The sequence below is a fragment of the Niameybacter massiliensis genome (assembly GCF_001282685.1).
Taxonomy (GTDB): Bacteria; Bacillota; Clostridia; order Lachnospirales; family Cellulosilyticaceae; genus Holtiella; species Holtiella tumoricola.
Map to the genome: position 1 here is coordinate 1,766,123 of NZ_LN875035.1, position 57,671 is coordinate 1,823,793.

Annotated in this window: 43 protein-coding genes, 12 tRNA genes and 1 rRNA gene (2 of these 56 running past the window's edge); 5 read left to right on the top strand and 51 right to left on the bottom strand. The window is 34.5% G+C overall.

What is annotated here, in order from left to right:
- Nucleotides 1-8, top strand: partial view of an undecaprenyl-diphosphate phosphatase gene (locus BN2390_RS13690; RefSeq protein WP_053984900.1) — the final stretch only. Its footprint begins 853 nt before the window's first position; 8 of the gene's 861 nt are visible here — the last part of the coding sequence; its start codon lies off the left edge, out of view; the stop codon is at nt 6-8.
- Between the two features lie 128 nt (nt 9-136).
- Here the strand turns inward: BN2390_RS13690 and BN2390_RS13695 are convergent, their stop codons facing one another.
- The 5 genes from BN2390_RS13695 to BN2390_RS13715 form a co-directional block, all read right to left on the bottom strand.
- Nucleotides 137-1,255, bottom strand: coding sequence for a helix-turn-helix transcriptional regulator (locus BN2390_RS13695; protein WP_082238787.1), 1,119 nt, complete (start codon nt 1,253-1,255; stop codon nt 137-139).
- An 80-nt stretch (nt 1,256-1,335) separates the two neighbouring features.
- Nucleotides 1,336-1,683 carry a hypothetical protein gene (locus BN2390_RS13700; RefSeq protein ID WP_053984901.1) on the bottom strand — a complete coding sequence of 116 codons (348 nt, stop codon included), beginning with the start codon at nt 1,681-1,683 and terminating at the stop codon, nt 1,336-1,338.
- Between the two features lie 187 nt (nt 1,684-1,870).
- A complete protein-coding gene (gene groL / locus BN2390_RS13705; RefSeq protein ID WP_053984902.1) occupies nt 1,871-3,508 on the bottom strand; it encodes a chaperonin GroEL in 1,638 nt (545 codons plus the stop codon).
- 42 nt (nt 3,509-3,550) lie between these two features.
- Nucleotides 3,551-3,835 (bottom strand): co-chaperone GroES, encoded by a 285-nt coding sequence (gene groES / locus BN2390_RS13710; protein ID WP_053984903.1) that lies wholly within the window; start codon nt 3,833-3,835, stop codon nt 3,551-3,553.
- Between the two features lie 342 nt (nt 3,836-4,177).
- Nucleotides 4,178-5,095: a DNA-3-methyladenine glycosylase family protein gene (locus tag BN2390_RS13715; RefSeq protein WP_242847676.1), complete on the bottom strand. Its 918-nt coding sequence runs from the start codon at nt 5,093-5,095 to the stop codon at nt 4,178-4,180.
- A 190-nt stretch (nt 5,096-5,285) separates the two neighbouring features.
- Between BN2390_RS13715 and BN2390_RS13720 the strand changes: the two genes are divergently transcribed.
- Nucleotides 5,286-6,041 (top strand): DUF6062 family protein, encoded by a 756-nt coding sequence (locus tag BN2390_RS13720; protein ID WP_053984905.1) that lies wholly within the window; start codon nt 5,286-5,288, stop codon nt 6,039-6,041.
- 72 nt (nt 6,042-6,113) lie between these two features.
- Here BN2390_RS13720 and galE read toward each other — a convergent pair whose 3' ends face one another.
- From galE to BN2390_RS13925, 41 genes are all read right to left on the bottom strand, one after another.
- Nucleotides 6,114-7,121 carry a UDP-glucose 4-epimerase GalE gene (gene galE, locus BN2390_RS13725; RefSeq protein ID WP_053984906.1) on the bottom strand — a complete coding sequence of 336 codons (1,008 nt, stop codon included), beginning with the start codon at nt 7,119-7,121 and terminating at the stop codon, nt 6,114-6,116.
- An 18-nt stretch (nt 7,122-7,139) separates the two neighbouring features.
- The gene (locus BN2390_RS13730) at nt 7,140-8,243 is read right to left on the bottom strand and encodes a phosphotransferase enzyme family protein (RefSeq protein ID WP_053984907.1); all 1,104 of its coding nucleotides are present in this window, start codon (nt 8,241-8,243) and stop codon (nt 7,140-7,142) included.
- A 1-nt stretch (nt 8,244) separates the two neighbouring features.
- On the bottom strand, nt 8,245-9,165 hold the full coding sequence (locus BN2390_RS13735; protein ID WP_053984908.1) for a nucleotidyltransferase family protein: 921 nt from the start codon (nt 9,163-9,165) through the stop codon (nt 8,245-8,247).
- Between the two features lie 24 nt (nt 9,166-9,189).
- Nucleotides 9,190-10,638 (bottom strand): arylsulfatase, encoded by a 1,449-nt coding sequence (locus BN2390_RS13740; RefSeq protein ID WP_053984909.1) that lies wholly within the window; start codon nt 10,636-10,638, stop codon nt 9,190-9,192.
- Nucleotides 10,639-10,844: 206 nt separating this feature from the next.
- The gene (locus BN2390_RS13745; protein WP_053984910.1) at nt 10,845-17,789 is read right to left on the bottom strand and encodes an endo-alpha-N-acetylgalactosaminidase family protein; all 6,945 of its coding nucleotides are present in this window, start codon (nt 17,787-17,789) and stop codon (nt 10,845-10,847) included.
- Nucleotides 17,790-17,813: 24 nt separating this feature from the next.
- A complete protein-coding gene (locus BN2390_RS13750; protein ID WP_053984911.1) occupies nt 17,814-18,665 on the bottom strand; it encodes a carbohydrate ABC transporter permease in 852 nt (283 codons plus the stop codon).
- Between the two features lie 11 nt (nt 18,666-18,676).
- Nucleotides 18,677-19,588, bottom strand: coding sequence for a carbohydrate ABC transporter permease (locus tag BN2390_RS13755; RefSeq protein WP_242847677.1), 912 nt, complete (start codon nt 19,586-19,588; stop codon nt 18,677-18,679).
- A gap of 97 nt (nt 19,589-19,685) precedes the next feature.
- Nucleotides 19,686-21,071, bottom strand: coding sequence for a carbohydrate ABC transporter substrate-binding protein (locus tag BN2390_RS13760; RefSeq protein ID WP_053984912.1), 1,386 nt, complete (start codon nt 21,069-21,071; stop codon nt 19,686-19,688).
- 127 nt (nt 21,072-21,198) lie between these two features.
- Nucleotides 21,199-22,761, bottom strand: a complete 1,563-nt coding sequence (locus BN2390_RS13765) for a response regulator transcription factor (RefSeq protein WP_053984913.1) — start codon at nt 22,759-22,761, stop codon at nt 21,199-21,201.
- A complete protein-coding gene (locus tag BN2390_RS13770) occupies nt 22,762-24,513 on the bottom strand; it encodes a sensor histidine kinase (RefSeq protein ID WP_053984914.1) in 1,752 nt (583 codons plus the stop codon).
- Between the two features lie 231 nt (nt 24,514-24,744).
- Complete coding sequence (gene gnpA / locus BN2390_RS13775) at nt 24,745-26,907, bottom strand: 1,3-beta-galactosyl-N-acetylhexosamine phosphorylase (RefSeq protein ID WP_053984915.1); 2,163 nt, start codon at nt 26,905-26,907, stop codon at nt 24,745-24,747.
- 202 nt (nt 26,908-27,109) lie between these two features.
- Nucleotides 27,110-27,182: transfer RNA gene (locus BN2390_RS13780), tRNA-Thr, on the bottom strand.
- A gap of 30 nt (nt 27,183-27,212) precedes the next feature.
- Nucleotides 27,213-27,286 (bottom strand) — tRNA-Arg (locus tag BN2390_RS13785).
- A gap of 42 nt (nt 27,287-27,328) precedes the next feature.
- Nucleotides 27,329-27,402 (bottom strand) — tRNA-Arg (locus BN2390_RS13790).
- Nucleotides 27,403-27,433: 31 nt separating this feature from the next.
- Nucleotides 27,434-27,517, bottom strand: a tRNA-Leu gene (locus BN2390_RS13795).
- Nucleotides 27,518-27,524: 7 nt separating this feature from the next.
- Nucleotides 27,525-27,597 (bottom strand) — tRNA-Val (locus tag BN2390_RS13800).
- A 4-nt stretch (nt 27,598-27,601) separates the two neighbouring features.
- Nucleotides 27,602-27,675: transfer RNA gene (locus BN2390_RS13805), tRNA-Asp, on the bottom strand.
- 32 nt (nt 27,676-27,707) lie between these two features.
- Nucleotides 27,708-27,781 (bottom strand) — tRNA-Ile (locus tag BN2390_RS13810).
- 7 nt (nt 27,782-27,788) lie between these two features.
- Nucleotides 27,789-27,861 (bottom strand) — tRNA-Thr (locus BN2390_RS13815).
- A 32-nt stretch (nt 27,862-27,893) separates the two neighbouring features.
- Nucleotides 27,894-27,965: transfer RNA gene (locus BN2390_RS13820), tRNA-Glu, on the bottom strand.
- Between the two features lie 8 nt (nt 27,966-27,973).
- Nucleotides 27,974-28,045 (bottom strand) — tRNA-Asn (locus tag BN2390_RS13825).
- 90 nt (nt 28,046-28,135) lie between these two features.
- Nucleotides 28,136-31,040: ribosomal RNA gene (locus BN2390_RS13830) — 23S ribosomal RNA — on the bottom strand.
- A 319-nt stretch (nt 31,041-31,359) separates the two neighbouring features.
- Nucleotides 31,360-31,451, bottom strand: a tRNA-Ser gene (locus BN2390_RS13835).
- Between the two features lie 28 nt (nt 31,452-31,479).
- Nucleotides 31,480-31,565: transfer RNA gene (locus tag BN2390_RS13840), tRNA-Ser, on the bottom strand.
- 543 nt (nt 31,566-32,108) lie between these two features.
- Nucleotides 32,109-32,789, bottom strand: a complete 681-nt coding sequence (gene ispD / locus BN2390_RS13845; protein WP_053984916.1) for a 2-C-methyl-D-erythritol 4-phosphate cytidylyltransferase — start codon at nt 32,787-32,789, stop codon at nt 32,109-32,111.
- Nucleotides 32,790-32,802: 13 nt separating this feature from the next.
- Nucleotides 32,803-33,870 (bottom strand): PIN/TRAM domain-containing protein, encoded by a 1,068-nt coding sequence (locus tag BN2390_RS13850; RefSeq protein ID WP_053984917.1) that lies wholly within the window; start codon nt 33,868-33,870, stop codon nt 32,803-32,805.
- A gap of 20 nt (nt 33,871-33,890) precedes the next feature.
- Nucleotides 33,891-34,910, bottom strand: a complete 1,020-nt coding sequence (gene tsaD, locus BN2390_RS13855; RefSeq protein ID WP_053984918.1) for a tRNA (adenosine(37)-N6)-threonylcarbamoyltransferase complex transferase subunit TsaD — start codon at nt 34,908-34,910, stop codon at nt 33,891-33,893.
- A gap of 2 nt (nt 34,911-34,912) precedes the next feature.
- Complete coding sequence (locus BN2390_RS13860) at nt 34,913-35,488, bottom strand: hypothetical protein (protein WP_053984919.1); 576 nt, start codon at nt 35,486-35,488, stop codon at nt 34,913-34,915.
- Between the two features lie 23 nt (nt 35,489-35,511).
- A complete protein-coding gene (locus tag BN2390_RS13865) occupies nt 35,512-36,417 on the bottom strand; it encodes a ribonuclease Z (RefSeq protein WP_053984920.1) in 906 nt (301 codons plus the stop codon).
- A gap of 151 nt (nt 36,418-36,568) precedes the next feature.
- The gene (locus BN2390_RS13870; protein WP_053984921.1) at nt 36,569-36,802 is read right to left on the bottom strand and encodes a hypothetical protein; all 234 of its coding nucleotides are present in this window, start codon (nt 36,800-36,802) and stop codon (nt 36,569-36,571) included.
- 210 nt (nt 36,803-37,012) lie between these two features.
- Complete coding sequence (gene rnhC, locus BN2390_RS13875; protein WP_082238789.1) at nt 37,013-37,927, bottom strand: ribonuclease HIII; 915 nt, start codon at nt 37,925-37,927, stop codon at nt 37,013-37,015.
- A 211-nt stretch (nt 37,928-38,138) separates the two neighbouring features.
- Entirely contained in the window at nt 38,139-40,541 is a 2,403-nt protein-coding gene (locus BN2390_RS13880) for a sensor domain-containing protein (RefSeq protein WP_053984922.1), read from the bottom strand.
- A gap of 33 nt (nt 40,542-40,574) precedes the next feature.
- Complete coding sequence (locus BN2390_RS13885) at nt 40,575-41,663, bottom strand: hypothetical protein (RefSeq protein ID WP_053984923.1); 1,089 nt, start codon at nt 41,661-41,663, stop codon at nt 40,575-40,577.
- Between the two features lie 122 nt (nt 41,664-41,785).
- On the bottom strand, nt 41,786-43,135 hold the full coding sequence (glmM, locus tag BN2390_RS13890) for a phosphoglucosamine mutase (protein WP_053984924.1): 1,350 nt from the start codon (nt 43,133-43,135) through the stop codon (nt 41,786-41,788).
- A gap of 182 nt (nt 43,136-43,317) precedes the next feature.
- Nucleotides 43,318-44,670: a CdaR family protein gene (locus BN2390_RS13895; RefSeq protein ID WP_053984925.1), complete on the bottom strand. Its 1,353-nt coding sequence runs from the start codon at nt 44,668-44,670 to the stop codon at nt 43,318-43,320.
- Nucleotides 44,663-45,511, bottom strand: coding sequence for a diadenylate cyclase CdaA (gene cdaA, locus BN2390_RS13900; protein WP_053986331.1), 849 nt, complete (start codon nt 45,509-45,511; stop codon nt 44,663-44,665). The genes BN2390_RS13895 and cdaA overlap by 8 nt, the downstream gene beginning before the upstream one ends.
- A 158-nt stretch (nt 45,512-45,669) precedes the next feature.
- Nucleotides 45,670-46,644: a hypothetical protein gene (locus BN2390_RS13905; protein WP_053984926.1), complete on the bottom strand. Its 975-nt coding sequence runs from the start codon at nt 46,642-46,644 to the stop codon at nt 45,670-45,672.
- Nucleotides 46,631-47,053: a hypothetical protein gene (locus BN2390_RS13910; RefSeq protein WP_154668830.1), complete on the bottom strand. Its 423-nt coding sequence runs from the start codon at nt 47,051-47,053 to the stop codon at nt 46,631-46,633. The genes BN2390_RS13905 and BN2390_RS13910 overlap by 14 nt, the downstream gene beginning before the upstream one ends.
- Nucleotides 47,054-47,070: 17 nt before the next feature.
- A complete protein-coding gene (locus tag BN2390_RS13915) occupies nt 47,071-48,297 on the bottom strand; it encodes a putative glycoside hydrolase (RefSeq protein ID WP_053984928.1) in 1,227 nt (408 codons plus the stop codon).
- A gap of 188 nt (nt 48,298-48,485) precedes the next feature.
- Nucleotides 48,486-49,325, bottom strand: a complete 840-nt coding sequence (locus tag BN2390_RS13920) for an MBL fold metallo-hydrolase (protein ID WP_053984929.1) — start codon at nt 49,323-49,325, stop codon at nt 48,486-48,488.
- Nucleotides 49,326-49,432: 107 nt separating this feature from the next.
- Nucleotides 49,433-50,686: an MFS transporter gene (locus BN2390_RS13925; RefSeq protein WP_053984930.1), complete on the bottom strand. Its 1,254-nt coding sequence runs from the start codon at nt 50,684-50,686 to the stop codon at nt 49,433-49,435.
- Between the two features lie 139 nt (nt 50,687-50,825).
- On the opposite strand from BN2390_RS13925, the gene BN2390_RS13930 reads away from it, so the two are divergent.
- Entirely contained in the window at nt 50,826-51,584 is a 759-nt protein-coding gene (locus BN2390_RS13930) for a DeoR/GlpR family DNA-binding transcription regulator (RefSeq protein ID WP_053984931.1), read from the top strand.
- 50 nt (nt 51,585-51,634) lie between these two features.
- On the opposite strand, the gene fliD is transcribed toward BN2390_RS13930, so the two are convergent.
- The 4 genes from fliD to BN2390_RS13950 form a co-directional block, all read right to left on the bottom strand.
- The gene (fliD, locus tag BN2390_RS13935; RefSeq protein ID WP_053984932.1) at nt 51,635-52,339 is read right to left on the bottom strand and encodes a flagellar filament capping protein FliD; all 705 of its coding nucleotides are present in this window, start codon (nt 52,337-52,339) and stop codon (nt 51,635-51,637) included.
- Between the two features lie 65 nt (nt 52,340-52,404).
- Complete coding sequence (locus tag BN2390_RS13940; protein WP_053984933.1) at nt 52,405-53,685, bottom strand: glutamate-5-semialdehyde dehydrogenase; 1,281 nt, start codon at nt 53,683-53,685, stop codon at nt 52,405-52,407.
- 183 nt (nt 53,686-53,868) lie between these two features.
- The gene (locus BN2390_RS13945) at nt 53,869-54,426 is read right to left on the bottom strand and encodes a hypothetical protein (RefSeq protein ID WP_053984934.1); all 558 of its coding nucleotides are present in this window, start codon (nt 54,424-54,426) and stop codon (nt 53,869-53,871) included.
- A 65-nt stretch (nt 54,427-54,491) separates the two neighbouring features.
- Nucleotides 54,492-55,082: a collagen-like triple helix repeat-containing protein gene (locus tag BN2390_RS13950; protein ID WP_053984935.1), complete on the bottom strand. Its 591-nt coding sequence runs from the start codon at nt 55,080-55,082 to the stop codon at nt 54,492-54,494.
- A gap of 160 nt (nt 55,083-55,242) precedes the next feature.
- Between BN2390_RS13950 and yjeM the strand changes: the two genes are divergently transcribed.
- Together yjeM and BN2390_RS13960 are read left to right on the top strand one after the other, a co-directional pair.
- On the top strand, nt 55,243-56,739 hold the full coding sequence (gene yjeM / locus BN2390_RS13955; RefSeq protein WP_053984936.1) for a glutamate/gamma-aminobutyrate family transporter YjeM: 1,497 nt from the start codon (nt 55,243-55,245) through the stop codon (nt 56,737-56,739).
- 66 nt (nt 56,740-56,805) lie between these two features.
- Complete coding sequence (locus BN2390_RS13960) at nt 56,806-57,159, top strand: hypothetical protein (protein WP_053984937.1); 354 nt, start codon at nt 56,806-56,808, stop codon at nt 57,157-57,159.
- Nucleotides 57,160-57,211: 52 nt separating this feature from the next.
- Here the strand turns inward: BN2390_RS13960 and BN2390_RS13965 are convergent, their stop codons facing one another.
- Nucleotides 57,212-57,671: the end of a helix-turn-helix domain-containing protein gene (locus tag BN2390_RS13965; protein WP_053984938.1), read on the bottom strand. Its footprint extends 572 nt past the window's final position; 460 of the gene's 1,032 nt are visible here — the last part of the coding sequence; the start codon falls outside the window, past its right edge — the gene reads right to left on this strand; the stop codon is at nt 57,212-57,214.

Below are 57,671 nucleotides of genomic sequence, written 5' to 3' on the forward strand. Positions count from 1 at the left end.
CTATTTAGACAGTACATATTAATAAGTCCCCAAGCAATACCATCTCCATAAAAGAGGCAAGAGCTAACACTTTCTATAAGTGTTAACTCTTGCCTCTCATATTTATTCTAACTATTCTTACTATCTGCTACTCATCTTAGCTATTGGTATCTATATTCTTGCGTCTAAGTTCTTCTATCATCATCTCATATTGTAAATCTCCAAGTCCATATTGAGAAAATGTTGTTAACAATTCCCTTAATAATTCCTTTGTATCTTTATTGATGTTTTTGATAATATATCTACTTATTTCACTTGTTTCATCCCTATACTCTAAATATAACTTAACCATTTGATAGGTAACAGGTAATAGCTCTAGAGCTGGCATTTTGCGCTTACATACTATATCTCTATATCGTTCTAGACTTCCTTCTAATTCAAGCTCATAAGCCTCTGGTAATATTTCATCCATACTTTCGCAAGCCATACACAGCAACAAATCACCTGTATAACTTATTTGTTCTAAAAAACCTATTACTGTTAACATATTGATTTGGCAAAACATATCGTCGCCAAACCATAAGACTATCGTATCAAACTTCTCTTTAAATAGCGGTTCTAATGGTTTGAGTACAATATCTTCATACTGTTCTTTGGTTCCCTTTAAAGACCTTACTCTATTCTTGATAAAGGCCTCACTAAATATGACTTCATCAGCTTCTCCCCAGCACATGGCTTCATTAAATGAGATATATGTACACCCTTCTCGCATTTTACCTTCTCTTTGAAACCGTTCTAACATACAACCGCCATTTAGTATATGTAATACCTTACTAGAGTACTTTGCCTCTACGTCTTCTTGAAGTTTATCAATTACATAAGTAGTGATCATTTTTTCTTTCATCCCTTCATCTGGATTAGTTCCAACATACTTAGAATAGTATCTAGAAATAGGTCTTCTTTTTTGTCTATATTCATAAGGTGAGATGCCATAAAAAGTTGAAAACGCTCTTGAGAATGCTTCTTGAGAGGAGTAGCCATATTGATATGCAATATCTATAATTCTTAAATTGGTATTACATAAGGATTCTGCAGCATATTGCAATCTCTTTTTTAAAATATAACTTTTTATGGAAGTTCCTATGCTCTCCTTAAAACATACTGAACAATAATAAGGTGAATAATTAACATGCTGAGCAACATTTGTTAAAGAAATATGGTCGGTTATATGTTCATCAATATACTTCACCATTTGCCTAATATCCAATTCTTTCATGTCATCCCTCCTCTTTGCTGTATTGTATATAATTTAGACTCATCTTATATGATATTACTTGTGATTATTAATCACTTTATTCAGATTCCTAATATCCAAAAATATTCGGCCCCTCTATTCCCTTTCTCTATCCACTCTGTAATCGTTGCAAAGAATTTATCTACTGATGCATTATCCTCATAATCTGCTCTACATCTTTTCTCAATTTCTTGCCATTCTAAAAGAGTTATCTTTTGATCACCATAGTACGCATACACTTTAAAAATATCATCAAAATACGGGCTAAGTACACCTATTCCATCTTCTTCATCTGCAAAATATAAAGAGTCTTTTGACCAATGTTGCTTAGGATAAGAATGTGCATAGGCTATTTCATAGGTATCTCCACCTATTACTTTATCTAGTGTAAATACTCTTAATTCTACCATTTTATCTTCCCCCTTATTATATTACTAATATAATTTTGCTATCTCTCAATTCGTCCTAAGATATATTTTATAGTAAACATTTCTTTACCACATGGTATCACTTCTGAATCATTTATACAATTACTCATTCTCTAATCTAAATGATTGCACAAAAAAAGGACTGTATTATACAGTCCCTTTACTTTTATTACATCATACCCATTCCGCCCATGCCTGGCATTCCGCCACCTGCTGGCATAGCTGGTTCATCAGATTTGATATCTGCAACGATACATTCTGTTGTAAGGAATGTAGCTGCTACAGATGTTGCATTTTGAAGTGCACTTCTTGTTACTTTAGTTGGGTCAATGATACCACCATCGATCATATTAACATATTCTTCTGTAAGGGCATTGAAACCAACACCTACTTCTGAAGCTTTAACTTTGTCAATGATTACAGCTGCTTCAAGACCTGCATTTGCAACGATTTGACGAAGTGGTGATTCAAGTGCTTTTAAGATAATACGTACACCAGTTTTTTCATCACCTGTTGTTTCTTCAAGAAGTGGTTCTACTGCTTTAATGATGTGGATGTATGTGCTACCACCACCTGCAATGATACCTTCTTCTACAGCTGCACGTGTAGCTGCAAGAGCATCTTCAATACGAAGTTTTCTTTCTTTCATTTCTGTTTCTGTTGCAGCACCAACTTTAATAACTGCTACACCGCCTGCAAGTTTAGCAAGACGTTCTTGAAGTTTTTCACGATCGAAATCTGAAGTTGTTTCTTCGATTTGACGACGGATAAGACCTACTCTATTAGTGATTTCTTCTTTATTTCCAGCACCATCTACGATTACTGTATTTTCTTTTGTAATTTTAACACTTGCAGCACGTCCAAGTTGTGCTACTGTAGCATCTTTAAGATCAAGACCTACTTCTTCAGAAATTACTGTACCACCTGTAAGTGTTGCAATATCTTGAAGCATTTCTTTTCTTCTATCACCAAAACCTGGAGCTTTAACAGCTACACAGTTGAATGTTCCACGAAGTTTGTTTACTACTAATGTAGCAAGTGCTTCACCTTCTACATCTTCTGCAATGATAAGAAGTTTTGCTCCTGATTGAACGATTTGTTCAAGAACTGGTAAAATTTCTTGGATGTTTGTGATTTTCTTATCTGTAATAAGGATGTATGGATTTTCCATTACAGCTTCCATTTTTTCTGTATCTGTAACCATGTAAGCAGATAAGTATCCACGGTCGAATTGCATACCTTCTACAACATCAAGTTCTGTTGTCATAGTTTTTGATTCTTCTACTGTGATAACACCATCGTTTGATACTTTTTCCATAGCATCAGCAATTAAGTTACCTACTTCATCATCACCAGCAGAGATTGCAGCAACTCTTGCAATATGTGTTTTGCTATTTACTGTTTGGCTCATACCTTTGATAGCTTCTACAGCTTTTGCTGTAGCTTGTTGCATACCACGACGAATAATGATTGGGTTTGCACCAGCTGTAATGTTTTTAAGACCTTCTGTAATCATTGCTTGAGCAAGTACTGTAGCTGTTGTTGTACCATCACCAGCAACGTCATTTGTTTTTGTTGCAACTTCTTTTACAAGTTGTGCACCAATGTTTTCAAATGGGTCTTCTAACTCAATTTCTTTAGCAATAGATACACCATCATTTGTAATAAGTGGAGTACCATATGTTTTATCTAATACAACGTTACGACCTTTTGGTCCAAGTGTTACTTTTACTGCGTTCGCTAATTGATCTACACCTGATTGAAGTGATTGTCTTGCTTCCATTCCAAAACGAATTTGTTTTGCCATTTTTAGTACCTCCCTGTGCTCTTTCTATATAATAAAGATTAATTATTCAACGATTGCTAAGATATCGCTTTGTTTAACGATAATATACTCTTCTTTATCTAAAGTTACATCTGTGCCAGCGTATTTTGAATAGATAACTTTGTCGCCTACTTTTACTTGCATTTCAACTTTTTCACCGTCCACGATTCCACCTGGACCTACTGCAATAACTTCAGCTTCTTGTGGTTTTTCTTTAGCGGCACCTGTTAAGATAATACCTGATTGAGTTTTTTCTTCAGCCTCTAAATGTTTAAGTACGACTCTGTCGCCTAATGGTCTTAAATTCATAAAAATACCCTCCTTCTATAGATAAAGTATATGATTTTTTAATTGTTAGCACTCACCTATCTAGAGTGCTAATTACATCTATAATATTATGCCATTCTCTCAAAGATTGCAAGTCTAAATTTAATTATTTTCTAATTTATTTACTACAATTTTTCATCCTTACTATAGCTTTCTTTAATTCTCTTATTGTTTCGTGAATTTTTTATGTTTATATCTATTTTTAATAGATATAACTTCTGTAAAAACATAGGTATTCTGCTAGGTTTTGAATAAAAATCTACTTTTATTAGAAAGGGTAGACCTTATTCTATATTTACATATATGATTAAGCTATCTCATTACTTATTTATATAAGTTGTTCTCTCTACCATAGAAGAAGAGATACTGTTGTGCATAGCCTGCTAAGTCACCATAGTACTCTCTTGCAAAAGTTTGAATCGCCTTTAAAGAGATTTCCTTCCCTTCAAAGTACATACCTTCTATAACACGCTTAATCCATACATCTGTAGGGAACAAATCCATTTTACTGTAGGCAAAAAGTAAAATACAATCGGATACCTTGGGTCCCACTCCCTTAATTTGCATAAGCTTCTCTTTTGCCTCACTGGCAGATAAGACATAGAGTTCATTAAGATCTACTTCACCACTTGTTACTTTCTTGCAAGCATCTACAATATAAGGTGCTCTAAATCCTACCTTACATTCTCTAAGTTCTCCCTCTGTAGCTCTTAAAAGTTGCTCTGGTGTTGGAAAGGTATAGTAAGTCTTATCAGTATCATGGTCATAACCAATCTCATCACCATAGCGTTCTGTAATGTTAGCAATACATTGCTTGATATGAGGAATTGCTTTATTTTGAGAAATGATAAATGAGATAAGCATTTCCCAAGGATCTTGTTTTAATATACGGACACCATAACCAAATTCTATCGCGGCTTTCATATAAGCATCCTTATCAGATAACGTTTTACTTATTCCTTTATAATCCGTATCTAAATCAAAGTATGCTTTCCAAATCTCATCAAACTCACCTACTGTTGTATGATGGATCATAAGATTATTACTACCTGGCTGCTGAACTAACTTAATGCGCTTTTGCTTAGCTATAAGGATATAACTATTTTCATTAATTTGTTCAAACCTAAAAACCTGTCCACTTTCTAATATCTGTCCAATATCAAAACACTCTACTTGTTCTACTATTAGATTACTTACCATCGACTCACATCCTTCAGTAAAATGCTTGAAAATACTTTTCATATTATTACCATTTACTACTCTTTTATCCAAAATAATCTTTTTTAAATTTGACTTTAATATTCTTAATAAGTCTATTCAATATGTTATAATAGGGCTATACCCTAAATACCATATAGAGTTGAGTTCTAGAGCAGATTAATATACTTACTTCACTCAAACTCTGTTTATTATACTATGATAGGAGACCTTTATGAAAGATAACCTTTATACCATACCTCTAACAGATGCTTTTACTGCTCATGATGAGTGCCCTTTTTGCTTTATTCATCGTACTCTTGAACAAGATGCCATTAGCTTTACTCTAGGTGCCTCTTATATGGAAGATGATATACGTGCTGAAACAGATCACCTAGGCTTTTGCAAAGACCATTATAAAAAACTTTATGACTATGGTAACCGTTTAGGTCTAGCTTTTATTTTGCATACTCATTATCAAAAGCTCGAAAAAGATTTAGATAAGCTTCTTAGTAGCACTGAGCTGCCAAGCCCTGGTTTCTTTGAACGTATGAAACGTTCGACGCCAGCTTCTTCACCTACTACAGATTCTTTACACAAACAATTAGATAGTTGCTATATCTGTGAACGTATTGACCGTAACTTTACACGTTATATGGAAACTTTCTTCCACCTTTTACAAACGAACGATGAGTTTAAAGCACTCTTCTTAAATAGTAAGGGGATGTGTCTAGAGCATTTCACTATGCTTCTTGAAATGGCACCTTCACAATTAAAAGGAGAAAATAAAACATTCTTCTTAGAAACAAGTAAAAAAATGATGAAAGAAAATCTTAAGCGTATTGAAGATGAAATTGGTTGGTTTATCGACAAAAACGACTACCGTAATGCATCTGCTCCATGGAAAAACTCACAAGATGCCCTTCCTCGCGGTATTCAGAAGCTAGCTGGCATTTATGTACAAGATGAGCCTTTCAAAAAAGCACATTAAATGCTTCTATAAAATAATCCCTAGTTACACTTCTATATAGACCTGTAACTAGGGAATTTTTCATTTACCTGCTTATTTTGTTTGGTAATGTCTAGAAGCAAATCTCCATGTGTCTTCACACATTTCATCGATATTTTTCTTAGCTTCCCAACCTAATAATTCTTTTGCTTTTGCAGCATCAGCATAACATGTACCGATGTCACCTGCACGTCTTGGAGAAATTTGATAATTTACTGGGTGTCCACAAGCTTTTTCAAAAGCTTTAACTACTTGAAGTACGCTGTAGCCATTACCTGTACCTAAGTTAATTGCTTCTACACCTGTGTGTTTGATTGCATAGTCTACTGCCGCAATATGGCCTGCTGCAAGGTCACATACGTGGATGTAATCTCTTACACCTGTACCATCTACTGTTTCGTAGTCATCTCCAAATACACTAAGTTTTTCAAGTTTGCCTACTGCTACTTGAGCAATATAAGGAAGTAAGTTATTTGGAATACCATTTGGATCTTCCCCGATTAAACCTGACTCATGTGCACCGATTGGGTTGAAGTAACGAAGTAATACAACACTCCAATCTTTGTCTGCTACATTAAGATCTGAAAGAATCATTTCTGTCATAAGTTTAGTACTTCCATAAGGGTTAGTTGTACTAAGTGGCATTGTTTCTACGAATGGTGCTTCGTTGTTCATGCCGTATACTGTAGCTGAAGATGAGAATACGATTTTTTTACAATCATATTTTTGCATCATTTTACAAAGAATTAATGTACCTGTAAGGTTATTGTGATAGTAAGTTAAAGGAATTTGTACTGATTCTCCTACTGCTTTAAGACCTGCAAAGTGGATAACTGCATCAATTTTATTTTCTTTAAATACTTGTTCTGTTGCTTCTTCATCTAATAAGTCTGCTTTGTAGAAGGCTGGACGTTTACCTGCAAGTTGTTCGATATAGTCTAATACTTCTACTTTTGAATTACATAAGTTATCTAAGATTACAACATCATATCCTGCTTCAATAAGTTGTATTGTTGTATGACTTCCGATATAACCCATACCACCTGTTACGAGAATTGCCATTTGATTCACTCCTTAAGTTTACATGAATTTTTTAATGATATTTTCTAGTTGTTCCCATTGTGCTTCCATATCTTGAACTAATTTAAATTGTGTTCTTGCACGATCTAAATTATGGTTTTCTCTATGAATTTTGAAGTAATGGTCCCCTTCAAGGTAGTCCGTTAAGAAACGCATACCACATTCTAATGTCATTACTTTTGATCCTACTAATAATGAATAGATTTCTTCTTTATCAAAGCTATCTCCAACTGCTTCTAAGAATCCTTTTGTAAAGGCTTCAAAGCGATCAGGCATAAATCTAATAAGGCTTAAATCTCTTTCATCTTCTTCTCCAGAAGTTGCACCTGTACGGATACAATCACCAAAATCATAAGCTGCAAGACCTGGCATAACTGTATCTAAGTCAATTACACAAATACCTTCATGTGTTGTTTCATCTACCATAACGTTATTAATTTTTGTATCGTTATGTGTAACACGAAGTGGTAATTTGCCCGCTTCATATAAATCTAACAGTCTTTCTGTATCTGCTTTATGATCAAGCACAAATTGAATTTCATCTTTTACAAATTCACTACGTCCAAGTGCATCTTTTTCATAAGCTGCCATAAAGTTTTTGAAACGATTCTTTGTGTTATGGAAATAAGGAATTGTTTCATATAAACTTGATGCATCAAAATCTGTTAAAAGCTTTTGGAATGTACCAAATGTCTTTGCACAGTTATAGAAAATTTCATTACTTGGAACTACATCATAAGATACTGAATCTGTGATGAATGCGTATGCTCTCCAATAGTAGCCTACTTCATCTTGAACGTAAGTTTTATTTTCTACAGTTGGAATTAATGTAAGTACCTCGCGAGATACATCTCCACCTGTTGCTTCGATTTTTGCACGTACATGATTACATACTTTCTCAATATTCTCCATAAGTTCTATAGGTTGTTTAAAAATATGGTGATTGATACGCTGAAGAATGTATCTTGTGCCATCTTCCATTGTTACTAAATAAGTATCATTGATATGCCCATTTCCTGTTGGTTCTGCACCCTTAACAGTACCTTCAAATTTAAATTTACTTACCATTTGATTAAGAACTTCTGATGTGACTTCTACTTTCATACTATCTCTCCTCCCAAAGTTTTAAAGGATAAATGCCTTGTGCTTGGAAACCTTGGATAGCTGCTACTACAACTGGTTTATCTTCTTTGTAAGTTACACCATACCATTTATCCTTTGAGTGTAATACGGTTACGGTAGCTTGATCCTTTTGAATAAGTGCATCCACTACAGAAGGTAAGAAGAATTCTGATTTAAGAGGATTATTTGTAAGCTCTCTATCTAAGAACTTTATAAACTCTTCTTCTAAAGTATTAAATATACTTGGTGTAAATCCCCATAAATTCATAGATACAATAGAATCTTTATCTACTGGTGTCCAAGTCTCACCTTCTAAAAATTGTGATTGCCCTTCATGATAAGCAATGTGTGTACGTTCACAAATAGATTCAAGTTGGTCCCCTATACAGCTACAAACCCCTCTCGCTACATGACCGTGCTCTGTAAGTGTATTACTTAATGTATATCCTACCATTGCATAGCGGTATTTGTCATCATCTTCTGCTTCTAATAAGAAATTATAGATTTTCTTAAAGGCTTCTGGTCCATAGTAATCATCTGCATTAATAACTGCAAAAGGTTGATCTACCTTTTCTTTACAAGAAAGAATAGCATGACCTGTTCCCCATGGTTTTGTACGCTCACTTGGTGCACTATAACCTGCAGGTATATTTTCTAAATCTTGATAAACATATTCTGTCTCTATGTATTTTTCAATACGATCTCCGATAGCTTCTCTAAATGCTTCTTCATCTACTTTTTTAATAATAAATACAATTTTTTTAAATCCAGCCTGAATAGCATCAAAAATAGAAAAATCAATAATAAGTTCTTTGTGTGCTCCTACTGGATCAATTTGTTTTAATCCTCCATAACGACTTCCCATCCCTGCTGCCATGATTACTAAAATAGGTTGTTTTTCCATTGTTTCTTCCTCCCTTGGTATACTTTAAAGTATTGCTTTTTCTGGACATCCTACAATAAGCTTAGTCCCATCTGAATAACCTTCTGGTCTATCTTTGAGCTCTTGAATGAGAATATTACGTAATTGTCCTATTCTTTCTTGATACTCAGGTGTATCTATATGATTAACCACTTCATGTGGGTCATCTTTTAAATCAAAAAACTGTTCTTTGCCTGATTGGGTATACCAAATATATTTATCACTTTCTGTGACGATATATTGATTCCCCATATGACCACCTGAATGCTCACCATGAATATAAGTTCTCCAGGATGTCTTACTTTCTTTTACCTTGTCTTTAGGTTGTATTCTGACACTTTTTCCATCTACACTATCTGGAATATCCGCTCCAGCAAAATCAAGTAATGTTGGCATTACATCTCTTAGTTCAACTAAGTTAGTCGTAACTTCACCATTTCTTGGTACAAGCCAATCTGATCCTGATAAGATAAATGGTACTTTAATGCTTCCTTGATAAGGTCTTGTTTTTCTAAACATATGATGATCGCCTAATAATTCACCATGATCCGATACAAATAAGATTATCGTATTATCATAAATTTGCTCTTCTATTAAGGCTTGAATCAATCTACCTATTTGATGATCGATATGGGTAATACATGCATAATATCCTACTTGTGCCTGCCTTAATAATTCTGGATCGGCAATACCTTCTGAAGAATCATACACTCTTCCCCATTTCTTATAGCTTTCTTGATCTGCCCATTCTCCTACATATGGTGTGGCTAGTTTTTTATCTTTATACATATCGAAATAACATTGTGGTGCATCAAATGGTGGATGTGGGCGTACAAATGAAGTCATTAAGAAGAATGGTTTTTGACGGTCTCTCCTTCTTAAGAAATCCAATGAACGATTGATTACCCAATTGGTTGGGTGAAGCTGTTCATCATACATCCAAGGTCTTGCTACCCATGAATTACATTCAATACCTGTATCTATTATGTCACAAGAAATACCTTTTTCTTCTTTTAACCAATAAAGATAATCATCTGCTACTTTTTGATTTTCATAATAAGGTGTTGATGCATAACGGTTATGATGTAAATATCCGTCATGTAATTCTATATGATGAAATCCTAGTAAATTTCTTAATGGACTCACATGCATCTTTCCGACACATTGAGTATAATAACCCGCTTTTGAAAGTTCTCCTGCTAAAGTATGTTCATAATCCCATGTTACTCCATCTTGATAGCCTACACGCTTATGATTTTCCTGAGACATTCCAGTCATAAGTGCTGCTCTAGCTGGTATACATGTTGGACATGCACTATAAGCATTCTCAAACAATATCCCCCTCTGAGCTAAACTATCGATGTAAGGTGTTTTAACATCTGGATGTCCTGCTATCCCTAGACAATCACCCCGGTGCTGGTCATCTACTATTAGTATAATATTAGGTCTTGTCATTTCATTCCCTCTCTCAAATTGATCTGAACTTACCTTTACTAAAGGAGGATTTGTTTTTTTACTTTCATCCTCTCTTATATTATAGTTGAATTAATCTGAAATTACTACTCATTAAGTAAATTTTTTTTCATTTTTTTAGTGTTTTTTACTTATATGTAAAATAAGGTATGAAAGTCTCCTTTCATACCTTATTTATCAAAACTAATTTATTCTATAATTGTTATAAAGCTATCTAGAATCTTAGACATTTCAGCACGAGTTACTAGCTCCTCTAAACCTAAGGTGCCATCTGGATAACCACTTATAAGTTTGTTTTGAATTGCCCAAGCTACTTGTTCTTTTGCCCATTCTGGTACTTTATCACCATCTTTAAAGTTTCCTAAAATTACTTCTGTATCTACTTTTTCATATAAGCCCAAGTAATCTAATGTTCTTACTAAGCTTACAATTGTTTCTGCCCTACTAATAGAAGCATTGGGTTTGAAAGTTTGGTCAGGATATCCTGTTATAATACCTAAAGTTGCAACCGTATTAATCGCATCTTGATACCATGCATCTTTTACAATATCAGTATAAGTTGATTCTTTAGTCTCAACTTCACCTACTATACGATTAATAACCATGGCCATCTCCGCACGACTGAGCTGTTCATTTGGCATAAATTTAGATTCTGTTTTTCCTACCATAAGTCCTCTCATAATAACCTTTTCAATACTTGATTGAGCCCAATGTGAAGAAATATCAGTAATAAGAGCAGCATTACCTGGCACTAGTTGATCAAGAGCATGTTGTGGTTTAGTAGGTTCTACTTCTGGTTTAGATTCTTCTGGTTTTGTAATATTGCTACCACCACCGTTGTTATCTCCACCATTGTTGTCATCCCCACCATTATTGTCATCTCCACCACCATTGTTGTCATCCCCACCACCATTATTATCTTCATCAAATATTGGATAATCTGGTAATGTTGGCTCTTCCACTTTATGATTTTCACTATAAATTGCTACATTATCAATCATAAGTGTGTTAAGTGCTGTAGAAGTTGATCCTCCTGCACCATTTGGCATACCATTTGGTGTAGATACTGTAATATATACGCCTTCTTCATCTGGTGTTGTGAATGTAAGGCTTACCTTTTCTACACTTGGGTCATGATTCTTATTACCACCATTCTCTCCATTACCTAATGTACTAGGTTTTAATGTTTCTGTACCTAATACAGTGCCACTCTTAGTTTTAGCAGAGAATGTATATGGATATCTTTCATCTGCTGACAATGTCTCACCTTTTGTTTCAGCAAACAGTGTGTAATCGAATTCTACTGTATATTCAGTATTAGGTTGGAAAGTAACATGTGATGGATAAGTAATAATAACTTCTCCAGTCTTATTATCAGATACCTTAAGTGACCATTGCCCGTCAAATGCATAGCTCTTAATTTGTCGACCTTCTGGATCCTTCTGAGCAAGGTGAACTTTAGATGCTCCTCCATTTAGAGCATATTCAAATACACCCCATCCTTCATCAACATTTTCGAAGTCTTCAAAGTAAATAGCTCCATCCTTATTACGATCTGTATTTCCTGGTTGTTCGAAAATACGAACATCATCAATAATAGCTATGCTTTCTTCTTCAGCTGCTGGTAAATGTAAATAAAGCTGAGCATTAGTTACACCTTCAGGTACTACTACATCGAAACGAATACGTTGATAATTTTTTCCTGTATATTTATGATCTTTAACTTTATTATTGATTGTATTATCATCAATATCTGCAACATACACTTTATCATCCATAAGCATACCTAATTCTACAAGTCTATCAGAATTTACCCATGCAGAAATTGTATAAGTTTTACCCGCTTCTAAACCTGTAACCTCTTGAGCAATAAGTGCATCTTCTTTACCTGTTACTTTAAGTTTATTATCATAAAGCTCTGTTTCTTCCATTCTGATCATTTGAATATGATCTGTACTATCTGCTTTTGAAAGTTTTTGCCAGCTTCCTTTGCCATCACCAAATTTCAGACTATTAAATCCTGGATCTTTTACAAGACTACCTTCACCCCATTCAGTTGTTTGAGGTAACCCATTTATATCTGTCGCATTATCTTCAATGATATATGGTACTTGTGCTGGTAAATCAAGTGTTACTTGATGATTAGATACACTTACTGTCTTCACAAACTCACGACCTGTAGAAGTAAGTTCATATACATAAACTTCATTTACATCATTCCAACTATTTGGAAGTGTCCAAGTTGTTTCTCCACCATCATTGTTCCAATAATAAATCTTATCTTCTTCAATTGGGTTCCAAGGAATGAACACAGTTGATTTACATCTTGTTGGATCTTCTGTCATGATTGCAATACGATTTTTGTCTTTACTATATAAGTTAATACTTCCATTTTCACGTACTACATAACTTCCATTTTCAAAATCTACTCTATCCTCTGCCATCTTTACAATTGGTGAATACTGCATATATTTAGTTGGAAGGTTTTGGTTATAGAAGATTTCTACACCTTCAAACATATTTGTTACACCACGCCATGAAGCTACTCCTGGCATTTGCATACCTTTTAGTAACTCATCTGGATTAAATGCATCTTTATAACCATTGTAAAGGAAGCGATAAATATCTGAACTTAAACCTGATCCTGGATAATAAAGGTCTGTGCCCCAATGTGTAAATACTTGATTACCTTCAAATGGCCCGCAGAACTCTGTTGCTACTGTCCAATTACGGTTAAGTAATTCAGCAAATTTTTGTGAATGATAATCTGAACGATAGTATACATCTACATAAGTAAAATCTAATGTAGGTACTGCTTCAGCTAGCTCATCTAATCTACGTTCAAGTTCACCTGATTGTAAATCTTTCATTTGGTCAACATGATAAGATGCATCTAACCACGCCCATCCATGATCTAATTTACCAAGCTCTCCTCCTTGAAGATTTTCAAGCTTAGTACTTACTGCATCCAACATATACTCTGTTGCATTGATATGAATACCTGTCTTAACATTATAATTATCTCCAGCTTCACCTAAGATATTAAAATCTTTTGCTCCGCCTTGACGAATACCTACGCCTGCATAATCTGGATGTGAATCATCATGGCCTTCTCCTTGATAACCTTTGTTAAGGATCATTTGGCCAAATCCATCATAATAATGACTAAGTAATTTACTATTATCTAAAACACGTAAGAATGGATTTGATGTTGAACTTGTAAAGTTCATTGCGATCCACCATACTTGGTCCTTGATATCTTCTGAACCTTTTGGTATTGGCATAATTTCTCTAAAGAGAATAGCCGCATCTTGCCAATCTAGTTGATTATCATTATTTTGCTCTGCTCCAATGATAATGCGTGCTGATGGAAGCGCTTCAGTTTGATCATTATTTGCAAATACACTTTCACGATATCTATAGGTAAATGGACCATTTGCAAAACTCATATTGTCATAAATACCATCTTTGGTTAAAACAATCCTATCAGATGGAGTAATCACATTATTCTCAATAGCTGCTGCATAATTATTGTTATAGATTAAAGGATAAGTAACTTTTTCAGTTTTTACTTCATAAGGTACTACACCACTCATATCCCCAAATACTTCACTAATACCGCTACTACCACCTTGAGCCTTAATTGCTCCATAGCCTGCACCTTCACCTGATACAGTAATTAAGTTTTGTCCTACAAATTCCACAGTTTCTACATTTTCTGTTTCATGTAACTCTCTAATTGCAGTCACTTTATACTCTATAATATTGCGATCTTGTGCATTCGTATTATTCGTATATTTTGGATCTTTTGAATTACCATCTTGTGTAAGAGCAATCGTTACATCGATTTCGGCAAATGGGATAGCTCTACCTGTTTCATCTTTTTTCTCAAATGCTAATGTATAGTCAATTTGGCTTTCCCCTTCTGTGCATACTACTGAAGATGGATAATATACTCTATTATTAATTGCTACAGCACTTACAAACTTTTCTTGGCCTATAAAAGCTGTCTTACCATCTAATTTGTATTCCATAATACGTGGGAATGCTGAATCTACTACAACTTCCATCTCCCCTAATGTAAGTGGAATATCTTTTGCATCAGTTGGTCTAGCTGGTTGCATTCCAACTTTAGCTGCTGCTTCTTGAATTTCAATATTATCTAAAATAACTGTATGATTTTTTAAGCCAATACCTGTACTATACCATGATAAGAATCCAAATTGACCTTTCATATCAAGGAACTTACCGTCTGAACCACCTTGCATTTCAGGTGTACCACTATATTGTTCTACACCATCAATCATCACTTTAAGAGCTGGTCCTTCCATCTCTACTTGTAATTTGTAGGTTGTATTTGGTTCTAATTCCATACTAAAGAGTTCCTTACTCCAACCTGCATTATTTTGAATAAACCATTTATGTGTACCGTTATAACTTTCATAAGCTAAACTAGTATATGTTTTAGCTTGAACATCTCCACGTAGAATGATACCAAATGGATTTGGTACAACATCTGTAGTTGTAAGGTCTACTGATATGGTTCCATTTTGGATACTTGGTGAATTCATATCCATATAAGCAATTCGTGAGCTTGTTAAATCTTTTGTATTGATTTGGTATTTAGCATCATCATCAACATCAATAATACTAGCTATTACTTTTTCTCTATCACTATCATTCATAGTTTTCCAATCTACTAATTCTGCATTAGAGAAATTTTGAATGTAGTGGGCTGTTTCATTTGATTCACTTACTGTAAAGTTAATATTATAGCGTCCTACTGTTTCTTTATCTTCAGCTGTTATAACAATCTCAGCTTTTGCTTTACCATCTGCTACTGGAACTTTTACATATCTATTTGCCTTAGCATTTTGTACAACTTCAACTTCTTGCCCATTTACGGTTACAGTTGCATAAGTACTTTCTGGCACTGCCACAATATCTACTTCTGTTGTTCCCATAGGAAGTACTACATTGTAGTCTGTTTTTCCTGCTGTAAGTGCTAAACTTTCATTATTATAAAGTACTGTTTTGAGTACTACATTTTTATCTGCAGCACGTTTTGCAAAGTTAAATGTATAATCTTTTGTCACTGTTCCATCTTGTGAAGTAACTTGAATACCTATTCTACCTTCTGTAGTAGAAATTGTTTTAATACCTACTTGTGACTCTGTATTACGTGTATTTACACGTACCTTAGGTATTCTTGTTTCAAATGGATCTAAGGTAATATTATAATCTGTAACATCTGGATTCATAGAAATTTCTTTCCATGTCTTTCCTTCGTCTAAACTGTACTCTGCCATTGTGATTTCTGCACTTGTACCTAATGGTATTGGCTCATAAACAAACACTTCTGTTAAAGCTGCAATTTCATGTGCTGCTGTTGGACAGAATTGTACATATTTAACATTATCAGGAATATTTAACTCTATTGTTTGAGGTGCTTTTGTTGCTGTATATGGTGTATCTAGTTCTCCAACTTTATACAATCTAAGATTTGCTGGATCATTTCCTGCCCATACTTCGTATGCTGTTACCCCACCATTTTTATGATCCTGTCTGAAGTGAATCGTCATGGATTGAACTGGCTGTGGTTTATCTAATTCTAAAAGAAGAGTTGGTTTTGAATAACCTTGTGCAGGTGTGTAAGCTTGCCATTTAGTATTAAAATTACCATCTTTAGCTTTATCAGGTGTATCATTACCATAATGTGAACCTGTTCCTGATACCCCTATAACTTCAATTTCTGGTCCTCTTTGTGAGAGTTCACTTATACTGAACGTATAGTCTTGTTTGGTTTCATCTGTTGCAGTAACTGTAACTGTATAGGTGTTACCTAACTTTACTGGTGCTGATACTTTTGCTGTTGGAGAATTTGCCTCTACATAAAGCTTTACATCCCCTTCAGATATTACAAAAGGTACTTGGTAAGTAAAACTTGTTTTCCCAAATCCTACTTCAAACTCTTGAGTAACTCCTTTTACATCTACTGCTGCATAACGAAGTGTTGTATCACTTTCTTCTTTTGCATCTACATAAACACCTAAATCAGCTATACCTGCAGTGTCTCCTACTCCTGATTTAATATGTAACTTAACATATTTCCCTTCTACTGCTTGATCTAATAAAATACTTTGTGCTGGTCTATTTAAACCACCTGTAGATGGTAATTCACCTACCTTTACAGGGCTTCCCATATGATCTTTATCATTACTTATATAAAGTTCATAGCTCTTTATACCACCATTGTTAGAATCATTTTGAATTGGAAGTAAAGCAAGTTCTTTAATATCATAACTTTTATCAAGTTCAAAACTAAAATATGTACCAAGCCCTGCTCCTACTGCTCCATCTGCTGATTTCCAGTAAGTATTGTTATTACCATCAACAGCTAAATTAGCTGTGTGATTGCCATCTACACTATCTGCTTTGATATCAATGATAGTTTCTGAACTAAGCTTAGTACGTCCTGCTTGCTCATTTTGATTAACTAACTCTGATGAATAGATAGTCATATCTTTTAATGATAAGTTTTCACTTACTCCTGATTTTGCTACAAAACGTATGATTTTTACGTCTTCAATAGATGTTTCAAATTCAATTGTCTGAGTCTCTACTTCATTATCTAATGTACCTTCTTTAACCTTTGCTAATGTTCCTAAGGATGAACCCATATAGACTTCATACTCTCTCACTGATCCATTAAAATCACCTGCATCAGCTTTAAGATTAGGCATAATTTCAATACGTTTAATAGATTTCTTTTCTTTCAATTCTACTGTTAGTGTAACAGGTTCCTCTATATTATTAATTGAAAGTGCTGCATCAGTTGTCACTTCAGGTTTTGCTAAAGTAAGCGCTGCGCCCGTTGTTTGCCACACTGTTCCTAAGTTGTTGTCAAATAACATACTTCCACTATAGTCTTTACCTTCATATTCCCCAGATGGATTTTTCCATTCATTACTTGTTTCAACTGAAAGAATGTCATCTCTTGTTAAAGGATTAATAACATACTCTCCTTCAATGACATAAGGTTTAATCGGTGATGCCACAATACCTGTGAGTTGTGAAGCAAGTACAGATGCTATCGCTACTCCACCCAATAATTTCTGATAATTCTTTTTCATAAATTACCTCCTCAAATTTTTGTGTTATCCTTTTAATCCTCCAATACTAAGCCCAGATGTTAATCGTTTTTGTACAAGTGCATAGAAGATCATAGTTGGTACCATTACGATTACAAGCCCTGCAAACATTGCACCCCAGTCTGTAGCATACTTTTGAACTTCCATTAAGTTCTTAAGTCCTACTGGCAATGTATAGTTGTCTGGTTTAAGTACAGTTAATGCCATAATATATTCATTCCAATATGCCATAAAAGCAAATACCCCTATTGTTACAAAGCCTGGTTTTGACATTGGAATAATTACCTTGAATAAAGTTCCCCAATAACCACATCCGTCAATCTGCGCTGCTTCTTCGTACTCCTTTGGAATACCTTGCATAAATCCAGTAAGAAGATAGGTATTAAACGGCATAGTCGTTGCTGCATATACAAAACATAAAACCCATAATTTATTTAATCCACCTAAATCTTTTAATATCATAAAGATTGGAACAACGATATAGTTAGAACTAATGAATAGTCCTGCCATAAAGAGCATAACAATCCATTTGTTTAATTTAAATTCAAATCGTGATAAAGCATATGCTACCGGCACTATTAGGATAAATAATAAGATCAATGACCCTAATGTAACGCCTATAGAGTTAAGGAAGTAACTCCCCATATTTGCTTTTTCAATAGCATTCTCATAGTTTTGCCAATTAAGTGTACTTGGAAGTGCCCAAGGATTTTTGAGGAATTCTGCACTTGTTTTGAAAGACGTATAGATTACCCAAGTAATAGGCAATATGACAAGTACACTTGTTATAATAAGTACACATCGAAGTAATGTGTTATTTAAAATTCTCCCCAAGTTATGATTGTTTTTCTTTTCCATAAGGTCACCTCCTATGCCCCTTTATTTTTAGTTAAAAGATTACTGATGATTGCAAGTGTAAAGGCGATTACAAAGATAATTACTGCAATTGCCATTGCATATCCAAAGTTTGAATTTGTAAATGCCTGTCTGTACATATATGTAAGAAGTACTTCTGACTGGCTATTAGGTCCACCATCTGTCATAACATTTACAAATAAGAAACTCATATTAAGTGTAGAAGTAATGAAGAACACCATAGTTACACGAATGATACTCCAGATCATTGGAATGGTAATTTTAAAGAATTGTGTCGCTTTACCTGCACCATCAATATCTGCTGCTTCATATAACTCTGGTGAGATACCATCCATGCCAGCCATATACATAACCATATAGTAACCAACTGCTTGCCATACCATAGCAATTGCTATTGCCCACAGTACCGTGCTACCTGATCCTAACCATGGTTTGGCTAGATTATCTAGTCCTATCCCTCTTAATAATGAATTTAAGATTCCTGTATTCGGTTCATAAATATTACTAAAAAGTACACCAATAACTACGATAGATAGAACATTAGGGAAGAAGAAAAGTACACGGTAGAAATTCTTCTCCTTAAGTTTTGTTTGCGTAAGTGCTGCTGCAAAAAATAAAGATAAAAACATTGTAATAATCGTACATACAAGTAATAAGAATAATGTGTTTTTAAGTGCTAACCAAAATTTTGGATCATTAAATAGCCTGATAAAGTTATCAAATCCTACAAAAGTCTTAGTTGGTGATAATCCACTCCATTGAAAAAGAGAGGTTTTAAATACATCAAACGTTGGATAAATCACAAATAAAGTGTAGAGGCATAACGCAGGTATTAATGATAGCGCAATGGCTATGTTATTGCGGGTACGTTGTTTTTTAGGCATAAGCTTTTTTAGACTGATCATATCGCTATCTCCTCCATCGAATTTCTGTATTTTGGGCAAAAAAAGGAGAGGTGGTAAAAAAACATACCTCTCCCGTCATTTGCGCCTTCTAGTTTTACTATTTTACTACATAATCTCTAACTGAATCAGATACACTTTCCATATGTGCTGCCCACTGTGTTCCTGTCATTTCACCGTTCATTACAGATGCAACTTGACCAAATAATTCACTTCTTGGGCTAATTTCTGTACCTTGAACACTACCAAATCTTAAGATAGATGGTTCATAGCCTTGGTCAAATAATTTGTATGTTTCATAAGTTGCTGGTGATACAACATCTTTAAGTTGTTCTGCTGCATCTTTTACTGGTGGGATACCTTTAGCATTTTGCGCATTAAGTGCAATTGCTTCATCTGAGTATTGGAATTTTAAGAATTCCTTTGCAAGGTCTACATTATCAGATGCTGCTGGAATAAACATTTCTTCCACTGTAGTAAATACATATTTTGTATCATTTTTATCAAATACTGGTGCAGCTGTGAATCCCCATTCAAATCCATCTTCTCTTGGAGAATCTGCCATTTCACCTTCTAACCAACTACCACATGGAATGAAAAGAGCATCTCCTTTTAACCATTGTTGTTGAGCTTGTGTATGACTAAGTGCTACTGTACCATCCATTAAGTAACCACCTGTTGCAATCTGAGCAACTTTGTCCATAGCTTCTACAATACCTGGTTGTTCCCAAGCACCATCTTCATAGTTAAGTGCTTTGATAAAGTTATCTGGACCAACTTTAGCTGTAATAGCTGGTAAAAGTACAGCTTCTAAGTAACCTGGTGCAAGACCTTGGTATGTAAAGAGTGAACGGCCCGCTTCTTTTGCTTTATCTCCAAGAGCAAAGAATTCATCCCACGTTACTGGTACATCCCAATTATTTTGTTCGAATACTGTTTTATTATAGAAAAGACCTGTTGTTGAGTAATAAAGTGGTGCTAAATAAACTTTACCATCTCCATAAGGTTGAGTTGCTACGTTATCAATAAACCCTGGTAACATTTTATCTTTAATCTCAGAATCTGCAAATACATCTGAAAGATCTGCTAAAAGTTTATCTTTTACTAATGCATCTGTAATACCTGATTTATTAGTTGATGGTAAGTAGATAAAGTCTGGTGCATTACCTGATAATAAGTCTGGACGAATAATTTCACCAATTTCAGGGTTTGCATTTACTACTACATCTACATTTGGATTTTGTTTTTCGAAAGCTTCTGCTACTGCATCCCAGTATGCTCTACCATATCCACCTTCAAATACTGCAATATCTAATACTTGTTTTTCTGCTGAATCTGTTGGCTCTTCTGTTTTTGGAGCTTCCTGAGTTGTTTGTGTATCTGGAGTTTGACTTGGTGTCTCTGGTTGTGCCGTACTTGAACATCCTGTAAACATTGATCCCATAACTGCTGTTGCCATTAAAGTTGCAATAAATTTTCTTTTCACAGTAATTTCCTCCTTAGATGAAGCTGTTTCGCTTTTCTAGTTAAATTATAGTAGACAATAGTTTAAATTTAAATAAACTTTATTTACTAACTTTTGTATATTTTTTACACTAAAATTTACCCTAATTTTAACTATTTGTACATTTTTTATACTCTTTCGGATTTACACCAAAGTATTTATTAAACATCCTATTAAAATAAGATTGTTCCTCAAATCCTAGTGCATAAGCCACGTCTTTGACAATCATATTCTTCTCCCCTAAAAGTTCCTTGGCTTTCTCCATTTTACGTATATTAATATAATTGATAATATTCATGCCTGTTTCATTCTTAAACATCCTACTTATATAGCTCTCATTCATATTTACTTGGCTTGCTATAGAGGCTAAAGTAATCTTTTCCCCAATATGCCCTTCTACATAATCCATGATTTCTACAATCTCTTTGCGATAATGTTTATCTCTCACCTGTTCCATATAAGTACAAATAGTATAAATAAGTTCATTAATCAATCCGTGATATTCCTCTAATAAGGTACTCTTTCTATATTTATCAATAATATTTTCTAAGTGTTCCTTATTTTTATCTAAGTAAATACCATAGTCTAATATAAACCGATGTAAGATATTATTTAGAATCTGCTCTACTTGTTTTTGCGGAATATAGTATTCTCTTAACTTCTCTATATAAGCTTCTAACGTATGTACTGCTTCTGCATAACTTCCCTTTTTCATAGCATTATGTAATTGCTTTTCATAGATACTTTTATCTTTAAATTTATAGTCTTTAAGCCCATGAACTTTTTCTTCTTTTAATACATCTTGATACCCACAGTAAAAGGCCATTCCTGCAACCTGCCTACATTTTTCTATAGAGTCTACTAGATCATGTGTTGTATAAATTGGTCGTCCAACTACACTTATAACCTTAATATTTGTATATAACTTAATTAAATTTTGTATCTGTAAACTGATTTTAAGTACCTCTGGATGGCTGATTTCACTTACTGTTGGTAAACTATATAAACACCAATCCCCCTCAAATATTAAAAAAGGTTTGCCTCTCTTAGGTAGAACCTCAGATATAATATTTTGTATAGCTGTACTATAATCTTTAAGTGTTCTATCCATATTTCTTTCTTGTTCAAACTTACTTTTGATATGTTTAATTACTAAAAATTGATAGCTCTTTCCAAATGCTGCTACTGGTGGTGTAAAGGTTGTATCTTTTAGTACCTTGAGAATAATTTCTTTTATAAGTTCTTGTTCTTTTTGCTTCCCTTCTTGGTCTACTTCTTGTGTCTTAGCTATCCTTTTCTTCAACTTAGGCTGTACAGCTTCTAAGGCCTGAGTAAGTTCAGAAGAACGTAATGTTCCTTTTAATAAATAATCATGTACACCATATCTAAGGCACTCACGTGTTAAGTCAAATTCGCCATAACTCGTAAGCATAATAACTTGTCCTTCAAACTCTCTCTCCTTAAGTACCTTCACCAGCTGTATACCATCCATCTTAGGCATCTTAATATCTGTTATAACCAAATCAATTTCTTGATTTTCTATAACCTCTAGGGCCTGCTCTCCATCACTTACAATGTCTGCTACCCTAAATCCATAAGCTTCCCAATCTATAATCGTTCTCATACCTATACGAATAATCTTCTCATCATCTACTATTAATACGTTATACATTTAAACCTCCCCCAGTTTTGGTATATATAGTTTAACCTGTGTACCTTCTCCTATTTGACTGTTGATTTGTACGCCATATGGTTCTCCAAAGTTAATACGTATACGATCAATAACATTATTAATACCTATACCTGATAATCTAATATCCTTTCCTTCACTACCCTCCATCTGTGTGATATCAAAGCCTTTACCATCATCATTTACTTCAATAAATAGACCCTCTTTTTCTTCTTTAATACTTATACTAATTGTCAATAAACTTTCATCTAAGCGAATACCATGAATAATAGCATTCTCAACGATAGGTTGTAAAATAAATTTTAATGTATTATAGTTCATTAATCCTTTATCTACATGTAGATCTAATTTAAAAGAATCTCCATAACGTAGTTTCTGAATAAGTATGTAGTTCTTAACATTTTCTAGCTCATTTGCAATGGTTATGTACTGTGCTTTTTGAATAATCGTATTTTTTAATAGGTCAGAAAGTGCTAAAATACCTTCACTTACGCTATCTGCACCACTCATCATAGCAATCCATCTTAGAGAATTTAATGTATTAAATAGGAAATGAGGGTTAATCTGAGCTTGTAGCATATTTAACTCTAGTTCTCTACGCTCTTTTTCATCCCTTGCAATCTTCTGAATCATCTCATGCATCTCATTAGTAATCTGGACATAGTTTCTTCCCAGCATCCCTAGTTCATCAGGACTATCATCTATATAAACTGTATTAAACTTGTCCTCCATAGCACTACTAATATAACCTTTTAACTTTTTCAAAGGATCAATAATACTTTTACAAATAATCTTTGACGAAACAATGGATAGGAAAAAACATATAATAATGATGCCTACTACATTCCTTTGCATTTCCTTAATCTCCGTTAAGAAATGATCATTAGGGATAGTGGCTATACACTCTATTCCAAACGTCTTTATACTTCCCCCTACAACAGTATAGTGATTTTTTCCTTCTACATACTCAAAATATTCCTTTCCCTGCTTTCTAGACTCTTTATAACTCTGTAATAATTTTTCACTAAATATATCTTCTTCTACTTCATATTGTGACGAAATAATTTGTTGGTTGTTATCTACTAAATAAACATTTGCCCCTTTACCTAAATCTATTTCCTCATAGATTATTCTAACGGCATCCTCTTTAATAATAAGAACAATATATCCTACTTCTTTTTGCGTATAGACTGAATTAATCTTTTTAGATAGTACAATATAGTCTTCTCCATAGATCGATTGCTTGAAACATTGTACGCCTCCACCTATATGGTTAATAGAGTTAACAATACTTTTTATATGGGTATCATCATTTAACAGATAGCCACGTTGATAAATGACTTCTCCTCCCAGATTAATCATTTTCATATCCCGTATATAAGGATAGGATGACATCTTTGTAATGAGCATGTCATTAATTTGATTATTCATTTTCGCCTTATCTGCATTAGTGGCTATATCATCAACTTGAAAACTACGTTGTACTAATGAATTGACCATTAATTCATTTAGAAAACCTTCATACCCTTTTAATTTGTTTTGTAGATTATCTTCTACTGCATCCATGAGCTGAACAATATAATTGGTGCTTTTCTCAATAATAGAATGTTTAGCTATAGTCGTTGATAACATCCCAACAAATAATATTGGAATTAATGAAAGTAAAAAAAATGCATACGCTAACCGTTTTTCAATAGATATATTTCTCAATCTTAATTTAAGTTGTTTACGCAAAGTATCTTCCCCCGAGTTATACATTTTTACATAAAGCTATTTATATATAATTAAAATTCTTTTATACAATTATGTTCACCCTTAATTATACTTTATAAGCTTAAAATTAGCAAAATTTTATTATTTTATATCTTTTTTTATATAAATTACTTATAAACCCAAAAAGGCTATAACCTAATCTTTGTTAAGTTATAGCCTTTCGCTTTTTTCTATTTACTTATTTATTTAATATTAGATATTAAACCATTTAATACCCATTGGCTCAAGTTTAATTTCTTGCTTATTGCCGCCCTCAAAGTATACTGTTGTTATTTGTTCTTCATAAGTGTTATTAATAACTGCCATTTTCTTCGTCTCTGGATAATATGTACATTCTGTATATGGGTTAGTCGTACTCCAGCTATTAAATAATGCTTCCTTCGATGCTGCAAAATAACATGCACGTAATAAAAGCCTTGTATTTTGAGCACTATATGGTAATCCTGCTATATAGACACCTCTACCTTTACCATATTGATTAACTGCTAATCCTACATCTTCTTTTTCTATATTAAGTACTGTAGTATTTGGCTTAGCATAGATATTTTTCATACCTTCACCAAAGTCTAAAGAATCTGTTACATCTTCTAGAAGGAAGTGTTCCTTAATTGGTGTTTGATTGTACTTTCTTGTACTTAGTGTAAACCCTACTTCTTTATCTACACCGAGTAAATCAGCTAATTGGAAGAAACGGCCACCCTTTAAGTAAGCTGATGGTTCTCCAACACCAATAAAGCCTCCACCATTATATACCCATTCACGGATTGTAGTAATAACCTTCTCATCATTCCAGTTTTCACCACCACTCCATGCTGTACCAGCGTCACCAGCATTAATAATAACACCTACGCCTTCTGGTATACCTTCTTCTTTAATTTGGTCAAAGCTAATAAATTCTACATCTACTGCCATACCACTTAAAGCTTCAATAATTCCAATATAAGAATAAATTTGTTTATACCATAATGCATGAGCTACCATATGTGTTTGCCAACTTCTGAGTTTACCCCAAGAGTTTAATACTGCTACTTTAAATGGTGCTACATAAGGTTTTGTTCCATTGATATTCTCATAGATTTCTCTAAATTCATTACATACATGCTCTACATACTCTACAAAGTCTGGGAACTGTGCAGCTAAACTTAAATAACCACCATAACCAATACGGTCAACTGGCTTACGCATAATCGCACGTCTCGCACAAAGCCAGTTTTCTCTGGCTTCCTTTACTGGATCCCCGCCTTCATGGAATGTATCTGGGAAGAAGTATGGAAGGAAACGCCCTTCTGTATATTTAACATGAGGAATATCTGAAATCATACGAAGTGTTGCACCACTTCCTACAGATCCTACTACTGCATCTAACTTAATCTTTTCAAAGTGTCTACCATATGGTTCTGTTCCAATCCAGTTATCACCTAAGAACATCATAGCTTCTTTGCCTCTTTCATGTGCCATTTCTACACATTTAGCAGCAAGCTCACATACAAATTGTTGTTGGAAATCTAAGAAATCTAAATAGGCTTTTGAAGGTACACAAAATGGTGAGTTATAGTATCCTTTATTAACAATATCTTCTGGTGTTAATTTGTAACCTCTTTCTTGTTCAAAAGCTTCTAAAGCATCTGGACTAATACTTGCACTATATCCAAACCAGTCTACAAACTTCTCTTTAGCTAAATCATTAAATACTAATGTGAAATGATAGAAAAATGTTGTGAAACGAACTACTGTACAATCTTCATTTTCATCCAACCATTCTTTAAGAATTTTAAGCATGTGGTCACGTGTTTTAGGTTTTCTTGCATCATAGGGCATCTCATGAAGCTTATCGCCCCAATCATTTGTAATATGATTATACATTTGAGTCGGATCCCAAATAGCATAAGATAAAAAGCTTACTGTATATTCATGCCAAGGAATAGCATCCTCAATGGTTACTTTTCCATTATTATAAGACCAGCTTTCTTTTGCTACACGTTCCTCTGTTGTACGGTCTATAACTTCCCACCATTCTTTAGCATCATGTAATTCATCAATACGAATTTGCTGCTCAAAAAAGCCCTTTAATAAATCAATTTCTAATGTATTCCCTTCAGCTAAGGTATATTCACTCATTAAATAAAATTGTTGTAGATCTTCTTGATTACTATAAGCCCATTCTTGGTCACCTCTAGTTAAGAAGTAAGTTGTATATACTTTTTCAACTTCCTTTTTAATAGAGTCTGGTAACTTAGTACCATCACAATCTCTTATTGCATCCGCTCCCCATCTAGCAATCAGCTCTATTGTTTCTTGGTCAAATCCTACTTGTGTAGGAATTGTAACTCTTCCCATTCTCTTTGTATTTTCCATATAGGCCTCCATATGCTTCATATAGATTTATTTAGTTTATGTTCTAATCATACTGGTAATCTCTATACTTGGAAATGCAATTTATTGACCTTAATATATATTTTTTTTACTTTCTCTCGATGTAGGCTTAAAAGTAATACTAACAAGATAAACGAAAAAGAGGAATTAAAGTAAATTCTACTTTAATTCCTCTTTTATATTAAGCCGACGATCGGACTCGAACCGATAACCTGCTGATTACAAGTCAGCTGCTCTGCCAATTGAGCCACGTCGGCACTTTTCTTGCTTTTTGAGCAAAAAAATAACGTGCACAGAAGGATTCGAACCCTCGGCCTTCTGATCCGTAGTCAGACGCTCTATCCAGCTGAGCTATGCGCACATGATATTAATTCTATATTCTTTTATATTTGATTAAAAGAAACGTGCACAGAAGGATTCGAACCCTCGGCCTTCTGATCCGTAGTCAGACGCTCTATCCAGCTGAGCTATGCGCACACAATATTATTTTTAATCTTTTTGGTAAATATGCCCGAGACCGGAATCGAACCGGTACGAGGGTTAGCTCGCAGGATTTTAAGTCCTGTGCGTCTGCCAGTTCCGCCACTCGGGCATATTAATGGTCGCTATAGGGCTCGAACCTATGACCCCCTGCTTGTAAGGCAGGTGCTCTCCCAGCTGAGCTAAGCGACCAAAACGACCCAGAAGGGACTCGAACCCTCGACCTCCGCCGTGACAGGGCGGCGTGCTAACCAACTGTACCACTGGGCCTTGCTGAAATATGTAATTTAATAGTTTTACAGTGGGCCCTCGGGGACTCGAACCCAGGACCGTCCGGTTATGAGCCGGATGCTCTAACCAACTGAGCTAAGGGCCCTCACTGAAGCCGACGATCGGACTCGAACCGATAACCTGCTGATTACAAGTCAGCTGCTCTGCCAATTGAGCCACGTCGGCGTATTCTGTGAACTGTTGCTATTAACTTACAATGACCCATAGGAGAATCGAACTCCTGTTACCGCCGTGAAAGGGCGGTGTCTTAACCGCTTGACCAATGGGCCTTATTAAACTCCCCGAGTAGGGTTCGAACCTACGACCCTTCGGTTAACAGCCGAATGCTCTGCCGCTGAGCTATCGAGGAATACTTGATAAGTATATCATTTCACTTGAACTATGTCAAGTATTTTTTATACTTTCAAAACTAAACATAACCATTTTTTAACCTGTTTTTTAGGTCAAACCCTCGAACCGTTAGTATTGGTCAGCTACACATGTTACCATGCTTACACCTCCAACCTATCTACCTCGTAGTCTACAAGGGGTCTTACTCCATTTCTGGATGGGAAGTCTTATCTTGAGGTCTGTTTCACGCTTAGATGCCTTCAGCGTTTATCAGCTCCAGACTTAGCTACTCTGCTATAGGCTTGGCAGCCTAACAGATGCACCAGCGGTCTGTTCATCCCGGTCCTCTCGTACTAAGGACAACGCCTCTCAAACTTCCTACGCCCACGACGGATAGGGACCGAACTGTCTCACGACGTTCTGAACCCAGCTCGCGTACCGCTTTAATGGGCGAACAGCCCAACCCTTGGAACCTGCTTCAGCTCCAGGATGCGATGAGCCGACATCGAGGTGCCAAACCTCCCCGTCGATGTGAACTCTTGGGGGAGATAAGCCTGTTATCCCCGGGGTAGCTTTTATCCGTTGAGCGATGGCAATCCCACTTTCATACCACCGGATCACTAAGTCCTACTTTCGTACCTGCTCCACCCGTCGGTGTCGCAGTCAAGCAACCTTCTGCCTTTGCACTCTACGAATGGTTTCCGACCATTCTGAGGTTACCTTTGAGCGCCTCCGTTACTCTTTCGGAGGCGACCGCCCCAGTCAAACTGTCCACCTGACATTGTCCCAAACCCGGATCACGGGCTATGGTTAGAAGTTAAGTATTACAAGAGAGGTATCCCACCGGCGGCTCCATGCAGACTGGCGTCCACACTTCTTAGCCTCCCTCCTATCCTGTACATGTAATACCCAACCTCAGTATCAAGTTACAGTAAAGCTCCACGGGGTCTTTCCGTCCTGTCGCGGGTAACCAGCATCTTCACTGGTACTACAATTTCACCGGGTGCGCTGTCGAGACAGTGCCCAAATCATTACGCCTTTCGTGCGGGTCAGAACTTACCTGACAAGGAATTTCGCTACCTTAGGACCGTTATAGTTACGGCCGCCGTTTACTGGGGCTTAAGTTCAAAGCTTCGGATTACTCCTAACCTCTCCCCTTAACCTTCCAGCACCGGGCAGGCGTCAGCCCCTATACTTCACCTTTCGGTTTAGCAGAGACCTGTGTTTTTGCTAAACAGTTGCTTGGGCCTATTCTCTGCGGCCTACCGAAGTAGGCACCCCTTCTCCCTAAGTTACGGGGTCATTTTGCCGAGTTCCTTAACAACGCTTCTCCCGTCGGCCTTAGGATTCTCTCCTCATCCACCTGTGTCGGTTTACGGTACGGGTACCTATCACGCAATAGCAGCTTTTCTCGGCAGTGTGGATTCAGGAACTTCTCTACTTTAATTTCGATCCGTATCGTACTTCACTCTCGTCTAGCGGATTTGCCTACTAGATGTAGCTTTGTACTTACACGCAGCTTTCCATTCTGCGCCTTCCCTATCCTTCTGCGTCCCTGCAGTTCTGATAATAGGTAGTACTGGAATTTCAACCAGTTGTCCATCGACTACGACTTTCGTCCTCGCCTTAGGTCCCGACTTACCCAGGGCAGATCAGCTTTACCCTGGAAACCTTGGATATTCGGCCTAGAAGATTCTCACTTCTATCTCGCTACTCATTCCGGCATTCTCACTTGCATAAACTCCACAGCTCCTTACGGTACTGCTTCTGTGTCGATGCAACGCTCCTCTACCAATGATACTAAGTATCATTCCATAGCTTCGGTGGTATGTTTTAGCCCCGGACATTTTCGGCGCAAGATCTCTCGACTAGTGAGCTATTACGCACTCTTTGAATGTATGGCTGCTTCTAAGCCAACATCCTAGTTGTCTTCGAAATCTCACATCCTTTTCCACTTAACATACACTTGGGGACCTTAGCTGATGGTCTGGGCTCTTTCCCTTTTGACCACGTGTCTTATCACTCGTAGTCTGACTGCTGTTGGTATCTTTATGGCATTCTTAGTTTGATATCCTTCGGTAAGCTTGTGGGCCCCCTAGGGAATTCAGTGCTTTACCTCCATTAGACTCCTAACAACGCTAGCCCTAAAGCTATTTCGAGGAGAACCAGCTATCTCCGGGTTCGATTGGAATTTCTCCGCTACCCACAGTTCATCTCCACCTTTTTCAACAGATGTGAGTTCGGACCTCCATTACCTTTTACGGTAACTTCATCCTGACCATGGGTAGGTCACCCGGTTTCGGGTCTATTCGCAGCGACTAAATTGCGCCCTATTCAGACTTGGTTTCCCTTCGGCTTCGTACCTCCTGGTACTTAACCTTGCCACTACGAATAACTCGCCGGACCGTTCTACAAAAAGTACGCGGTCGCACTCATATGGTGCTTCCACTGCTTGTAAACATAGAGTTTCAGGTTCTTTTTCACTCCCCTCCCGGGGTTCTTTTCACCTTTCCTTCACAGTACTATACGCTATCGGTCACCGAGGAGTATTTAGGCTTGGGGGGTGGTCCCCCCGGCTTCCCACAAGGTTTCTCGTGTCTCGTGGTACTCTGGATACTGCTAGGCTTCAATCAGATTTCGTCTACGGGATTATCACCCTCTATGATGCGACTTTCCAGACGCTTCGACTATCCTCTATCTTGCCATGTCGCAGTCCGCAACCCCAAAGTGCAAGCACTTTGGTTTGGCCTGTTTCCCGTTCGCTCGCCACTACTTAGGAAATCGATTTTTCTTTCTCCTCCTGTTGGTACTTAGATGTTTCAGTTCCCAACGTTCCCCTCATACAGTTATGGATTGGCTGTATGATGACTGAGGTTTGCTCAGTCGGGTTTCCCCATTCGGACATCTACGGATCAAAGTTTATTTGCAACTCCCCGTAGCTTTTCGCAGCTTATCACGTCCTTCATCGGCTCTCGGTGCCAAGGCATCCACTCTACGCTCTTAGTAGCTTGACCTATATACAATGATTATGTCATTGAATATTTGCCTTGTTCTTGTTAAATATAACAGAATAAGTATTTATTTTCGGTTAAATTGTAGATTTAAATATTATTAATAATGTTNGGAGCAAGCTCCCTCTGTCCGTTCGACTTGCATGTGTTAAGCACGCCGCCAGCGTTCATCCTGAGCCAGGATCAAACTCTCAATTAAAAAGTTTGTCATCTGACATTTTGTACTGTTAAGTAGTACTGACTTTGTCACTCGAAGTGACTTTTGAATCGACTGGTTTAATGGTTACTATTTTATTTTCAATGTTCAAACATCCTATTAAAATGGCGGAGAAGGAGGGATTTGAACCCTCGCGCCGCTATTAACGACCTACTCCCTTTCCAGGGGAGCCCCTTCAACCACTTGGGTACTTCTCCACAGTGGTCTTACACTTTAACGGATTAACGGAGAGGGTGGGATTCGAACCCACGGCCCCTTTCGGAGTCACTGGTTTTCAAGACCAGCTCCTTAAACCGCTCGGACACCTCTCCAGATTTAATTCTCAAGTGCTTGTCTTTCGACTTGACACTTGATTATTTTATCAACTTGTATGTTGTTTGTCAAGCACTAATTTCTACTTTTTATTTGAGTTATTAGTTCTTAACTTTTGCCTTAAGTGCTTGCTTGCCCTTAGTGCTTATTTAATATAACATGGCATTTGTCATACGTCAACATGTTTTTTAAACTTTTTTCATCTTTTCTTTTATTCCCTATTTCATCTATAACTTTCTTTATAAAACTATATGTCCATTAAGCCTATTTATTATAATCATCCTAGTAAATAGACTTGTATTAGAAGGCCTTTTACCATCTCTTCTATCTATTCATCAGCCTTCTCATAATTATCCTCATTACTCTATTCTCTTTAGATTTTCTTCAGGCTCTCTTAAGTTCGACGAATCTTTTTGATCATAAGAATTAAATACAAAAGCTATAAAACTAACGATTCAAATTAGTTTTATAGCTTTTCCATATTTATAATGATAGATCATTCCTTTTTAGTAACTATAAATATACCTTTTGATAACACCTATCTATATCAGTCTTTCTGCTAATAATAAATCTTCTGGTGTAGTAATTTTAATATTAGTATATTCCCCTTGAACAATATGAACAGCTTCTCCAAAGGCTTCTACAATCATACTATCATCTGTAACTTGCAGAGCTTTTTCATAAGCTTCTTGATAGGCATTTATTAATAATCCCTTTTCAAACACTTGAGGTGTTTGTACTGCCCACAAAGTTTCTCTTCTAGGCGTGTTAATGATTTTCCCCTCTTGATCAGCTTGTTTAATTGTATCTTTTACAGGTACAGCTACAATACAAGCTCTACATTCTTTTACTTTTTCTATACTGGCATTGATTACTGCTTCACTTATAAGCGGCCTTGCTCCATCATGTACCATGATATAATCCATTTCTTCGCTTACATTACTAATACCATTCCAGCATGAGTCTTGTCTTTCCTTTCCTCCTGCTACAACAGCCTTAACCTTTTTGATCTTATAAGTATCTCTCAACAATGTAGTAACATATTCAATATCTTCTTCACCTGTTACTACAATAATTTCTTCTATTTGAGCAATAGTGGAAAAGCGTTCCACAGTATGAGTCAGTATTTCTTTGCCTTTTAGCTTTAAATACTGTTTTTTAACTTTTGTTCCCATACGTGAACCGCTTCCACCTGCTACAATAACTGCAGCTATTTTATTCATTTATAAAACTCCTCTATTTAATAATCTTAGCAAAAATCATACGTCCTGCAGAAGTCTGAAGTACGCTAGTAACCTGTACTGTCTTTGTTTCTCCTACTGCTTTCCTACCATTTTCTACAACGATCATTGTTCCATCATTAAGATAGCCTATACCTTGCTCTTGTTCTTTACCTTCTTTTATAATCGTTATCACCATTTCTTCATTAGGAAGAACCACTGGTTTTACCGCATTACTAAGATCATTAATATTTAATACCGTAACCTTTTGTAGCTGTGCCACCTTATTTAAGTTAAAATCATTAGTTACAACTGCTCCATGTATTTGTTCTGCTAACTTAATAAGCTTAACATCTACTTCTTTAATATTACGGAAATCTATATCCATCACTTCGATTGGTGGCTGCTTAAGATTTTGCATTTCATTTAAAATATCTAAACCTCTTCGCCCTCTATTTCTCTTTAACTTATCAGATGAATCTGCAATATGTCTAAGTTCATCTAATACAAATGTGGGAATAATAATTTTACCTTCAATAAACTGAGTCTTAATAATATCTAGAATACGCCCATCTATAATGACACTTGTATCTAGAATTTTAGGTGCACTCCATAGTGTATTATTATCCTTCTTACTAAACCAACCTTTTATTTCATCTTTTTTAATGTGTACGATATATACACCAATATAGCCTAACGCTAAATAGAGTAATATTCCCCATAGTATATTCATCATATCTGATTGGCTTGTAAGAAGAGGATTACCTATTAAATTTGCAATGCCTAATCCTATAGCAAATCCAATAATATATATGAGTGTTTCAATCATAGAAGCTTTAGCTAACTTAGCTTCTATTTTAGGTGTGATTTTTTTAGATATAAACGCACCTATTGTTATAAACATAAGTCCAAAAATAATTATAAATACTATAAGTTCTTTATACTCATATAAAAATTTCAAACTTCCTTGTAATGTATCGCCAAAATTACTAGGAATAATTTGTTTCTCCTGTAGATCTACTACCATTATGGAAGCTATCCCTGCAATAATACCAGAGATGAGAAACCTAATTATTTTCTCCATTTTTTACCCCCTCCCCTTTGTTATATTTTTTTACCAAGTGGTAGGTTCGGAACAGCATTTAATGTCATATCAGCACGTGAACCTCTTAAATATTCATAGTACGCTGCTGAACCAATCATTGCTGCATTATCTGTACAAAGTATTTTACTTGGATGATAGAATGCAAAACCATTTTTATTGCAAGCTGCTTCCATACCTTCACATAAACCGCTATTAGCTGCTACACCACCTGCTAAGGCAATTTTAGTAATGCCTTTTTCTTTCGCAAGTGCCATTGTTTTCGTTACAAGTACTTCTACTACTGTATTTTGAAAACTGGCTGCGATATCTGCTATTGGTAATTCATCTCCTTTCATCTTTGCGCTATTAACATAGTTTAGTACAGATGATTTAAGACCACTAAAACTAAAGTCATAGCCATCTCCTATCATTGCCTTTGGAAAGGCAATAGCATCTTTATTTCCTTCTTTACTTAATGCATCAATCTTTGGTCCCCCTGGATATGGAAGGCCAATAGCACGTGCAACTTTATCATAAGCTTCTCCTGCTGCATCATCTCTTGTTTTACCCATAATTTCATAAGTATTATAATCTGCAACATGAACAAGGTGCGTATGTCCTCCTGATACAACTAAACATAAAAATGGTGGTTCTAATGTAGGCTCTTGAATATAATTAGCTGCAATGTGCCCTTCAATATGGTGTACACCTACTAATGGTATATTTTTAGTAAAGGCAATCGCCTTAGCCGCTACTACACCTACTAATAAGGCACCTACTAAACCTGGCCCATATGTTACACCAATTACATCAATATCATCTAATGTCATATTTGCTTTTTCTAACGCTTCTCGTATCACCACATTAATCTTTTCAACATGCATACGTGATGCTATCTCTGGTACAACTCCTCCAAACTTAGTATGTAAGTCAATTTGAGTTGAAATAACATTTGAACGTACATCTCTTCCGTTAACTACTACTGCTGCTGCTGTTTCGTCACAAGATGTTTCTATCGCAAGTATTTTTATATCCTTCATTTTTATTCCTCCACAACCTGGTCCTCACTTACAGGCCCAAGGTCTTTCCAACTGTATATTTTCCATAGTCCTTCTTCTTTAACTAAAGTATATTCCCTTTTTTGAGTCCCTTTAGTCGTATCGTAAATAACTTCTACAAAAGCATCATCTGGGGTTAAGAAATTAATACTTTCTATTTTACTATTATTTAGATATACACCTTCTGTATGGTTCTTAATAAGCTCGGTACGTAAATTTTCTATTTGCTTATTGTAAGTATTTAGTTCTAGTAGTCTATTACTGCATAGAAGTCTTAATGCTAATAGTGTTTGTTTTTCTAACTCATTGTCTGGCTCCCAAGCTTCACTATACTGTACTTCCATAATCTCATTACTTACTTCTATTAGTAGCTTAGGTGTAGCTGGATATTCTGCTTCAATTTGTTCAATAATCCGTTCAATACGTTCATTCATATCAGCCTTTAATTCCTCTTGTATAGCTACTGTATCTACTACATCTGCCACGTCTTGACTTTTCATCGCTAGAAAATAAATACTGCATACGCCTAGCATAATTAATACAGCTATAGCTTTCCTCATGCCTGTCCCCCTTTTAGAAATGTCTACTCCTCGAATCCTATAGTTGTTGTCATTCTATCTGTTCCTGCAATTGTATTTGGAAAAATCTCACAAATGGCAGATACATCTATCTTTGAATTCGGTACCGCTGGGCTAAAATGAGTCAGCCAAAGTTCTTTTACTTCTGCTTTTTTAGCAATTTGTGCTGCTTCACTACTTAGCATATGCTTATATTTTTTCACTTGTTCTAATTCATCCTCAATGTACATTCCTTCACAAATGAATAGGTCTGACCCTTGGACAAACTTTGTAAGTTCTTCCGTTGGTCTACAATCTGTACTATAAGATACTTTAATTCCTTTTCTTGCTTCTCCTAGTACCATATCTGGCGTATATACCTTATTGCTTTCTTCTACAGTTTCACCAAGTTGAAGCTTCTTCCAAAGCTTTTGTGGTACTTGGTTCTCACGTGCTTTCTCTACTACAAACTTAGGCTGCCTTTTATTCTCTATAGCATAGCTAAAGCAAGGTACTTTATGTGGTACAGGAAGCGCACTAATATGAAACTCGCCTACTACTAATTCATTTTTCTCATAAGGTAATTCTATTAAATTTAATGGAAATGTAATATCTCTACATACTACTGTTAAACCATCTACTATTCTCTTAAGCCCTGGTGGTCCAATAATAGTAAGTGGTTCTTCACGTCCTGCATTGCCTAAAGTTAAAAGTAATCCTGGCAGTCCTGTTACGTGATCTCCATGATAATGTGTAAAACAAATAATATCTAAAGTTTTATATCCCCATCCTAACATCTTCATGGTAACTTGTGTACCTTCACCACAATCAATTAAAAGTTTTCTTCCATTATATCTTGCAAGCATTGCTGTCAAAAAACGCTCTGGTAACGGCAACATTCCACCCGTTCCAAGCAAACAAATATCTAACATGTTCTACATCCTTTCTAGACTTATAACTGTATTATATCCTTTTATTCCAACTGTTACAACTTTCCTATCTTATACATTTTTTTATATTGTATTCTATATTCCTAAATACACTAAAGAGCTGTTGTATTTATACAACAGCTCTTTCAAACTTTTATTCGTCTTCAGTTGTAAAGATTTCAAGAACTGGCGCCTCTTTAATAGGTATGGCAAAAGTTTTAATCCATTTATTATAACATGCTTCACATATAATAAATGAATCACTTGTAAGGTCTTTTGAAGAAAAATACCCCCATGTCTTTTCAACTTGTAGATAATCTTCGCAGTTACGCCCATCTGGTTTCTTGATAGGCTGTCCACAACAATTGCACTTTATCTCTTCTTGCATTTTAGGCACCCCCCACCGCTCAAGCGGCCTATATTTCAAGCATGATCTTTCATCCGATGACTATTATCCATAATACTTCATGATCAACTCATCGAAGTAAATGGATACTGCGTCCTTGGATAACATTTGCTAAAATAAGCATGCTAGTTATCCTTAGATCTATTATATACTTTCTATACACAATAATATATAGGTAAATTTTCTCTTATTCTATAAGCTATCTGTAGTTTTAAAATGTAACTTTGCAACCTCATTTAGACGTTCCTTGCCAAATTGGTATACAAATTTCCTACCTGCTTCTACTGTTTGGGCACTTGCTCCTTTTGGGAACTTTTGACCATAAACTTCTTCTAACCCTTGCATGTTGCTTACAAAGGCATCTCTTGCTAATATACTTGCTGCTGCAACAACTACATTTTGTTCTGCACGTGGTCTTTGTTCTAAAGTAATCCCTTTACTTGCTTCTCTTAAACAATTTTTAATCAGCTTCTCATCGCCAAATTGATCCGATAACGCTACTTGTGCCCCTGTTTGCACAACTAATTCATCAATGACTTTAGCATGCCCTGCTGCAAGAAGAAGATTCAGATTTCCTATTTTATTATAAGCAGTATTATATCTTACATTATCAAACACTAGAATTTTATAATCACAAATAACCTTTATTTGTTCGGCTAACTTAGCAATCTTAATATCTGTTAATGCCTTACTATCTGCTACACCTAACATTTTTAATTTTATTTTTAAAGCTTCATCGGCATATACTCCTGCTACTACTAGTGGACCAAAGTAATCTCCTTTACCTGACTCATCTACTCCTATCATTGGAATTTCTAGACGATCACTCATAAATTTGCTGATTACTTTTTCTTGATTCTTACTTGTCCCATTACTATTTATATTATGAATAACTGCTTTTAATTCCTCATATTTCACTTGTGATAAATCTAAAGTAACACCCTTCTTCTTACTTTCGTAAATACGTACTTTTGACTTTTTATCACCTTCTATTACATCAAATTGAATTCCATAATTAATTTCCTGATAAGCTCCAACTTGAAATTCATATTCTATTTGACTGAGTAAGTTCTCTTTTAAAATGTTATATAAATCGTATTTTGACATTCATTTTCCCTTTCTACTTTTGATAGACTTAGTATATAACATTTTTAATTTTTATTGCATAAGTTCTTTTGATTTTGCCTAAACTAGCTCTGAGATAATTGTGATTCCTCCCCATTGAACATTATCTCAAACCCCAACATTAATTGTATAAATATTAAAACCCTAAATATCTATTTTCAAAAGCGATAGCTCCCCTGTCGCTTTCTTTTTTTTATTTTATCCTATCTTGAATAAATTGAATGGCCTCTTCTTCTGGAATAGGCCTACTAAATAAATATCCCTGTATTAAATCACAATTACACTGTTTCAAATACTCTAACTGACCTTCTTCTTCTACACCTTCTGCTACAACCTCTAAAGATAGTTCATGCCCTAAATTAATAATAGCTCCTGTAATGTTTTTCTTTTCATCTTGTAAAATATCATCTACAAATGCTTTTTCTATTTTTAGTACATTAATAGGAAGTTGTTTAAGATACGTTAACGAAGAATATCCCTTTCCAAAGTCATCTAAAGATATTTTAACTCCCTTTTCCTTAATCTTTTCTACCTTTTCAATATTAACGTCTATAGATTCCATTAACATTGTCTCTGTAATTTCTATATGGAGCCTTTCGGGTTCAACATGAGTATGCTCTATAATCTCTTCAATCTTTTCTGCAAAATTATCTTGTATAAGTTGAACAACAGAAATATTCACAGCTACATAAATATCATCTAATCCAGATTCCTTTAATTTATTAATAAATCTACAGGCTTCTTCTACTACCCATGATCCTATAGGTACCATTAATCCCGTTTCTTCTGCAACACTAATAAACCTATCTGGTGGTATCATTGTACCATCTTCTTTGATCCACCTAATTAGTGCTTCAAAGCCCTTAACCTTACCTGTCTCTATTTTCATCTGTGGTTGGTAGTAAAGAGCAAATTCTTGTTTTTGAATGGCTTGTCTTAATTCACTCTCCATTTGAATTTTTTCCAATGTATGCTGTTTAAATTCATCTTCAAAGAAAATATAATTACGTTTCCCCTTATCTTTAGCCCTGTGCATTGCTGTACAAGCTTTATTAAGTACATCCTCAAACGTATCACTACTTTCCTTAGTATAAATGGCTACACCTATACTAAAGGAAATACCGAAGTCAATCTGATCTATTATAAATGTCTCTTCAAAACATCTGTTCAGCTTCTCTATAAATGCTTTTATTTCTTCTTCTCTTATAGTTTCTTTTAATAAAATAGCAAATTCATCTGCTGCTACACGTGCAATAGTAACCTTATCATTTTGTAAGTATTCAAATCGTTTACCAGATTCAGCTAGAACTTGATCTCCACCTTTATAGCCAAAAGAATCATTTACAAATTTAAAATTATCAACATCTAGATAAAGGAACGTACTCTCTTGTTCTTTATGTTCTTCAAATATTTCCTTAAGATAATTCTTATTTGCTAAACCTGTTAACTCATCATAATAAGCCATATATTTAATACGTTCTTCATTAATCTTTTTATCATTAATATCTGCAATAGAACCAGTCATTCTTATCGGGGTATTATCTTGATTACGCAAAATTTTCCCTACAATATATACCCATATGTACTTGTTATATTTATTAAGAACACGACATTCAAAGTCATATTGATCTTCTGTTTGTAATGTACAAAGCTTTACACTATTTTGCACTAACTCTCTATTATCTGGATGAATCCATCCTAAATCAATATTTTCTTGTTCATTCATAGTTTGACAATTAAAAATTTCTTGTACTTTGGGTGAGCAATAGATTTTCTTTTCTTTAAGATCCCAGTCCCAAATTCCAATACTTGCGGTATCAATAACCATACTATAGCGTTCTTCACTAACTTGTAAGGCTTCTTTCTTATCACATAGCTCTTCATATTTTTTCTGCAATTCTTCCTCTGATCGAGCAATTTCTTCATAGAGCTCATTAATTTGGTCTTTATCTTTCTCTGTTAAATCAAATAGAGTAATATCTACTGCAGAAATTTCCATATGAAAATCAGTGTTTTCTCTTTCTTTACTCATTATTTGTTTTACAGTACAAATAGTATAGAGCTTCTTGTAGTTCTTAGATAAGAAATTAAGATCTATTGTTATAATTCCTAGTTTTTGTGCTTTTAAAAGTTTTTCAATTTTCCCATACTCACTTTTAAATAAAACATCAAAAATTGCTTTTTCTCTAATTTCCTTTGAAGAATAGCCCAATGTTTCTCTTGCATATCTATTACAGTAAGTAATCTTTCCATCATGACTAACCTTAATTACCATTAAATCTTTTGATTTTTCCATTTGGCTTATTTCATTGCGATACTTTCTATAGTCTACTAAAAATTTATAACATAAAATAATATAAATACTTGCTACACCTACTATAATGATTCCTATCGCTAGATTAACTTCATTAATATCTTTTTCTAAACCATAGACTACTTGCTCCATCTGCTCAGCAAAATCACCTCTTATGTAATGACTTAATAATTTATAACTTCCCCAAGTTAAAGATACTGCTACTACCAATAAAGTTATTAATACCGTAATAGGATGGCTAATTAATCTCTTTATTGTTATCGTGCCTTCTGTTCTTTTCATAGTTTCCCCCATCTTTTTTAGCATATATGCTAATTAAAATGCTAACAGTGCTTGTACAATATCATATTCATTTAACTCATCGTGCCCCTTCTCTATAAATGCACCAAAATACCTATTCTCTTTGTCTTTCACTTGAAAACTAAGCATTTTTTCCATAGCTAGTGTATAAAGTTCTATGTCACCCACATTTTTTCCTATTTGGCTAATAACTGCATATATGGCAATTGTCTCTTGGTGACTTGTAATCATCCCTGTTTTTGAGTCATATTGTTCATATATCCCTCCGGCTTTTATCTGTTCTTTAAGCCATTTAATTGTCTCAGACTTATATAGTCCATTTTCTGATAGATCCTGCACAATAAGTAAGCTTTCTAAAGTGTCTAGCTTTTCTTGTGTACTATAAGTTTTCTCATCATAATTGTAGTAAGTATAATATAACGGAAAAGAACGACTAATAAAGCCTTTCTCTACAATATCTTTACCTTTTTGGAGGAGGCCCTTCCAATCTACACTATGATTCTCTAATACCGCTAATGCCTTTAAATCTATATCTCCTAGCTCAACTTCTCCCTCTCTTATATCATTCATTGAGTCATAATAAGAATATAACTTTCCTTTTACTACATTATATTTATACATTTGTTCTTCTAAAAGATTAGCTATTTCTTGATATAGTGGATCATCCCAATTTTTGTGTGCTCTTACTGCCAATTTATACATTTTTAAGTTATCTTCAAGAGATGCTTTATGAACAGGTTGAATAGACTCATCTTGAATATAGCCACCAACTGCAATCAATTCTTCCTTAGTCATAAGGCTTTTCATGATTGCTTCAGCCATTTGCTTAAATTCTTTTTCTTGATTATTCTTAAGAAGATATTCTAGATATAAAATTTGAACCTTTGTATTGATATTATCATTACTATAGAGCAACTGATTATGTAATAAATGATTTTTTACAGCTTGTAAGGTATTCATTTCATATTTGTCATAAAAATTATCTTCTATTTGTAAACTTTCTGTTTTAAATATTAATTCCTTTATGTAATGACTTTTTACATATCCTAGTGTGCCTGTCGTTAATATTACAAAAAATACAGTACTTATTATCTTTTTTTTCATTTTTCCACCAACTTATACAACAATCTTCTTTAATCTTATCATATTATATAGGAAATAATAAATATAAATTGCATAAAAATATACAAAATTAAAAAGGCTTATATAAAATAAGCCTTTTTTAACTAATTTAATCGTTCTTCAATTAAGCGAGCAAGTTTTTCTGCTTCTTCTTGCATAACTTGTTTATCTTTTCCTTCGATCATAACACGAACAAGAGGTTCTGTACCAGATGGACGAATAAGCACACGTCCTTCTCCCTTAAATCTATTTTCAAGGGCTGTAATAGATGCTTGAATTTCTAAGTCTTCAAGATAGTCATGCTTATGTTCATTTTTAACAATAGCATTAACTAATACTTGTGGATATACTTGCATAATAGATTTAAGCTCAGATGGTGTCTTACCTGTTTTCTTCATAACATAAAGAAGTTGAATTGCTGTAATAAGTCCATCACCTGTAGTGTTATAATCTAAAAAGATTACATGCCCTGATTGTTCTCCACCTAAATTATAATTATGTTTAAGCATGTTCTCAAGTACATAACGGTCACCAACACGTGTATGGATAAGATTAATCCCCTCTTCTTTACTCATAACAGTAAAACCTAAGTTACTCATAACAGTAGCAACAATTGTATCTTGTTTTAAACGACCATCTTTTTTCATGTCTAAACCAACAATACTCATGATTTGGTCACCATCAATAAGTTCGCCTTTTTCATCTACTGCAAGACATCTATCTGCATCACCATCAAAGGCAATCCCTACTTCCATACCACGTCCTACAACTTGTCTACTTAGGTCATCCATATGGGTTGAACCACATAATTTATTAATATTTACACCGTTTGGTTTATTATGAATGACTTCTACATCTGCCCCTAATCTTTCTAGAGCAATTGGTGCTACTTCTGATGCAGCGCCATTTGCACAGTCTATAAGTACTTTGATTCCTTTTAAATCTCCAGGAATTGTATCACATACATAGTCAATATAAGCTTCTATTGCACTTTCATCAATTGACCATGTTCCTACTTCTTCACCTTCTGGAAGTGGAATACTTTCTGGTCTAGATACGATAAGGTTTTCAATTTCGTCTTCTAATTCATCTCTTAATTTATAACCTTCAGAATTAAAGAATTTAATTCCATTGAATTCAAGTGGATTGTGAGATGCAGAAATCATAACACCTGCATCCATACCTAACTCTTTTGTTAAGTAGGCAACAGCTGGTGTTGGGATAACACCTACACAAATAGCTTTTGCTCCTACAGAACAAATTCCTGCTACAAGTGCAGATTCAAGCATTGTTCCAGATATACGTGTATCGCGTGCTACTAAAATTTTAGGTTGTTTTTTTGTTTCTTTTGTTAATACATAAGCTCCTGCTTGCCCTAAGTGGAATGCAAGTTGTCCTGTTAACTCTTTATTTGCTACACCACGTACACCATCAGTTCCAAATAACTTACCCATTTTATCGCTCTCCATTCTCTTTTCATTAATTTTATACAATTATTTTGTCATTTATATGTCTATTTTGCCCATTTAAAATTATAATACCATTTTACTACACTGACAAGGTTTTAATGCACGTCTAAAAACAAAAAGCTAGAAATCTATACTTCATTCTAGATTTCTAGCTACTTTTACATTCTTTATTCTTCGCCTTCTGGCTGTGTCACTTCTCCTTCTACAGGTGTCTCTACTGGTTCTTCTGTTACAGGAGGTATAACTTCTTCTTGTATTTTTTCTACTTTGATATTTAGATAAATTGGTGTATTAACTACTTTAAATCCTTCTGGGACAACTAACTGTAATGGCATTTTATATTCACCATTTGAAAGTGGGCGAATCTTGCTAAAGTCTATTGTTCCTTTTAATTGATCTGATGTAAATCCTAGCAATTTTTCAGCTGTGCTTGCTAAAATTACATTGACTGAAGGATTTACCATCTCATATTTATAATCCTCAGGTAGCCCTAAAACTTGTAGTTTCATTTCTTCTAGACTAATATCATAACTATAATCTGTTTCTTTTTGAATCTCTAATGTTACATTAGCCTTTGATTCTATATTATCAATATACTCTATACCTTCAGGCAGAATAAAATCTGCTCTAAATGTATTGCTTTGTATAATATTATCTAATGCAATTTTTTCTAGTTTAATTGAGTTGATTTGATCTACAACTTCTGGTTTTCCTACTATAGTTATTTCTTTAGGATTAATAATAATATTAGTCTGAATATAGCCTGCTGGTAGTGTACCTTTAAATTGTGGTTCTAATGGAACCTTCTTTTTCTTGCCTATAGGCAATGTAACCTCTACATATTCAGGGACTTTTTTAACACCAGTAACTTCCTGTCCATCTTTATCTAATAAAGTAATTGGTACAGTATAGCTTAATGTATCTTCTGAAAAGTTCTCTACATTAATATTGATAACTGCAGTTTCAACACTTTCTACACCGCTCTTAGGTCCGCTTATCACCACTTCACTTGGCTTTAAAATTGGATCGAGGGCTGCATATTCACTACTACTCTCATTTTCAATATTATAGATAATCTCTTTAGTTGTTGACTTCTCTCTTTCAAAGATTACACTAATATCCCTTGGTCTAATATCTTCTGCTGTAATACTATCTACACTAATATATACAGGTACTCTTACAGTCTTATCTATAGAGTCTGCATCTTCAGCTGTAAGCATATTCGCATATTGAGTAAGATCGAGTCTTGCATCAATTTGCACCGCATCACTTGCTAGACGCTCCATATCAAGCCTTGGACCTTTTAGAAGTACACGTACTTGCATATTTCTTAGTTCTTCTTCATTCTGTAATACATATCCTTTAGCTTCTAACTCATTAATACCTCTAATGGTTAAAGGTACTCTTACTTCTTTAGTTAAAACTGGATTTTGAGAATTAATAACAAAGAACCATAGTAGAGCTGCAAGTAAAAAAGAAACTATTTTCCAAGGAAGGTTATTGGATAAAAATCTATTCATTTTTTTGTTTTCCTTTCCATAGCATCATTTTTCTTTCATGCTTTTTGCGTCTCTTTGATGATCCTAATATACGTCTTAATCCTTCACCATCAAGGCCTCTTCTAATTTTCCCATTTTTCACAAATGAGATATGTCCTGTTTCTTCTGATACAACAACGACAAGTGCATCTGTTACTTCTGATACACCAATTGCTGCTCTATGTCTTGTCCCTAAATCTTTACTAATTTCTAGACTATCACTTAATGGTAAGAAACAAGTCGCAGCTGATACTCTATTGTGACTAATAATTACCGCGCCATCATGTAAAGGTGTATTTTTCTCAAATATGTTAATAAGTAATTGGCTAGAAACAACGGCATCAATAGGAATACCCGTTCTTTCTACATCTCCAAGTTTCGTTTCTTGTTCAATTACTATTAGTGCACCTGTTTTTACTTTTCCCATTTGTACACTTGCTTTGACAATAGCCTCTACCGTTTCATCTAGGAGACCTTCTATCATTCCCTCTTCTGTAGAAAGAATAGAACCCAATAAATTGCCTCGCCCAATTTGTTCTAAAGCTCTTCTAAGCTCCGGTTGGAACAATACCAGTACTGCAATGGCACCTAAAGTGATCGCATTTGATATAATCCACGAAACAGTATGCAATTGAAATACAAAAGCTACGACAGCCACTACAATAATAATTACAACGCCCTTTAGAAGTGCCCATGTTCTCGTATCCTTAATCCACATAAGAACTTTGTAAATAAAGAATGCTACAACTAATATATCTATAATGTCTCTTATCCCAATATGTGGTAGGCTAAGGTACCCTATCTTATCTAGTGCTTCACTTATTACGTCCAAGTATTGCAACCCCTTTTCCTTATTTTACACTTATTATATCATGATTATATTCAAAATACATCTGGAACTTGTGCTAATTTTAACCTACTAACCAGAAAAAAAGTTGGTAACAAAATTAATCTAATATCTGATTAATTTTGCCCCAACCTCTACTCCTCAATTTCCATAGCATCCTGTTTGTTATGCCCTGTATAAATCTTTTCTATCTTTGTACAATCTACTTGTACTTTAATCTTTGGTACTACTTTTACAAAGTAAAAGTTATCTTCATCTTCAAATTGTACTGTTTCACTTCTAGAATAATCTAGAGACTTAGACATAAATTGAATAATACTTGCTATGACTACACTTAGTATGGACATAACAACCATTAATAATACATTGACCTGTACATTTAAAAATAGAATCGCTATAACAAAGCCTAACATATTCATTGCACCACCAATAACAATAGCCATGTACGGTGCATAATCTATCATTTGCCTTTTTACAATAAATACAATACAAAATACAACGAGTAATATACTCATTGTTGCTAACATAGTTGGATTCTGAACAACTTGTGTTCCTATTATATTTAAGCTATCTAAACATAATTTCAAACTATCTTCTGCTTTTAAAGCTACTTGTACAATAGGTTCTATACATTGAATAGAAAAAACACTTAAAATGCCTATTAATATTGCAACAACAACTTGAAATCCGCCAAATAACCCTGCAATAATCGGCACTGCATAATGTAAATTCAATCTAAATGCTAAGATTGTCAATATAATTACTAAACTTTCTCTAGGATAAAGCCTTATATAAAATATGTACAAACATAGGCAAATCAATCCCATTCCTAGCCCTATAAATAAATTAAAGCTTAATAAATGAATAGTAATAATAAACATGGCACCAATCATTATGTATTGTATAGGTAGCACTGCACCTATACAAGCTATTACCCCTATCATATATCCCCTAGTTAAAAGAGGTGCATAGCCAATGGTACTATTAATTTCTATAAGCATATAAATTACAGTAATGAACTTTGCCATGGCAATAAAAATCTTTTCATACATCTTATAAAACTGTATTGCCCGCTCTCTAAACATCAAAAGGCTTTCATTTGGCTTCATTTCTTTCATCCCCTTTATCCCTACTTTTTTCAAGTTCTTCTAGTGCCTTCAAATTCTTCTTATAGCTATTGATTCTACTTTGTGCCAAATTATATTTCTTTTGATAAATTTGACTTGAAATTACACTATAAGCCAGTATGATAGCAATCATACTCCCCCCATATGGTATGATATACTGTCCTACTACTTCTTCAAGATTGGTTGGCAAGGTTCCCCCTATTTGTAGCTTTGCAAAAATGTAAAGGAACATGATTATACCGGTCATTATAAACACCAGTAATCTTGTTTTAAAATTATTAACGTATATATAGTCTTCTGAAAAGTAACTTGTTATCTTTTTATCCTTATTTAACGATTGCTTTTCCTCTATAGCTAACTTCGACATTAAAATAATTTTATTCTTATCCATGTCCCCCATCACATCCTTTACTCTTGTTCTAACGCATTAGAATGATACTTGCCTGCACCATTCCATAAAAGCCACTCACTACCTAATGCATCATAAGTTGCTTTTATTTGATCTTGCACTTGTTCATCTCCATATTCTTGATAACTACTTAACCACGATGCTGTGAAATCTTGCAACCAAGGCCTTACTTCTGCCATTCTCTCATTTCTTGGTATTTCACTTATAATCATATTAGAGTATTGCATAACTTCTAATATAAGGTCATACGGTTGTAAGTCTGGATGTGCTATTCCAAATGAGCCCTCTCCATAGTGTGAAGGATAAATCATCGGACAAATATAATCTAGATGCTTAATAAGTTCTCTGTAATCTTGTCCTACTATTTCTGCATCAATTTTACTTGTAATAATTGTTCCAAATACATCTGCTGAGACATTTACACCATAAGGATGTAACGCTTCTGTCATATATGCAACAAATTCCGTTATAATCTCTGTTTTACTTTTATCTGTTGGAAAGTTTAAATCTTTTCCTTCCATAGATTCATGGAAACGAATGTAATCAAATTGTATTTCTTTAAATCCTAAGTTAATCGCTTCTTTACTTATTTCTAAAAGGTACTCCCAGTTTCTTTTATCATAAGGATTTAACCAACTTTCACCTTTGCTTGTTTGATAAACACTACTATCTGCTGTCTGCACTGCTTGATCTGGATTTACCTTGGTATAGACGTTATCCTTAAAAGCTACAATACGTGCAATTGGGTAAATATTATTAGCGTAAAGCTTATCTATGACTTCATCCATATTGGGAATAGCCGGCTTTTCTTTAACTGCACTCTGTAACTTTGGATTGTCAGTACTAAAAGTTAAGTATCCATTATCATTTTTAATATCTATAATCATACCATTTACTTCTGTCTCATTTGCTAGTTTTATGAGTTCATCAAGTCGTGCCATATTTGTCGCTGGTAAATATACCCCCTTAATTGGTGGCTTTGCTGTATGTACCTCATACTTAGTATCCACTTGTTCTAAGAAGAAAGGCTCCATAGCTTGCTTACTACTTTGTATCCCCATACTAAAAAGTGCTGCTACATCTTGTAGCTTTAATTTATTTGTAAAGATTAAGGTGGCAGCTACTCCTATTAATAGTATAGAAGCAGTAATAAAATTTCTAACTATCACTTTGTTGCGTTTGTACCTATAATAGCTTCCATAAAGTTTAATCTTATTTTTTCTCACCCTATACGACACTCCTTTTTTCTTCCTTTTATTATAACATAGAATGTTTTTCCTGACGATTATTGTTTTTCTACACAATTCTAAATATTATTTGTGAATTATTGCCAATTTCTTCAAGTTTTAAGCAAAAAAGGAGCAAAAAGAGGCTGTTCTACAACAACCTCTTCTTTTAAACATTTATTTTTTTTTCAAACTGTAAGTTCCATACCATCGTATGAAATTATAAATCCGTGTGGTATGGCTTTTTCTTCTAACGCTTCATGACAAAGTCCACCATTATGAGAAAAATGCGTTAGTATAAATGTTGTCTGCTGTGTTGCACTTCCCATTTCTAATAATCTTTCTTTAATTTCTACACAGCTTTCTAAACCTAAATGACCATATCCACCTTTATGACGTGTACCATGTGTACAGTCTAAACTTATCACATCTAACTTGATATTTTTAAGATATTCAAATGTTTCTTCTGGGAATATACCTGTATCATTTCCATATAAAAGTACTTTTCCTTCTTCTTCAATTAGATAAATCAATGACTGCTCATCTGTTTGATGTTGAGCGAGAAGTGGTGTAACCTTTAACTTTCCAGCCTCATAAGTTTCAAACGGTGTCACTCTATGATAATCAATAAAGTTTTGGTTACCTCCAAACTCTACTTGTACTACTTGGTCTAAATATGCTTCAACCTTATCATTTCCATATACATGTACTGTAGATCCTTTATTGGCTTCATCAAAGTGTGCATAGTTCCCTTCACATCTTGCAACTAAATCCCAAGGATTGAAATGATCTGAGTGTGAATGGGTAATCACAAAATATCTAATCGCTGCTAGATTAAGGTTATATTTAAGTTTATGCAAATAAGCATCTGGTGAAAAGTCCATTAATGTATCTTCATTAATAAGCATACTTGTTCTTGTACGAATATTTTTCCCACCTTCTCTTTCAGCTTGTTTACAAGCTTCGCATTCACAAAAAAGTCCTGGAAATCCTTCATAGGCTGCTGTCCCTAAATATTTAAGTTTCATTATTAGTCTCCTTTTATTCTATCACTCTAAGTGTTAAGATCTTTTCTTATTTTTATTTCCTAAATCTATTTATCATCATTTTAAACTTTAGATAAGTGGACTTACCATTAATGTTTAAATTTTTGCCACATAGGTCTTGCCACTATACAACTTATAATTCCTAATAAGCATATACCTACTAAAACCATACTTGTCACTTGCCATCCATATCCTTCTACAAGTGCACCTAAGCCATAACCGCATAGTCCACTCCCTAGGTAGGTTACACAATTGGTTAATCCTGCCACTAAAGCTGTCTTATTATACTTTGCAAAATAGGTTGGTAGCACACTTACAAGTATGGTGTTAATCCCTAGCATACAAGAAGTGACCACTGCAAATAATAAAACACTCACATAGATATTTGCCCTACCACATACTACAAGCAATGCTAAGCTTATTACACTTACCCCATAAAATATAGCTGTTGTCTTCAAATCATCTCCAGAATTTTTTTCATTAATATATTTAATAAGATAAATACCTGTTAAATTGACAAGTGGTAATAGTGCTGTTAAAAATACAGAAAAATAAGCATGAGTCCCAAATGTATCTGTAATATATTGAGGTACCCAAGTCATAATCCCATCTTTTAAGAATCCCATAATCAAAATAGCAATAAAGATGACCACTAACCCAGATTTAAATAGAACTTTCTTAAACTGTTTCTCTTCAGTTTCTATTATCTCTTTTCCATTGTTAACTATTTGTTTTTCACTATCAATTACTTGAGCTTTATCTATTACCTTTACACAGTGTTTTTCAACTTGCTTTATAGTCATGTGCCATATAAGCGCTGCAATAAATAGCAAGCCTGATGTAAATAAGAAAATATTTCTCCAGATTGATATTTTGAGAAGACTTGAACACATTAAATAGGTAAAACAAGTTCCTAACGCTACAGATGTTTGAATATTAAAGCAGCATTTATGTAAGTAGTCTTCATCCATATACTGTGTATAAAGCTTTACGATAGGTGGCCAAATCAAAGATAAACTTAATCCATTAAGTGACCAAATCAGTAGTAGTTGCCAATAGCTATTAGAAGTAAACATACCAATATTACATATACCACATCCAATTAATCCAACTAAAACTAACCTTCTAGACGAAAAATGATCCCCTATTAAGCCACTTAGTAATTGTCCTATCCCATAACTTATAAACAAAGCTGTAACTACTGCGCCTAATTGAATCGTTGTATAGCCCTCAGTTTGTCCAATTTCAATCATTGATGCTGCATAATTCAATCTGCCTATATATGAAATAAAATACACAAGCCAACTTACTTTAAAAAGTTTTTTTACTAAATCTTGTTGCACGACCTCCACTCTCCTTCAAGCCTATTCTAAAGCTTTCTAAAGAAAATGAAAGTGATGATACTCATATTGATTTTTTTCACTATTAGCTTTAAAATAATGAAAAATAATTCAATTTTTATGAACATATTTGGGGGAATTTATGCTAAATACAAGACAAGAACAATTACTAAATTTATTAAAGCAAAAGAAAACAATTGCTATTCCTCATCTTGCTGACCTACTCTCATATAGTGCTTCTACCATTCGTCGTGACCTTATTTTATTAGAAGAAATGGGGTTAGTAAAAAGAGATAAAGGAAATGTAAGTATTATCGTTACAACCACTAAAGAAAAACACTTTAAATTACGTAACCAAGAAAATATTTCTATCAAACAAACCCTAGCCCAATTTGCTACTGATTTTATCACCGATGGTAGTTCCATGTTTTTAGATTCTAGTTCAACAGTCCTACAGCTTTGTCCCTTACTCAATAACTATAAAAATATTACCGTTGTTACCAATGGTATCGAAGTTGCTCATAGTTTAATCGAACACACTGCTTGTGAAGTTTTTGTTGTTGGTGGATATGCCCGTGAAGGTTCTAGTGGCATTGTTGGCGAGTCTGCCCTTGAGTATATTAAGCAATTCAACCTAGACCTTTGTATTATGTCTTGTGCAGGTGTAGATCATAAAGGCTTTACTGATCCAAGTATGCAACAAGCCTGTACAAAAAAACAAATGTGTGAACAATCAAGACTTACGCTTATGCTCTGTGATCATACTAAATTCCTCAATAATTATAAGTTTAACTTAGCTTCTTTTAATCAAGTGGACTATTTATTAACCGATCAAGAACCTACCTCTTCTATTTTTGAAGCTGCACGCCAAAATAATTGTGAAATCCTTTGGCCTCATTAAAATTCTATAGATACAACAAAGAGCGCCACACATTATGTGACGCTCTTTGCTTATGCAAATAAATTAATCATATTAAATGTAGCTTGAGCTGAATAATACATATTCATAAACTGAGCATTACTCGCCATTTTACGAATTCCAGCATAATATGTTTCTTCATCCATTACATTCTGTAGCTTGTTACTAGACTCTGCTAAAAGAGATTGAGAGGATGTATTAATCCCTCTCATTGCGAAATCTTCCGTTTTCTTTACTAATGTAGATAATGTATCTTTTACTCTATCTGGACTAGCAGTTAAACTCTCTTTAAATTTAGTCTCATCTATAGCTAATTTACCATCACTTCCAACACCAATCCCTATATCTTGTAAAGATTTTTCATAGGTTTTACCTACAGAAGTTAATGAATCATGTAAACGATTAAGAGTTTTATTTTTTCCTTTGTTCTTTTCCAGAAAATCAACAGATTCATTAAATTTATCTACAAATTCTTTTGTATTTTTTTCAATTTTATCTGCTGATTCATTACCCTTTTGATTTTGTAACTTAGCAGCGGCACCATATAAAGTACTCATTTGATTGCTAAAGTTTTTAACAAAATTTAAATCCTTTGCTGCTAATTGATTCTTATAGTAACTTTGCGAAATACTATAACGTTCTTGTGGTGCAGATTGTGCCTGTACAGACCTTGCTGCTACTTGCTGCGTCTGTGCTATAGCTTGATATCCACTCTGAAGCCCTACATTTTGTATCATAAGGTTCTCCTTTCATAATAGTGTCTATAAGTTATTTCGGCATCAATATACTTTAGTTCAAGTTCTTAGATTAATTTTTTATGAGTGAACTTTTTAGTACCTGAAGCATAATCTCCAACAATATGACCATGACCCATTAATTTATATTTATAAATTAATAACCCTTCAATACCTACTGGCCCTCTTGCATGAATCTTAGAAGTACTTACACCAACTTCTGCTCCAAATCCGTATCTAAATCCATCACTAAAACGTGTAGATACATTACAAAATACATTTCCTGAATCTACAAGCATCATAAATTTCTTAACAGCTTCCTCATCTGTAGAAACAATACAATCTGTATGACCTGAACCATACGTATTAATATGATTAATCGCTTCTTCTAAGCTACTTACAATTTTAATAGATAAAATATAATCTAAGTATTCTGTTTGCCAGTCTTCATCTGTAGCTTCTTCACATTCAATGATTGCTCTTGTTTTTTCACAAGCTTTGATTGTTGCTCCTTTATCTTCTAAAGAGGCTTTAAGACGAGGTAAAAATTCACTTGCTACTGCTTCATGTACAAGTAATGTTTCAAGTGCATTACATACTGATACATATTGTGTTTTTGAATCTGTTACAACTTTTACTGCTAACTCTAAATCAGCAGCTTTATCTACGTAACTATGACAAATTCCATCTGCATGTCCCATTACAGGGATATCTGAGTTTTTCATAATGTATTGTACGAATTCATTTGATCCTCTTGGAATAAGAAGGTCAATATAATTATGCATTTTAAGAATCTCACTTACTTCTTCACGTGTTTCCATAAGTGTAATCCAACCTTGTGGCATACCTGCTTCTTCTGAAGCTTTTTTAATAATTTCAAATAGAATTTTATTTGTTTCTTTAGCTTCACTACCACCTTTAAGGAGTACACTGTTACCACTCTTTAGACATAAGCTTGAAATTTGAACAAGTGCATCTGGTCTAGACTCAAAAATAACACCAATAACACCTATAGGACAAGAAATACGTGTAAGAATTAATCCTTCATCTAATTCTGTTTGCATTTGTACTTTGCCAACTGGTTCTTCCATATGCACTAAACTTTCAATACCATCTAATACATCTTGTAATTTGCCTTCATCAAAACGTAATCTTTTAAGCACTGGCATTGCTATGTTCTGCGCTTCACTTACTTCTATATCCTTTTGATTGGCTGCAAAGATTGCTTCTTTATTGGCCTTTAATGCTTCTTGAACGGCAACTAATGCCTTTCTTTTTGCATCGCCATCTATTGCTTGTAGCATAATAGAGGCTTCACGTGCCTTACTTGCTGATTCATATATATTCATCGTCCTAACACCTTACCTTTTCCGAGTATGATTTAATGCTATTCTACACATCCTAAATGTGAAGGTCAATGTTTTTTACATTTTTTGCAAGGACGCTTATTGAGATGATGAGAAACAAAAAAGCTCCCACCTATCTAGGTTTACTTCGCCCTAGGATATGGAGCTTTTTATTCTATATCTTACTTAAGCGTTTACTAATCTATGACCTTTTGGTGATTTTTCAATACGTATATGCATTGCATTTCTTAAATACTCCATGCTACGTACTTGATTAATGTGTCTTAAGCTATCTGTTTTTGCTACTCTCTCAATCATTGGAAGAATAGCTTGTTTTTCTTCTTTTGAGATTTTGTTTGTTTTGCAGTGGGCATTAACAAACTTTAATGTCTCAACAATTTGATCTACTGTTATCTTACTTGGGTCAACAAGTGTATAAGTAAAATCTTTACGACGTTTCCCTTCTGGGTAAGCTTGCTTGAAGAACTCCATAAAAGGATCTGACTTTTGAGTAATCTCAGTTGGGCGATATTTAATAAGTGTCTTGTTAAGCTCAGTCTTTAAATAAACAATAGTATTAGGCTTTACATTTGCACTCATTACTTCAATGGCATCATAAATTTCTTTATAAAGTTTTTCTACTTCTTCTACAGCTAAACCTGCTTTTGCTTGTTTTCTTGTATCATCTATAGCCTCAAGTACTGCCTTTTTTGTTGTAAGAGGCTTCTTTTCCATTTGTTCCATGTGCTTCCTCCATTTATCATGCTGTATCTTCTATTATATACATAAAACGTTCTTTTTATCAAATTCTATCCTACCGTAGATGAAATTTGCAAAATACTAATATTGGAATTTACAAGATCTATTGTATCTAATCCTATGTTTTGAACAGTAATTGTTACTGTTTTTCCTGCTTTTACTTTTACAAAATAGCTGACCCAACCACTATTATAATGTGTTTTATCTTGTGTATTTTGTGAAACAACTCTTGCATCAGTAATAAATTTATCTACTACCAAAGCAAATATAAGACCTTGCCCTACTATATTATCTACTCCATCTACAGCTAAATCAACTTTATAAATTCCTTCAGCAGATAAAACTATTTGAGGTGTATCGTTAGTATGAGTGATACTTGTTCCACTCCCACTAATTAGATTTCCGTAATTAATACTTCCATTGGGTGCTACTGAAGAAGTCGTACCTGTAGACCTATAAGTAGCACAGTTTGTAAGTTGAATTGTACCTCTTGGACCTTGTGAACCTGTGATTCCTTGTGGGCCTGTGGCTCCTTGTAGACCTGTGATTCCTTGTGGGCCTATAGGTCCTTCTATACATTTAAGGCAACAGCAATAACATTCTTCATAGCAATAATTATTTTGCTGACAATACCTTCTCATATCTACTCCTCCTTTTATGTTTATACTCCATTCTATGTTTTTTGCTGTTTTAATGATAAAAAATAATCTCTTAAACTGTTTTTTTATCATTAAAGCATGTTTTTTATATTTTGGTGCATTCTAATTACTAACTGAATGACAGACTAGAAGGAGGACATTTATGTCTCAAGATGCAAAAAAACAACTTACACTCCTATCTCTTGTACTGATGATTTTTACATCTGTATATGGATTTGCTAATATGCCAAGAGCCTTTTACTTAATGGGTTATGGTGCGATTCCTTGGTATTTAGCCGGTGCGATCTTCTTCTTCCTACCTTATGCTTTTATGATGGCTGAGTATGGTGCAGCCTATAAACATGAAAAAGGTGGAATCTATTCTTGGATGGCAAGTGCTGTAAATCCAAAATTTGCTTTTGTCGGAACTTTCATGTGGTATGCTTCTTATCTTGTGTGGCAAGTAAACGTTTCTACTACTATATGGGTCCCTCTATCAAACGCTATATTTGGTCGGGATATGACTCAAAGTATGAATTTCTTTGGAATGAGTGCAACGAAATGGCTAGGAATCCTTGGTGCCATTTGGATTTTATTTGTTACTTTTATCTCAACACGTGGACTAGATAAAATCAAAAAAATTACCTCTGTAGGTGGTTTTGCCGTAATGCTTTTAAATGTTATTTTACTTATTGGAGGACTTGTTGTACTGGCTCTTCATGGTGGACAATTTGCCCAACCTATTACTGATGGCTTAAAAACATTTACTGTATCTCCAAACCCAGCTTATCAATCTCCATTATCTATTATTTCTTTCTTGACTTATGCTATTTTCGCATATGGTGGTATTGAAGCTGTCGGTGGTCTTGTTGACCAAACTAAAAATGCTGAAAAAACTTTTCCTCTAGGTGTAACCATTTCTGCTATTGTTATTTCTGTTGGATACTCTCTAGGTATCTTTATTATGGGTATCTTCATTAACTGGGGTAATATACTTTCTCTTCCTTCAGTTAATACAGCAAATGTAACTTATATTGTTATGGAAAACCTAGGTTACACTTTAGCAAATGGCTTTGGATTATCTGAAGCTGCTAGCTTAACAGTTGGTGCTTGGGTAGCTCGTCTTGTAGGACTTTCTATGTTTCTTGCCTTAACTGGTGCGTTCTTTACTTTAATCTACTCACCACTTAAACAATTAATAGAAGGTACGCCTAAAGAACTTTGGCCAGGCCGTATTGCAGAAACAAAAGATGGTATGCCTGCATATGCTATGAAAATACAAGCTACTGTTGTCGCTATTCTTATCTTGCTTATTTCCTTTGGTGGTGACAATGCATCTGCATTATTTAATAAGCTCGTTACAATGACCAATGTAGCAATGACTATTCCTTATATGTTCTTAGCGATTGCCTTCCCATTCTTTAAGAAAAAAGATAACATTGTTAAACCTTTTACTATTTATAAAGGTTATGGTGTTGCTCTTGTAGCGTCTATCATCGTTACGATTACTGTTGGTTTTGCAAATATCTTTTCTATTATTGAACCTGGACTTGCAAAAGGATATTGGATAGATACACTCTTTGCCGGTGGTGGACCAGTACTTTTCGCTATTGTTGCCTTATGGCTTTACTATAGCTATGAAAAGAAACAACGTAACTAACACTTGTCACATTTTGTCAAGTAAGCTATCATAATAGGAGAATCTAATTTTTTCGAGGTCCTAGTTATGAAGAAAAAAGCGAAACCTATTTGTCAGTTACACACAATTTTAGATGAACCTATTGCAGAATTAAGTCTTGAAAAATTAATTGGTAATCAAGAATCTATCAATACAGATAGTATTACGATTAACAAAGATATTTTACAAGCTCCTACCTCACTCGCCGAGATTTGTGCTACATTAGAAGCACTTGACGATGAAAACTCTATGGAAAACTTTATTGATAAATTTAGTAGTGCAACCTTTACTTCTTTAGATGAACTTTTAGCAAAACATACAACTCAACCTTATGAGTTTCAAGTAAAGGCTGCAACAAGTGAAAAGCTCTTCGAAGGTCTAGAAGGACTTTTTGATGAATAAATAAAAATACCTTAGTAAAGTGTATCATACATCTTTACTAAGGTATTTTTATTTATTCATTACGTAAGGATTTTAGCCTTTCAATTTCTCGCTTATGGATATCAATACTTTCTCCACTTGTTTTCTGATAATCTTCTTTTAAGCACTGTACAATACGTTCCCTATCTTTAATAGCTGCTTCATAATCTCCCATTCTCTCATGCATCTGCGCCAGAGAGTGCAACCCATCTGTAATACGTGGAGATTCTTGTATATTAAAACACGTTTCATAATCATTTAACGCTTCTTGAATCATGCCTATCTTCTTATAGCGATCTGCTCTTGAGCAGTAAGCCTGCCATGTATTAGGATGTTCTTCTACTGCTGCATTCCACAGTTCTTTTGCTTTTTCTAAGTCACCTTTGCCATATGCCACATCTCCCATATACATATTGGCTTGATAATTATTTTTTACCTTTCTTATCTGTTCAATATAAGGTACAGCTTCTTCATAACGTTCATCATCCAATAAG

Coding starts and splice junctions, on each gene's coding strand:
- BN2390_RS13880 (WP_053984922.1), bottom strand. CDS start 40,541: ATGAAAAGAACAGAAGGCACGATAACAATAAAGAGATTAATTAGCCAT.
- fliD (WP_053984932.1), bottom strand. CDS start 52,339: ATGATACAAAATGTAGGGCTTCAGAGTGGATATCAAGCTATAGCACAG.
- BN2390_RS13905 (WP_053984926.1), bottom strand. CDS start 46,644: ATGAAGCCAAATGAAAGCCTTTTGATGTTTAGAGAGCGGGCAATACAG.
- BN2390_RS13750 (WP_053984911.1), bottom strand. CDS start 18,665: ATGGAAAAGAAAAACAATCATAACTTGGGGAGAATTTTAAATAACACA.
- BN2390_RS13930 (WP_053984931.1), top strand. CDS start 50,826: ATGCTAAATACAAGACAAGAACAATTACTAAATTTATTAAAGCAAAAG.
- yjeM (WP_053984936.1), top strand. CDS start 55,243: ATGTCTCAAGATGCAAAAAAACAACTTACACTCCTATCTCTTGTACTG.
- BN2390_RS13740 (WP_053984909.1), bottom strand. CDS start 10,638: ATGACAAGACCTAATATTATACTAATAGTAGATGACCAGCACCGGGGT.
- BN2390_RS13940 (WP_053984933.1), bottom strand. CDS start 53,685: ATGAATATATATGAATCAGCAAGTAAGGCACGTGAAGCCTCTATTATG.
- BN2390_RS13960 (WP_053984937.1), top strand. CDS start 56,806: ATGAAGAAAAAAGCGAAACCTATTTGTCAGTTACACACAATTTTAGAT.
- BN2390_RS13910 (WP_154668830.1), bottom strand. CDS start 47,053: ATGGATAAGAATAAAATTATTTTAATGTCGAAGTTAGCTATAGAGGAA.
- BN2390_RS13720 (WP_053984905.1), top strand. CDS start 5,286: ATGAAAGATAACCTTTATACCATACCTCTAACAGATGCTTTTACTGCT.
- BN2390_RS13700 (WP_053984901.1), bottom strand. CDS start 1,683: ATGGTAGAATTAAGAGTATTTACACTAGATAAAGTAATAGGTGGAGAT.
- BN2390_RS13715 (WP_242847676.1), bottom strand. CDS start 5,095: ATGAAAAGTATTTTCAAGCATTTTACTGAAGGATGTGAGTCGATGGTA.
- BN2390_RS13745 (WP_053984910.1), bottom strand. CDS start 17,789: ATGAAAAAGAATTATCAGAAATTATTGGGTGGAGTAGCGATAGCATCT.
- tsaD (WP_053984918.1), bottom strand. CDS start 34,910: ATGAAGGATATAAAAATACTTGCGATAGAAACATCTTGTGACGAAACA.
- BN2390_RS13755 (WP_242847677.1), bottom strand. CDS start 19,588: ATGATCAGTCTAAAAAAGCTTATGCCTAAAAAACAACGTACCCGCAAT.
- BN2390_RS13885 (WP_053984923.1), bottom strand. CDS start 41,663: ATGAAAAAAAAGATAATAAGTACTGTATTTTTTGTAATATTAACGACA.
- gnpA (WP_053984915.1), bottom strand. CDS start 26,907: ATGGAAAATACAAAGAGAATGGGAAGAGTTACAATTCCTACACAAGTA.
- groL (WP_053984902.1), bottom strand. CDS start 3,508: ATGGCAAAACAAATTCGTTTTGGAATGGAAGCAAGACAATCACTTCAA.
- BN2390_RS13920 (WP_053984929.1), bottom strand. CDS start 49,325: ATGAAACTTAAATATTTAGGGACAGCAGCCTATGAAGGATTTCCAGGA.
- BN2390_RS13765 (WP_053984913.1), bottom strand. CDS start 22,761: ATGTATAACGTATTAATAGTAGATGATGAGAAGATTATTCGTATAGGT.
- BN2390_RS13695 (WP_082238787.1), bottom strand. CDS start 1,255: ATGAAAGAATTGGATATTAGGCAAATGGTGAAGTATATTGATGAACAT.
- BN2390_RS13735 (WP_053984908.1), bottom strand. CDS start 9,165: ATGGAAAAACAACCTATTTTAGTAATCATGGCAGCAGGGATGGGAAGT.
- BN2390_RS13860 (WP_053984919.1), bottom strand. CDS start 35,488: ATGAGGAAAGCTATAGCTGTATTAATTATGCTAGGCGTATGCAGTATT.
- BN2390_RS13870 (WP_053984921.1), bottom strand. CDS start 36,802: ATGCAAGAAGAGATAAAGTGCAATTGTTGTGGACAGCCTATCAAGAAA.
- BN2390_RS13730 (WP_053984907.1), bottom strand. CDS start 8,243: ATGAAAGTAGAAGTCACATCAGAAGTTCTTAATCAAATGGTAAGTAAA.
- ispD (WP_053984916.1), bottom strand. CDS start 32,789: ATGAATAAAATAGCTGCAGTTATTGTAGCAGGTGGAAGCGGTTCACGT.
- BN2390_RS13895 (WP_053984925.1), bottom strand. CDS start 44,670: ATGAATAGATTTTTATCCAATAACCTTCCTTGGAAAATAGTTTCTTTT.
- rnhC (WP_082238789.1), bottom strand. CDS start 37,927: ATGTCAAAATACGATTTATATAACATTTTAAAAGAGAACTTACTCAGT.
- galE (WP_053984906.1), bottom strand. CDS start 7,121: ATGGCAATTCTCGTAACAGGTGGTATGGGTTATATCGGAAGTCATACA.
- BN2390_RS13950 (WP_053984935.1), bottom strand. CDS start 55,082: ATGAGAAGGTATTGTCAGCAAAATAATTATTGCTATGAAGAATGTTAT.
- BN2390_RS13850 (WP_053984917.1), bottom strand. CDS start 33,870: ATGGAGAAAATAATTAGGTTTCTCATCTCTGGTATTATTGCAGGGATA.
- BN2390_RS13865 (WP_053984920.1), bottom strand. CDS start 36,417: ATGTTAGATATTTGTTTGCTTGGAACGGGTGGAATGTTGCCGTTACCA.
- BN2390_RS13945 (WP_053984934.1), bottom strand. CDS start 54,426: ATGGAACAAATGGAAAAGAAGCCTCTTACAACAAAAAAGGCAGTACTT.
- glmM (WP_053984924.1), bottom strand. CDS start 43,135: ATGGGTAAGTTATTTGGAACTGATGGTGTACGTGGTGTAGCAAATAAA.
- groES (WP_053984903.1), bottom strand. CDS start 3,835: ATGAATTTAAGACCATTAGGCGACAGAGTCGTACTTAAACATTTAGAG.